Genomic DNA, 57,671 nt, shown 5'->3' with positions numbered 1-57,671 from the left:
ATCAGGTAAGCAATGCCGTCGTTGTTCGATTTTATTACTTCTCCCTTCCGCTTGATCATCTGCTGGATATTTACCTGCAGGTTCTCCAGGTCGATGCCATGTGTTGCAAAGGTATGCGCTGCGTTGTGGTAGTGCTCCGAAGAGTCCAGCAGTGCTTTAGAAGGGATACAGCCCACGTTCAGGCAAGTACCACCTAATACAGTATATTTTTCAACGATAGCGGTTTTAAGACCTACCTGCGCACAACGAACCGCTGCCACGTACCCGCCAGGTCCCGAACCGATAACTACTACATCGTATTTCATTTTTTCAAATTAGAAATTAAAAATTAGAAATTATGAGTTTGATTTGGTCGTAATAAAAATTTTGCTGATAATCTTTCTACCTTCCAGGCAATCCTTATGAATGGAATCAAACCCATTTTCAGGAATATACTGGCTGTCCTTTAGAAGGCGCAGCCAGTACGATGATTCCCGTGCCTCTTTCGCGGCTATATTTAGTTTATTAACAAAATCAGCTTTAGAACTTGCAGCAAGAGCCTCCTCAACATTGGCACCTATAGATGTTCCGCTCCGCAAAAGCTGTTTTGATAGCACAAACTCCTTTTGCTCACTTGTCAGGAATTTATGAAGCTTTATAATGCGCAGCGCAAAAGCGTAACTTTTGTCGCAGATCACATTCTGCCTCTCCTCCCCCACAATTTCTAATTTCTAATTTTGAATTTTTAATTTGGAGTTACACTCCAAGCAATAGGCGCATAGGGTCCTCCAGGAGTTCTTTCACCCTTACCAGGAAGCTTACTGACTCACGGCCGTCGATGATGCGGTGATCGTAAGACAGGGCCAGGTACATCATCGGACGAATCTCTACTTGTCCGTTGATGGCTACAGGGCGTTGCACGATGTTGTGCATACCTAGTATGGCAGACTGCGGCGCATTGATAATCGGGGTAGACATCATAGAACCGAAAACACCCCCGTTGGTGATGGTAAAGGTACCTCCTGTCATTTCCTCGATAGAAAGTTTACCATCTCTGGCTTTCTTAGCCAAACGAATAACTTCTTTCTCAATACCATCCAGCGTCAGTTGCTCCGCGTTACGGATAACCGGCACTACTAGCCCTTTTGGAGAAGAAACTGCTATAGATATATCGCAAAAATCGTTGAACACCATATCATTGCCATCGATCATGGCATTAACAGCTGGCCACTCCTGCAGTGCTACAGTACAAGCCTTCGTAAAGAACGACATAAAGCCTAAGCCTACTTCGTGCTTCTCTTTGAACTTGTCTTTATACTTGGCACGGATGTCCATGATCGGCTTCATGTCTACCTCATTAAAGGTAGTGAGCATAGCCGTTTCATTTTTAACCTGCACCAGTCGGCGGGCAACTGTTTTGCGCAGACTGCTCATTTTTTCGCGACGCTGGTTGCGTTCGCCAGTGGCAGCCGGTGCCGCAGCCTCTTGCTTCGCAGCAGGTGCCGGAGCAGCAGCAGCTGGTTTAGCGGCAGCTTTCTGAGCACCTTGAGCATCTTCTTTGGTAATGCGACCATCACGGCCGGTACCCTGTACATCAGCTGGGTTAATTCCTTTTTCAGAAAGTATTTTGCCGGCAGCCGGCGAAGGTGTACCAGAAGCATAAGTCTGGTTGCCATAGCCTGTAGCAGCAGCTGGTTGCGCCCCAGGCTGGGATGCCGAAGCACTTGGCTGAGCAGCTGGTTTAGCAGCAGCACTGCCAGCACCTGCCACAATGCGGCAAATAGTAGCTCCAATTTCGATGGTATCGCCTTGCTGCGCTACAATCTGCAAGGTACCGGCACCTTCGGCAGGCAGCTCAAATGTAGCTTTATCAGATTCCAGCTCCGCAATGATCTCGTCCATTTCTACACGATCGCCATCGTTTTTCAGCCAGTTGGCAATGGTAACTTCTGTTATAGATTCGCCTACAGTAGGAACTTTCATTTCTATTGTTTCGCCTGTGCCTCCTTCTTGTGCGGCAGGGGCTGCTTCGGCGGTTGGGGCAGAAGCTTCTGCTGGAGCAGAGGCGGCGGCTGGAGCAGCCGGGCTGGCCGAAGCCTCGCCATTTTGCTCAATTTTGCAGATAAGGGCTCCCACTTCTATGGTGTCGCCTTCCTGCGCTACTATCCGTAAAATACCTGCAGCTTCGGCGGGCAATTCGAATGTTGCTTTATCAGATTCCAGCTCACAAATCACCTCATCCATTTCTATGCGATCACCGTCCTTTTTCAGCCACTGGGCTATTGTTACTTCGGTTATAGATTCGCCTACGGCAGGCACTTTTACTTCTAAACTCATATTTATTTCAATTATGAATGACGAATTAAGGATTACGAATACAGGAGGAGAATGATTAGAAAAAGCTTCTTGCTATGAGCCCGGCTATTATCATTCCCTCCTCCTGTACTACTACATTTCGAATGCTCGGTTTACAATATCCTGCTGCTCTTTTACGTGCACTTTCATGTAACCTGTAGCAGGAGAAGCACTTGGCTTACGCGCAATTACATCTTCTATTTGTCTACGCATGATACGCAACATATACATCCAGGCTCCCATGTTTTCTGGCTCTTCCTGTACCCAGTATATTTTAGCATTCTTGTATTTCTGAAGCTCAGCCTCCAACTGCACTTTCGGGAACGGAGCCAACTGCTCCATACGAATAATGGCCACATCAGAGCGCTTGTTTTTCTGTTGCTCTTCCAGCAAGTCGAAATATACTTTGCCAGTGCAGAGCAATACTTTTTTCACACTCTTTGCATTGGCATATACATCTCCGATTACTTCTCTGAAGCTTCCTGAAGTGAACTCCTCTACCGGCGATACTACTGAAGGGTGACGCAGAAGCGACTTAGGCGACATGTTGATAGCCGGCTTGCGGAATGGCAGGGCCAGCTGACGTCGCAGCATGTGGAAGAAGTTGGCTGGCGTGGTAATATGTGTTACGAAAATGTTATTTTCGGCAGCCAGTTGCAGGAAGCGTTCAGGACGAGCGTTAGAGTGCTCAGGTCCCTGCCCTTCATAACCGTGCGGCAGCAGCATAACCACTCCGTTCATACGTTGCCACTTAGACTCTGTAGCCGTTATGAACTGATCTATCATTACCTGGGCACCGTTGGCAAAGTCACCAAATTGAGCCTCCCAGATAACAAGCGCATTGGGGTTAGCCATGGCATAACCAAACTCAAAGCCAAGCACACCATACTCCGATAGCAACGAGTTATAGATCTCCAGTTGGCGCTGACCCTCCTGTACGTTATTCAGGTTAATATAAGGGGCGCTGGTGTTGGCATCGCGGAGAACGGCGTGGCGGTGCGAGAAAGTACCGCGCTGCACATCCTGCCCGCTCAGGCGAACAACTTTACCATCCGTCAGAATAGAGCCGTAAGCAAGCAATTCGGCCGCAGCCCAGTTCAGCTGGCGGGTTTCGAAGAACATTTCTCTGCGGTCTTTCAGCAACTTCTCGATCTGCTTCAAGGGCTTAAATCCTTGTGGCACCGATGTAAGCGCCTCTCCTACCTTTGCTACCACTTCTTCAGAAATACCTGTGGCAGGCGATTGATCAAAATCATCTGGCTTAGACCGGCGCAGCTCTTTCCATTCTTTCTCCAGCGTCTGGTAGTTGTAAGGGAGTGGCTTTTGCTTCACCATGTCCAGGCGATCCTGCAGCAACTGACGGAACTCTTTGTCCATCGTGTCGGCCAGTTCTGCATCGATTTCTCCGTGGCTGATTAGCTCTTTGCTATAAACCTCGCGTGGGTTCGGGTGCTTCGAAATCAGGTTGTAGAGGTGTGGCTGTGTGAACTTAGGCTCATCAGCCTCATTGTGGCCGTGGCGGCGGTAGCACACCATGTCTATAAAAATGTCGCCGCCAAACTTCTGACGGTACTCTGTTGCCAGGCGCACCGCATACACTACAGCCTCCGGGTTATCGCCGTTTACGTGCAGCACCGGCGCGTCAATCATTTTGGCAACATCGGTACAGTAGATAGAAGAACGGGCATCTACGAAATCTGTGGTAAAACCAATCTGGTTGTTGATTACGAAGTGGATAGTACCACCTGTAGCGTAACCAGCCAGTTTCGACATCTGCGTTACTTCATACACAATACCCTGACCAGCTACTGCCGCATCGCCATGTATGAGAATAGGCACAATCTGGCGTGGGTCGTTGTTGTACATGCAGTCTATTTTAGCACGCACAAAACCTTCTACCACCGGGTTTACCGCCTCTAAGTGCGATGGGTTCGGTGCCAGTTTCAGGTTTACTTTATTGCCCGATGGAGTATCTACTTCCGAAGAGAAGCCCATGTGGTATTTCACGTCGCCGTCTCCGTAGGTCAGGTCGGGAACAGCCGTACCTTCGAACTCAGAGAAGATCTGCTCATAGGTTTTGCCCATGATGTTGGCCAGCACGTTTAGGCGGCCACGGTGTGCCATGCCTATTACTACTTCTTTAGCTCCCAGTTCAGAGGCTTTGTCTATAATAGCATCAAGCGCCGGTATGGTTGTTTCACCACCTTCCAGAGAGAATCGCTTCTGACCTAAAAACTTAGTGTGCAGGAAGTTTTCGAATACAACGGCTTCGTTTAACTTAGAAAGAATACGTTTTTTGTACTCCACACCAGGGTTAAAGCTCAGGAAATCTTTTTCGATTTTCTGCTGCAACCAAGTCAGGATTTCCGGATCGCGGATGTACATGTACTCGAAACCGATGCCCGCTTCGTATATTTTTTGTACCGCACTTAAAATATTGCGCAGTGTGGCTGGTCCTATGCCGATCACCTCTCCTACCTGAAACACAGTATCAAGGTCTGCCTCTGTAAGACCGAAGTCTTTCAGGTCGAGCATGGCTTTGCGGTCTTTGCGCTCGCGCACCGGGTTGGTTTTGGAGCGAAGGTGACCACGGCTGCGGTAAGCGTATATCAGATTACGTACAGCTACCTCTTTCTCGGATTCGCCCTGTACGCCTGACGCTGTTTTAGCAGGAGCGGTTACCACTGCTTCTTTCTCGTGCCCGTTTTCAGAATAAGCACCAGAAAATTCATATCCTTCAAAAAATTTACGCCACCCGAACTCTACTGATTCCGGGTCTTGTTGATAAGCTTTGTAAAGTTCATCAATGTAAGCGCCGTGCGCATTGGCGATGTACGTATATTTATCCATAAAATTTGTTGCTGCTTTTTTAAAGCGTAGCAAAGATAAAAGTAATTGTAAAAAAACAAATTCCCTGTATTCGCATAAGCGGGTTTAATTGATTTTCAATAAATTAAAATACATCTCTTAATCTCCCTACTTAAGTCGCATTTACTAAACGTTATATTTGTCCATAAATGTTTTTTCATGTTTTTCAAACAAATGTTCGTGTAAATGTAGGGCAATAACATAAATTTCAGAAGCAAAAGTCATTTTTTATAAAACGATGCTTTTTCATGGTCGATAATAACAGGCACTTAGCTCAAATAGAGCACGTAATAAATTTTATTTAATTAGGACTTATTTAATTCTTATTTAGAATATTTTAAAGTCACAGCATGTTACTTTTTTAGTATTATTACAGAGATTATAAAGTAAAATTTATTCCAAAACATTTATTTCAGCACAAATCTCCTCTTTCCTTACCTTCACAGCATGTTACTTTTAGCTGTCTTCTTTCCTTTAATCTAGAGAAACAGTTGCCTACTTTTAATTTATCAAAAATCAATACTAGCCACTCACTCACCTGAGATTACTTTACCATAGTATCAGTTTCATCTTTTAACTTATACAGCCATGTACAGCCTCCTGCTAGATGAAATTTCGAGAGCGATAGGAGCCAGGCTCCTTATCCAGTTTTCCTATAAAGACCAGGATTATTTAGTAGAGCCTCACCTACTGGGCAAGAACTTTGAATCCGAAAACTGCCTGCTAGCCTGGCAGATAGGAAGAACTGTGACTGGAACAGGCTGGAAGTGCTTTGACTTAAACAGCATTGTTGGGCTTAAACTACTCGAGAAACGCTTTACCTCCCCACGCCCAGGCTACGACCCATACGACAACTCTATGAGCCGTATCTATTACAGAATCTGATCTACACCTTTTGTCCTACCTGTGGCACCTATCGGGTAGCTGGTTTGTTATTATAGCAACCCAGGCAAAAAAGCAACAGGTTTGGCCTCCAAAAAGAAACACCGCAACTACAAAAAAAGAACGCTTCCAGCACCTCTTACAGCACAGGAGAAGGTAAGCCGCTACATGCGCGGCAATAAATCAAAAAACACTAAGCCAGAGCTATTGTTCCGCAAGCTGTTGTGGAAGGCTGGCTTGCGCGGCTACAGAGTGCACTGGCCCAAGGCTCCCGGTAAGCCCGATATTTGCTACCCGAGCCGCAAACTTGCTATCTTTATTCATGGCTGCTTCTGGCACCGCTGTCCTAACTGTCAACCTGTGCTTCCTAAAACTAACCAATTGTTCTGGCAAAATAAATTTGAACGTAACACAGCTCGCGATGTTACTTTCAACACCATGTACCGCGATGCAGGCTGGACAAAAATAACCATCTGGGAGTGCCAGCTATACCGCGACCTGAGCGGCTGCCTTACGCTTGTAAAAGCGCTGCACCAGGGCGTGCCCGCTAGCTACGACGTGGCTGCCTAAGCACATATACGTTTCTGAATTTTTCTAATAAAAGTGTCCTTCCGGAGGCTATTATTTAAATTTTGGATACTAATTGTTAGAGGGTAGATATTTTCTGAAACTAGTTTTCTAATGCTAATCTGTTTCGCCTCAGGCATCTGCAGCAGTTACGCACGCCGCCAGGTCTTACAGCGTATTCCGAATCAGCCGTTTAATAAACAACCAGCTACTAAATTCTTCTAATAATAAAGCACTTCCGGAGACATTTTACCTTTAGTGGGGCACAGGGCCCAGGCAGCCACTGGTAGTGGCTTTGCAATTTTAATGACCAGCCGACCTGAAGCGTAGCCAAAGCAGGTGATTTTATCGTTATAGGCACACGAACAACACCCATGAAATTTAAGACTTATGAAAAAGCATATTCTACTTTTTCTTACCCTTGGCTTCTGTGCCATCAGCTGCCGCGAGAGTGCCAGAGAGGTAACAGATTCTGAAACTGAAACTGTTGCCAACACTCACTCCACCACGCTGCAACCTGCCCTTCAAGCCATTACTGCCAGCGGCCTGCTGATGCACACCAAAGTGCTTGCCTCCGATGCTTTTGAAGGCAGGGCACCCGGAACACGCGGCGAAGACTCTACCGTAAATTACCTTTCACGCCAATTTGAACAACTCGGCCTTGCCCCCGGCAACCCCGATGGCACCTATGTGCAGCAGGTACCTATGTTCGGTTTTACAGCTAATGTGCAGGCATCTTTTACTGCCGGCGGTAAAAAAATCCCACTTGAGTTCCCCAAAGATTATGTAGCTGTGTCGCGGCGCTTCGTGCCCGATATAGCCATAGATAGCTCCGACATGGTGTTTGTGGGCTATGGCATTGCGGCTCCGGAGTACGGCTGGGACGATTACAAAGGAGTAGATGTAAAAGGCAAAACTATAGTGATGCTTATAAACGACCCGCCTGTACCCAGTGCCACTTCTCCTGGCAAACTCGATAGCACGATGTTTGGCGGAAAGGCCATGACCTACTATGGCCGCTGGACTTACAAATATGAAGTTGCTGCTGAGAAAGGCGCTGCCGCCGCCATTATTATTCACGAAACAGGTCCGGCCGGCTACCCTTACGAGGTGGTATCCGGAAGCTGGAGCAGAGAGAACTTCGATATAAGTGCCAAAAACAAGAATATGGACAAAACGGCCGTAGAAGCCTGGATTACCACCGAAAAGGCCCGCCAACTGTTCAGCGCCACGGGCAAAAGCCTGGAAGAGTTAAAGGCCGCCGCGCTCCGAAAAGATTTCAAGCCTGTCGCGCTTCAGGCCAAAGCTAATTTCAGCATGAAGAATAAGCTCCGTGAAATTTCTTCGCGCAATGTAGTCGCAAAACTGGAAGGGTCAGACCCGGATTTAAAAGACGAATACATTGTGTACACTGCTCACTGGGACCATCTGGGAAAAGACGAGAAATTGAAAGGCGACCAGATCTACAACGGAGCCCTCGATAATGCCACCGGAACAGCCGGCCTGCTAGAACTGGCCAAAGCCTTTGTAGCCCTACCCGAAAAACCAAAGCGAACCATTGTTTTTTTGGCCGTAACAGCCGAAGAAAAGGGCCTGCTCGGCTCTAAATACTACGCCAACAACCCTCTTTACCCTCTCAACAAAACATTGGCTAACCTAAACATGGACGGACTGAACACCTATGGCCCCACCGAAGATGTAATTGTGATTGGGCACGGGAACTCTACCCTGGAAGACATTTTAGTAGAAGAAGCTGCAAGCCAGAACCGCCGAGTAGTGCCGGAGGCATTTCCCGAGAAAGGCTCCTTTTACCGCTCCGACCACTTCGAGTTTGCCAAGCAGGGCGTGCCGGCACTGTATGCCAAATCGGGGATAAAGGTGCGCAACCAACCTGCTGACTATGCCACCAAACTTCAGGAAGCCTACACCACCAACGACTATCATAAAGTGAGTGACGAAGTGCGCGACGACTGGAACCTGGACGGAGCCGTAGAAGATTTGCAGCTATTTTTCAGGGTCGGATACAGCGTAGCTAACGGCACACGCTACCCCGAATGGAAAGAAGGAACTGAATTTAAAGCCCGTCGTGATAAAATGTTAGCACCTTAAACAGCTTGCTCAAGCTCCTGTCCATGACATTTTGTAGCTGGCATCGTTAGAGCAGGGCTTCTATACCTTGTGCTCCTGCCCTAACGTGGCATCTCCCGCTTTTTTGCCTAACCAGCAAAATCAGTTTGGAAAATTCTGAGATTCAACCCACTCCACCCTGTTAGCCAGGGAGCCTGCACCCAGGACTAAACAGAGATTCACAGAATACATTTAATACAATTTACAAAGACAAAATTACAAATATAAAGCAAGCAGAAAATATTTATTCACTATTACCAAAACATCATTTATTTCCTAAAAACAGGGTTTCATGTTAATTTTGGATAAATTTATTTCTGATTTTATATACTTTTATTTTCCTACCCGTATATAGAAGTACAAATTTTTATTTCAAACGAAATGAATTAGTCATGAAAAAGAATATGAAACTAGCTTTTGCTGCATTTGCATTTTTCGCTTTTACAGCATGTGGCACTGATAATAATACAGCAACTGAATCTGATACTTCCAGCATGCCGACAGATGCCAGCATGGGCGACGACATGAGCATTGATATGGAAGAAGACACTACCGTGGTAATGCAAGACACTACTGTGAACGATGGCGTAGCCGACGAAATACCGGAAGAGCAACCATAGGTTCAGACATATAAATTAGATAAATTTGGAGGGTCTCTGCTTTTGCGGAGACCTTTTTTTGTTTCAAAGCCAACCGATTGGCTAAAATAACCTGCCCTGGCAATAGTTTGGCTGGCACAGGTAAGGTTTATGATTTATATTTAAGGATGGAACACACTCCCATTGTACACGAAGGCACCGCTATTGTGCTGGTAGAAACCAAGGCCGATTTAAAAGAAGCTGTGGCGCAGCTTAGCAAGAGCAAAGAACTGGCGCTCGACCTGGAGTTTGATCAGAATCGGTTCTCCTACGGCTTTACCCTTTGCCTGATTCAAATAACCGATGGCACAGGCAACTGCTACATTATAGACCCTTTTAAGATCGATAACCTGGAGCCGCTGTACGAGCTAATTGCCTCTCCGGATATTACTAAAATCATACATCACTCCAACAACGATATTTTGCTGCTCGACAAACTTGGCTGCAAAATTAAAGGCGTAATGGACACTGACGTGGCAGCTAAAATTCTGAACTACGAACGTTCCTCCCTGGCCACTGTTATGAAAGAGGAGTTTGACATAGAGATAGATAAAAGCCAACAGTCGAGCAACTGGAACAAAAGACCGCTTACAGAAGACCAGCTGCGCTATGCTGCCATAGATGTTATTTACCTGCACCGGGTTAAACAAAGGCTGGTAGAGCGGGTAAAAGAGGCCGGAAGGCTGCACTGGCTCGAAGAAGAAAACATGCTGCTGGAGCGCCTTTTTTATGCCGAACCCGAAAACCCGCACCTCAAGCTACGTAACGCCTTCCGGCTAAACCTATACCAGCAGTTTATCTTGCAAAGGCTGTTTAGCTTCCGCGATAGCATGGCGCAGAAACTGGATAAGCCGAGTGCCTACATTATTGCCAACGATGCCCTGGTAGAACTCGCCAACAACCCGAACACCGATATTCATGAGTGGCTCAACCACACCAAAGGCCTGCATGCCAGCCTGAAGAAACCAGCCAACGAAAAACTTCTGCAGGAAGCCTTAGACAAGGCAAAGCAGGATGCCAAGGAGCAGGGAATCAGCCACGAATACGCAGAGAATCGCTTTCAGCGCCCTCTCCGCACTCCCGAAACAGAGCAGCGCAAAGAAGCCCTGACGCAGGTACAGAAGAAGGTAGTTGAAAAATACGGCGAATTTGCCTCCAGGCTTATTATAACCCAAAGCCTGATTACCGACTACAGCCAAACCGGTAAGCTGCGCTGCACAAAGCAATACGGCATGGATATTCTCTTAGAAACCGCCGCTGAAGCAGGCATTGAACTTCCCAAGCCTACCCTCAGAAAAAGTAAGCTGGAAGAATAAGTAGCCTAAAAGCAAAAGACTCAGTCGCATACTTCCTTCTGAGTGTAAACAGATTCTCTGACATAGATGTTAGATTGTAGTTATTATACTTTTGCCTGAACCAGGATTTACACAATTTTACAGATTGACAGGATGGTGATTAGTTTGATTCTCTCATTCACTTAATCAAATTATTCTAATGAAAATGGCCTTCCGGAGCTTTTTAGATACATTTTTAACAGTGTCAAGTTATTGCCTATGCAGGATCTAGTCGTAACCATTGTGCAGACTGCCTTGCACTGGCAGGAGGCAACGCAGAATCGCCAGATGTTTTCTGAGAAATTAGCTGCCGCTGCTCCTAAAACCGATCTCATTGTGCTGCCCGAAATGTTCACCACCGGCTTCAGCATGAACGCCGCTCAACTGGCCGAGGAACCAGCAGGAGAAACACTTACCTGGTTGAAAGAGCAGGCAAAAAAGCATAATGCAGTTATAACCGGCAGCATTATTGTGCAGCACGATCAGGCCTTTTACAACCGGCTGCTGTGGGTGCACCCGGATGGCAGCCACCAAACCTACGACAAAAAACACCTCTTCCGGATGGCCAAAGAGCACCACACTTACACCGCCGGAAGCGAACAACTACTAGTACAGCTGAAGGGCTGGAACATACGACCGCTGGTATGCTACGACCTGCGCTTTCCGGTGTGGAGCCGCAATGTGAGCAACAGCTACGATTTGCTGCTGTACGTAGCCAACTGGCCCGAAGCCCGCCAACTGGCCTGGAGCACCTTGCTGCAAGCCCGCGCGATCGAAAACCTGGCTTACACCATTGGCGTGAACCGTGTTGGCTCCGATGGCAACGGCATCCCCTACTCCGGCGACTCCGCCATCATTCATCCCAAAGGCATTAAGCTACTGGAGGCAAGTCAGCAGGAAGGCATTTTTACACTAACCCTCAGCAAACAAGAGCTCACAGATTTTAGAGAGAAATTCCCGGCGCACCTTGATGCGGATGCGTTTAGCTTAGGGCAGTAATCCTGTGGAACGAGAGCTAACCTGCCGCCAGTTTGGGTGCAGGCGTATCACCTGTTTATTTATGGTGCGAAGGCTCACGCCATAGTAGTTGCTTATTCTCAGAAGTTCAGGGAGCAGGATTAGCTTTTTAACTCACCCCATTTTTACTAAGCTGCGGCTGCGCCTAGACTTTCGGCACCTTAACCAAAAGAGAAAGTAAGGAATCTATCAATCAGCAAATTATTATAATAAAATAGCTCTTCCAGAGCCTTTTTGGGTAATCTATGGCTTAGGGCCAGCATCAGCTTAGGGGCAATAGTTCGGTTTACTTGAGCCAGAAAGCGAATTTCTCCACACAAAATCAATCATGGAAGTACTCGCCTAGCGCCTGCTGTAGCTGTTCCTCGTTTTCTACCATCCTAAAATTCAGTTGTGGCCTGGCCTGCAGCATCCGGAGCAGGCATGGGTTATTGCCGTGCAGGAGCAGCAAACGGCCGGGGTTTGGCTGTAGCAACTCCTCTACCAACAGCATCAGCTTTCGCGGGTCTGCCCCCTCTGCTTCCGCCCTGATGCCAACAGCTACCTGCCGCGACTCCTGCAGCAGGCGCAGGGCGTAGTGCTGCAGCATCTCATCAGAGCTTGCATCCAAGTCCAAGGTTGCCACTTCGGGCAAATGCTTTTTTACCCATTCCAGCACAGGCTGCTCGTAGGCAGTTTGAGCCGAGGCCAGCAGGTTAAGGTACAGAAATGCTTTCATCACTGCACCACCAGCTTTTTAACTTGCTGGTCTCCTTTGGTATTAGTTGCTCTCACGAAATAGATGCCTGCTTTATAGCCTTTCAGGCTGATACTGTGGTTTCGGTTAAAACTGGTGGAGCTACTGAAGAGGGTGCGGCCTATGCCATCGTAAAGTGCTACTGCAACAGGCTCCGCAGCCCTTATATTTACTTCACCCACCGCATAGGCGCTAGATGGATTTGGGTACACCTCCAGCCCCAGCCCTGCCACCGGCTCGGAAGGGTTGTATTGCAGCCCATCCGTTTGCTCCAGCAGGTACATGCCGCCAGCCTGCGTACCAACTACCAGGTGCAGCTTATCGGCACCACCCAAAGCAGCCATGGCCACACCAGTAGCACGCCCTAAGCGCGTTTTTACTATATTTTTCAGCACGTCGTTTTGCAACAGATCACTCTCTTCTGTAAAGTTGGCGCTTAGGTCTTTTGTAAAGTCGCGGTACACACGTAATACACCACTATCGTCTACAGTTACGAGTTCTGGTATGCCATTTCCATCTAAGTCCACTGCTATGGGATAAATGTTCCTTCTAAAGTAATCAGGCACTATGCCGCCTAAGGTTCTGGTTTCGAGCTCGAACTTTGGTGCGGTGGCTGTACCCACATTCCGGTGAAACTCCAGCCCCCCGTGAGCTTTGCCGAGCAGCAGGTCCAGGTCACCATCATTGTCTACGTCTACAAAACAGGGCGAATCGCCATCGGTTGTAGTTTGTATGAGCTGCAGTTTGGAAACATCCAGCTGAAATGGCTTGCCTGCCCCAGCAGTGTTGGCGATGTAACTGATGCGGGTGTTGTTAAAGGTTTTCTGGCTGTGCGTTAAGACCAGATCCGGCACGCCATCGTTATTGATGTCGGCAAAGGCAGGCTTTATGCGCAGATATTCCTTGGCTGCCAAGCCCAGGTAGTCGTCGTTAGTGAGTGTGAAGGCAGGTTCTGTAGCCGTGCCCGTATTCAGGTAAAGGCTGAGGGAGGCGGTGTACTTGCCGTTCCGGATAGACGCCATGTTGCCCACCAGCAAATCAGGTTTGCCATCGCCATCCATGTCGGCAAAGGCAGGAAAGGCACCTTCCCCTAAATCAACCATCTGCCCTTGCAGAAAATCTTCCTGCACAAACTCAAAGTCGGGCTTGTCTTCGGCGCCATTGTTCTTATAGAGCCATACCGCCCGCTGCATCTCGCCTAAACTGTCGTTCACGCTGCTGTTGGGAGCCACCAGCAGGTCGGGCACACCATCAAAGGTCACGTCTTCGTAGTAAGGTGCCGTAAACATTCTGAATTTGGCTGGCCGGGTGTTGAGCGGAAACGAGGGCTCCAACGACTCCATGACGGCTTTCGTAGGAGTGCCTACATTTTCCAACATTTGCAGGTTGTCGCAATAAATGTTGCCCATCAGCAGGTCTTTGTCGCCGTCGCCGTCCAGGTCTATGGCCAGGAGGGCGGAGCCGTCGTGGCCGCTGTGCTGCGGTGCAGCCACCCGGCAAAAGCCCCCGAACACAAAGTTGTCGCAGCCATCGCACTCTGTTATGCCGCCCCACCAGTTGGTTTCCTGCACAAAGCGGAGTGTGTTGCAATCCAGGCCCTGCTCCACCCGCATGTTGCGGTGGTACTCCATGGTTTCGCCCAGAGAGAATTCCGTGATCACGATGTCGAGGTCGCCATCGCCGTCCATGTCGGCTATAATCGGTATGTCGGCTGAGCCCATTTGCATGTTGCTCCGTCGCACGTTGTTGTTGCTATAGTACAGAGCATCTTCTGCCAGCTCAAACGAAATCTGGTTGTTCTCGCCCATCACCTGCCGGTACACGCGTATGCCAAGCGGAGAGGAGGTAAAAATATCTTTCAGGCCATCGCAGTTGTAGTCGCGGAGCAGCACCCACGACACCAGGTCCTGCGGAAACAGCGTCTCGTACGCTGGTGCGTACTGGTAGCGCCACTTGCCGTTTTCCTGCACGGCCAGCCAGGTATACACTTTCTGCATAGTTCTATCGAAGGCAAACAGGTCGTCCTGCCCATCCTGGTTCAGGTCTATGGTGGAGAACTGGGGAGAATTGAGGCCGCCGCTCCAGGGAGCCTCCAACTGGCCGCTCATGGTACTAACGGGTAGGTCGTGCCGGAGCCTAAACTGCAGCGGGTCCGGTTGCGCCAGGCACAGCGAGAGCGTACAGAACAGGCAGAGAAGTGAAGTAAAAAGTTTTAGCATAACAGGAAAATCAGCCGTGGCTACCGAAGCAGGAAAGAATATACTGGCTTTGCTAGTGCTTTACTACCGCTTTTCCGGTTTCGGATGTATATTGCTTTCGCAGAAGGATTACGATAACCTAACGTACAAACTTCTGACAACAGCATTCAGATAAGATAAAATTAAGCATTTCATGCCGCATACAATCGAATTTCTTTACCAAAAGTACCTGGAGTGCCACCACGTAAGCACCGACTCCCGTGCGGGGCAGGAGCAGAGCCTGTTCTTTGCACTAAACGGGCCGAATTTTAAAGGAGCAGCCTTTGCCGCTGCTGCCCTGGCTAAAGGAGCGCGTTATGCTGTAGTAGACGACCCGGCCATGGCATCCGACAATTGCTTTGTAGTAAAAGACACGCTACTGACGCTGCAGGAACTGGCCCGGCACCACCGTAGGCAATTGAGCCTGCCTGTAATCGGCATTACCGGCTCCAATGGCAAAACCACCACCAAAGAACTTATTTATGCGGTGCTCAGTCAAAAATTTAACACGCTTTATACGCAGGGCAACCTCAACAACCACATCGGGGTACCGCTCACACTGCTGCGCATAAAGCAGGAGCACGAAGTGGCCATTATAGAAATGGGTGCCAACCATATTGGCGAGATTGCGCTCCTCTGCAGCATTGCCCTGCCTTCGCATGGCCTTATCACCAATATTGGCAAAGCGCACCTCGAAGGGTTTGGGAGTTTGGAAGGCGTGGCGCGCGGCAAAAGCGAACTCTACGCGCACCTCGACAAGACAGGCGGCACTGTGTTTGTAAACACCTCCAATGAGCACCTGCTGCGCATGAGCCGCCGCATTGCCGATAAAGTTACGTACCCTGCCCCATCTGATTTTTACCACAGCCAGCTTTTAGAAGCATCTCCGTATGTAGTTTACCTGGATGAGGCAGGTCAGAAGGTGCAAACACAATTGGTTGGCTCTTACAACTACGAAAACATGGCTGCAGCCGCCTGTATAGGCAAGTATTTTCAGGTGCCGCTGGAAAAGGCCAATGCGGCCATTGCGGCCTACAGCCCTCAGAATAACCGGTCGCAGGTAGTGCAGAAAGGCAGCAACACCATTTTGCTGGATGCCTATAATGCCAACCCTACCTCTATGGCCAATGCCATCCGCCATTTTGGTTCTATGAAAGCGCCACGAAAAGTGGTAATAGTGGGAGACATGTTTGAAATGGGCGCTGAAAGTGCCACCGAACACACCCTCATAGGCCAGGTGCTGGCAGAGCAGCCTTTCGACGAGGTCTTGCTCTGTGGCAAAGACATGCAGTATGCTGCACAAGCCAGTGCACAGTTCCACCACTTCTCTACAAAGCCGGAACTGGAGCAATGGCTACAGGAGCACCCAATCTCTGAGAGCTATGTTCTGATTAAAGGTTCCAGAGGCATGGGCCTGGAAACGCTGCTGGAAAAGCATTTTTAACCAGAAAGGCAGCCCGTGAACCTGCAAGTTCGCGTGCTGCCTTTCTGGTTAAATTCTTCTAATGAAATCGGGCTTCTGGAGGTATTTTGGAGACTTTAGATGCTAGCTGTTAAACTGTTAAAAAGTTAAAAATGGATGCACACCCTGAAAACAACCATTTAGCAAATTAACAACTAGCAATCAACAGCCAAATTATTCTAATGAAAACAGCCTTCCGGAGGTGTTTTCTTAAATGCTGAATGGCGAATTGAAGTCTTGTAGCAAGGGCAATATCTCATCTTTCGGAGAGACAAGCGGTTCTGCTATGCCCCAGTCTATGCCAATGGCCGGGTCGTTCCAGAGCAAGCCTCCTTCTGATGGCTGGTGGTAGTAGTCTGTGCATTTGTACAGGAAAGCAGTGTCATCTTCCAGTGCTACAAACCCGTGTGCAAACCCAGGAGGCACCCAAAACATGTTATGTCGCTCCGCATCGAGCAGGCAGGCTACATATTCCCCGTAAGTAACAGATCCCCTTCTTAAATCCACGGCTACATCCAGAGCCTTACCCGTAGCAACACGTACCAGCTTGCCTTGTGCAAAGGGGGGTTTCTGAAAGTGCAGGCCACGCAGAACACCTTTTTTAGAAACAGACTGGTTATCCTGCACAAAAATAGGATCTATCCCAAAGGGTTCGAACATTTTCTGGCTGAACGTTTCCAGGAAAAAGCCCCGGTCATCCTTGAACACACGCGGTATAAACTCAATAAGCCCTTCTATGTGGTACGTTTTTGATTCCATTCTTAATCTTGCTCTTAAAATATCTACAAAAAAAGCGATTTTTTATTTAAAACACTGGCTTATTTCCTGTTGTTACTTCTGCTATGGCAGCTAGATACTGGTCTATTACAAAGTGGTCGTTAAATTTTGTTTCTGCCAGCTTCCGGCTTGCCTGCCCCATTTGCTGTAGCTGCCCGTTGCTGAGCTGCAGAAGTTGCAGCATACTGTCGGCCAGGGCCGTTGCGCTTTTAACTTGACAGAGCAAGCCATTCTCTCCGTGGTGCACTACCTCCCTGCAGCCAGGCACATTGGTGGCAATGAGCGGTTTTGCCATAGCTGCTGCCTCCAACAGGGTCCGGGGCGTACCTTCGCGGTAAGAGGGCAGCACCACACAATCGGCCTGGGCAATTTTGGCCGCCACATTATCGGTAAAGCCCAGATACTCTATGTGCCCTGCCTGCAGCCAGGCTTGTAGTTGTTCCGGGCTTATGCCAGATCGGTTCCGTTCATCCAGCGCCCCCAGCAGCTGGCACCTAACAGCAGGAAATTGTAACTTAACTAGTTGGGCTGCCTCTACATATTCTTTTATGCCTTTTTCGTACATCAGCCGGCCTATCATTAAAAAAACGAAGGGCTGGTTGCGCTTAAAAGTATGGGCCGGAGCAAATGCCTCCAGGTTTATACCAGAGCCAGGCAACACGGCAGTAATTTGTTTCTGCACCAGCCCTTGTTCCAGAAAAAGCTGCTGGTCATCGGTGTTCTGAAAAAAGACTTTCTTTGGGTACCTGAAGGCAAGCTTATACAGTGCCACCGCCACCGCAGACACTGCTCCTTTTGAGATAAACACGGTACCCAAACCCGATACATTGTTGATGGCTGGTACTCCTGCCAGTTGTGCTGCCATTGTACCATAAATATTAGGCTTAATGGTATAGTGCAGCACCACATCAGGCTGCAGCCGCTTGTATGCTTTATACAGCCGCCAGGTAAGATGCAGATCGGAAAAAGGATTGGTGCCCTGCGACATGGGCATACGTTCGAAGGAACAGCCGGCAGCCTCTAGTTTTGGGGCATAGGCATCGGGTGGGGCAATGGCTATGACCTCATGCCCCTGCACCAACAAGGTCCTGATCAGGCTCATGCGGAAGTTAAAAACGTTCCAGGCTGTATTGATGACAATGGCAATGCGCATAGGTAAACAACTGCCGGGTAGCGAAACAAGCGTAGTGTGCTCGGACCTCTTAAAACGTGTAAGTTAGCCATAATTAGCGCTACTATCAGAAAAAAATAGTTTAAATTGCAGCTATTGTTCTTGTTCCCGCCTACTGCCAAAAATGGCCTGCGGCACACGCCACGGAGGTTGGGGGAACTGCTCTGCTATTAGCCAGCACAAGAAACCGGCTCTTTTAAAACCGGCATCGGCATAGCCTACCCACAAACTATTTACGTAGAAGTAGGTGCCAACTGCCACGGCCATGCTGGCAACAAGGGCTAAAGCCCTACAGTGAATGAACCTATATAGCCTGGCTCTTGCCAATGGCTACAGACCAACGCCAGGTTTAAGCTTGCCGCTCGGCCCATAGCATGTGGAGCAGTAGCAGCCTATACCATGATATTAAAAGAAATTTGATGGGTAAAAAACAATTTTACGAAACTGCCAAGCCACAGGAAACAGCAGTGCTTGTTGCAGTACCAAGTTACCGCCAGTCCGATGAGCAAACAAAAGAGTATCTCGATGAGCTTGCTTTTTTAACTGAGACAGCCGGTGCCAAAACCATAAAACGCTTTGTGCAAAAGCTCGATAAACCAGACACGCGCACCTTTGTAGGAAGCGGCAAGCTGGAAGAAATTCAGGCTTTTGTAAAAGAATATGACGTAGACATGGTTATCTTCGACGATGACCTAAGCCCCTCGCAAGTGCGCAACATAGAGCGGGAACTGCAGGTAAAGATCGTGGACCGAAGCCTGCTGATACTCGATATTTTTGCGCTTAGAGCCAAAACTGCCCAGGCACACGCACAAGTGGAAATGGCGCAGTACCAGTACCTGCTCCCACGCCTTACCAACCTCTGGACTCACCTTTCCAAACAAAAGGGTGGTATCGGTATGAAAGGTCCGGGTGAAACCGAGATCGAGACCGACAGACGTATTGTGCGCGAAAAAATATCGTTGCTGAAAGAACGCCTCACCAAGTTCGAAAAGCAGAATTTTGAGCAGCGCAAGTCGCGGGCCAGCATTACGCGGGTGGCACTGGTGGGTTATACCAACGTGGGTAAATCTACCATCATGAACCTGCTCTCTAAATCGGATGTGTTTGCGGAAAACAAGCTATTTGCTACCGTAGATGCCACCGTACGCAAGGTTGTGTTTGAGAACATTCCGTTCCTGCTTTCCGACACCGTAGGGTTTATCCGGAAACTGCCTACCAAGCTTATTGAATCGTTTAAATCTACGCTCGACGAGATTCGCGAATCAGACCTGCTTGTGCACGTGGTGGACATCTCGCACCCTTCGTTTGAAGAGCATATTGCCGTTGTAAACGCTACGCTTAAAGACATAAACGCCGTTGACAAACCGGTTATGCTGGTTTTCAACAAAATAGACAAATACCTGCAACAACGTGAACAAGAATTGCAACAGGAGCACGAAGGACTGGAAGAGCTACCTGCAAGGCCTTCTTTAGAAGACCTGAAGGCTACTTACATTGCCAAAGAGCACACATCGGCCCTCTTTATTTCTGCCACAGATAAAGTAAACATAGAGGAACTGCGCGAAGAACTGCTCCGGCGCGTATCAGAAATTCATTTCGAACGCTACCCCAACAACGTGTAAGCACACAGTTCTACAACATACCAGAGGCTGCTCCTACCCAGGGGCGGCCTCTCTTTTTTAAAGCGCAAGATCTAAAATCGCCAATTTGCATCCTTGCTTTACACCCTTTCCCTGAGCCAAAAGGCCTTGACAAACCTACCGCCGCCAACCCATGGAAAGCCTCCGGAAGGCCTATTTCATTCGAATAATTTGCTTAATGCACAATCTGGATGCGGATAGCTTTTAATGCGTATAAATACCGGCATACCCTGCAACAGATGCCTCTTGCGTGAATCACGGGGCTGTGCCACAACTATTTCCGGGCACTATCAGTAAAGACGAAAAGCCTGTGCCAACACCACCTGAATAGGATGCCAGTGCTTGTTGTAACATATACATTTATGAAGACACTATATATCCTTCGGCATGCTAAATCGAGCTGGGAATTTGAAGAACTCAGCGACCATGACAGGCCTCTGAACAAACGCGGCCGCATAGATGCCCCGCTTATGGGAGAGGAACTTTCAGCACGTAATGTGAAGGTAGACCTGGTTATTTCGAGTCCGGCAGTAAGAGCCATCTCTACCGCTACGCTGGTAGCCAAAGAACTGGATTATGAGCCAGACAACATGGTCATAAATAACCGGATTTATGGAGCCGATAAAAAAGATTTACTCGAAGTGGTGCAGGAAGCTCCTGCCGATGCCGAGGCCCTTATGATTGTAGGACATAACGAGGCGCTTTCTGATTTTGCCAACATGCTCTCGCCCGTGGCCATATCCAGGATACCAACAGCAGGTGTAGTGGCCCTGGAGTTCGACTGCGAAAGCTGGTACGACATTAGCTCCAAAAATGCCAAATTTCTCTTTTTCGACTTCCCAAAAAATTATAAATAATCCCTAACCCAAAAGAGGCAGCGCCTGTATTGTTGCCTCTGGCCTGGAAGCAGCCGCCACCGGCATCGCTTTTGAAGAACACCAGCCTTGCCAAAGGCAAAGACAAATATGGAAAAGCATCAAACCGATAAAAAAAACAAAACTTATCCTTTTATAAACCGCGAGCTAAGCTGGCTTGCCTTTAACTACCGGGTACTGCAGGAAGCCAAAGACCCACGCGTGCCGCTACTGGAGCGCATAAAGTTTATGGCTATTTTCTCCTCTAACCTCGATGAGTACTTTAAAGTCCGGGTGGCCACCTTAAAGCGGCTCGTCATGCTCAAAAAGAAAACCCGCGAAAAGCTAGTGGAGCCACCCACCGAAACCCTGGAGCAGGTACTGCAGGAGGTAGGCAGGCAACAGGAAGAGTTTGGCCAGGTGTTCCGCGAAGGCATACTGGCCGACCTGCGTAAAGAAAACATTCACCTGCTTACTGAGCACGACCTGAATGCCAAGCAGCAAACGTTTGTAAAAAAGTATTTTAAAGATACGCTGCAGCCCCTTTTGCTGCCCATTTTGCTGGACGAAACCCAAACACACCTGTTCCTGAAAGACCAGACCGTGTACTTGGGCGTGCACCTGACGGAGCCTAAAACAGCAGATGCTCCTGCCGAGCGATTTGCCTTAATGGAGATTCCAACCAAAAAGCATGGCGGTCGGTTTCTGAAGCTTCCTACTGTTGGCAACAAACGCTACGTTATGTTCATAGACGATGTGATCCGCTTCTGTATGGGCACTTTGTTTCCGGACTATGCACAGCAAAAGGCACATGCCGTAAAAGTATCCAGAGACGCCGAGCTCGACATTGAGGATGAAATTTCGGGTAATCTTATGACTAAGATCAGGAAGAGTCTGAAGAAGCGCGAAACTGGTTACCCTGCCCGCCTGCTCTACGACCCCGAAACGCCGCAGGTGCTCCTCGAAGCGATTATGGCCCACACCGGAGTATCAGAGGATGCCCTGGTAGAAGGAAGCAAATACCATAACTTCCGCGACTTTTTCCAGTTTCCGGACTTTAACCTGCCACAGCTTAAGTTCGAGCCCCAGCCAGCCCTTATTCACCCGCAGTTGGAGCAGGAGCCGAACATACTGGATGCCATGAAAAAGCAGGATTACCTGGTGCACTACCCTTACCAGTCGTTCGACTATGTGCTCAAGCTGTTTCAGGAGGCGGCTGAAGACCCTACAGTGCAATCTATCAGCGCCACGCTCTACCGCGTAGCCGAAGACTCTGCCATTGCTAAAGCTCTCGTAAAAGCGGCTAAAAATGGTAAGCTGGTAACAGTGGTTGTTGAACTGAAAGCCCGCTTCGACGAAGAATCCAATATGTTTTGGGCAGGAAAACTGCAGAAGGCAGGCGCTAATGTAATTCTGGGTGCACCCGAATTAAAAGTGCACTCTAAGCTAGGCTTGATTACACGGGTAGAAGCTGGCAAAATGAAACACTACGCTTACCTGAGCACCGGCAACTACAACGAAGATACCTCGCTTATCTACTGCGACCATGCCCTCTTTACCAGTAATCCGGAGCTGACTAAGGATGTAGAGCAAGTGTTCAACTTTTTAATGGATGGGCAGCCAGATAAAACATTTAATCGGTTACTTGTTGCACCCATTAACATGCGGGAGCGCTTTGTAGAGTTGATTAACAGGGAAATAAGGAATGCTAAAAAAGGTCTTCCGGCCTCCATGATTCTAAAAATGAATGCCCTGCAGGACGAGCGCATGATTAAAAAGCTCTACGAGGCCAGCAAAGCCGGCGTAAAGGTGCAACTGCTGGTGCGGGGCATCTGTTGCCTGGTGCCGGGGCAGGAGAAAGTTAGCGAGCATATCCAAATGCGCAGCATTGTAGACCGCTACCTGGAGCACGCCCGCGTGTACATTTTCCATAACAATGGCGAAGAAGAATACTATGTTGCCTCTGCCGATTGGATGACCCGCAACCTGAACCGGCGGGTAGAAGTGTGCTTCCCGCTCCTAGAACCGAAGCTGGTTGCAGAACTGCGCCATATCATAGATCTGCAGTTGCAAGACGATACCAAGGCCCGCAATGTCGACAATACGTATGTGGAAGCAGACACTAAGCAAGAAGTCCGCGCGCAGTACGCCACTTACGATTACCTGCAGAGCCTGGTACCAAAAGGAATAGATCCCATTCGGAAATCAGAGTAGGTCAGAGAAAAAGTATTGTTCTCTAAATGCTAAATCCCCTTGCTGGCTTTAACCAGCAAGGGGATTTAGCATTTAGAGCCTGCTGAGAACTTAACTTTACAGCCAATTTAGGTGCAGGGCAAGAGCAACCAAGCTCTGGTTTTCTACTTTTGCGAAAAACGGCGGGGAGGCACCAGGTACAGCTCTACACCGATATAACCGGCACCGGCCAGGTCGTTGTTTATCAACTCGTCGCGCGAGCCTATTACGTCGTAGATTCGATTGCGGTAATACTGCCGGAAACCACCTTCAATCGAAAACCACAGAAAATCGTAAATCTCCTGCTCCAGGCGCAACAGGGCTTTAATATCAGTGCGCCTCAGCTCAATATCCTGGAACTGCGACAGTGGCGTTATGTTAACGTACATGTTGTAGCTAGCACCCTCCAGCCGGTAGCCACCATATAAAATGGTTTTTTCTGAGATGTTGCGCCTAACCCGGAAGTTAGCCGGGAAAATAGATTCTACACCCCATTTATCGTTAAAGGTGCGGTTGTAGAGAACACCCGGGTACACGCGCCTGCGCCCAAAGGTATAGCCAAGCTGCGCCCCAACTCCCCAAGAAAAATAGGGGCTCTTCTTCCAGCCATAGGCCAGGTCTACAGTAGTTTTTAGGTAATCGGTTATATTTATATCTTTCTGGGTGTAGTCGCCGTTCAGTTCACCCTTGGCACGTATCAGGTAAAATCTTTCTTCGTCTATGGAACGAAGAAACGCCACCTGCAGCCCCAGACTTTTCAGATCCCTATCTTCGAGGTACCTGTAGAGGCTGTAGGAGCTGGGTTCTACGTTTTCAAAGTTAAATTCCTCCACATTATATGTAACGCCTACCAACAGCTTGGTGCGTGGCTTGTTTAGAACAGGAGCCATTAGGCGCATATCCCATTTGTTGTTGCGCCTTACCCGGCCTGTGCCGTTCCCGATAGTAGGATTGTCGGATCTGGAATCAATATCGAACTGCGGCAAGCGCTCGTAACCAATTACAACCCCTCTTCCTCTTGGCATTCCTTCTACCGATGGGTTTGCATAATGCTTTTCTTCTTCAGGCTCAATAGCCTGCGCTCTTACCAACTGGCTCAGCAACAGCAACGGACCTGTTATCAGACATAAAAATAAAATTTTCATAGTGTAGGGTAATAAGTCTTTGTACGATAAAAATGATCCGGCTCACAGGCAGCTTTGCTTTGGGCAATTGTTTAAACAACATGATTGTGCCCTAAGCATTGCTATGGCCCAAAAGCCTCTGGAGGGTCATTCACATTAGAAGAATTTGGTTAATGGCATAAGTCAAACGTTTCAGCACCTTTACGAGCTACACCGTGTAAGCTTTGTACCATAAGCTTCAAGTTCTGGTTCAGCAACGTTAACGCTGATTTCTGGTTGCTAATTAAAATTATTTTGGCAGTGGCCAAAGCTATAGTAACTGCTGCGAGCACGGCATTACTCTGGCTCATCCACCACAAATGGCGATGTAGCTCCTAGAAGAAAAACCCTAAATTAACGTTAAACAAGCCTTCTTCTCCTTTGGTATATGTAAGAGAAATTACGTTTTTCCGAGCGATATCGATCCAAAGGCCTCCTCCCACACCGGTATGCAGGCTTCTGAAAAACGGCCGTTTGTCGCTCCCATCGTAGTACACACGCCCGGCATCTAACAGGCCCAGAACTCCCAACTTGGCAGGCGTAACTGAAAAGTTCAGATCAAACAGCCCCAGCCTGGCTTCGGCATTGCCGAATATGGCGCTGCGGCCTGCGAAGCGGGTACGGCGGTAACCCCGAAGGTTCTCTGTTCCGCCCAGTGTTGCTGCCTGAAAAAACCGGAAGTCACCAAAATTGTGCGAAGCTCCCAAGCGGCCGGCCCAGGTAATCTGGAACGGAAAGTTCGGACTGACATAAAACCTGAACTCTGACTGTATGTTGGAGTAATTTATTTTCTCTTCTCCGATCTGCTGCTGAAAACTAAAGCGGTTATGCCACCGCATGCCTATACGGGGGTTTGCTATGTTTTTATCACCGAACACATCCAGGTTAGCAAAAGCAATGACTCCCACATAGTGTTGTGCAACAAAAGATTGCTCCTCCTCTTTGTAAATGGTTGGTTCCAGTCGCCCGGCAGTTACCTCCTGTAGCAGATAAGACTCCCCTCCTGAGTCAGACACCCTGAACCGGTCGTAGGTAGGGCCAATACCCACGGATAGAAAGGAGTTCAGGTTTTTAGAAAAGGTAGCATGCAGGTCTACTCGCCGGTAACGCACCCTGTAAAAACTGTTGTGCAGGCTATCGGCAGCCTGAGTGTCGTTTCCGAAGCCATAGAAGTTCCGCTGGAACTGCGGCCCCTGCAACAGCGCATACAGGTTCAGATTCCACTTATCTATTACATCGCGGATATCGGCTGTGTATTTAATGTTAAACGACTTGGTAAGAAAAGCAAAGTTGGCTTCTAAGAGATGTTCTGAGGCATAAGGCGTTTTTCGGAATTTTTGTGTTCGCCGCAGCACACCCGCACCCAAGAACAGCCCATCGTCTACGTTATACTGTGCCGACAGCCTTGGCCCAATGTAAGGCAGCTGAAAATTGGCGCGGTCGTAGGTGTTAACGTCGGTTGTAATGGCCGTTTTATCTTTTGTTTCCTGGCCGAACCGGAATGTGTTTCCTTCTTTGGTATCATACACGACGGTATGCTTCTTCAGCCCGCTTACATAAGACTCATCGCTGATGCTATCTTCTCCTCTTCCGCCAATTATGCGCACCACAATGGCTTTGTTTACATTACCGGTTACTTCAAACCTGTCTAGCCCCCCTAAGCCGTAAAGGCGGATCTCCTGGGTTTCGTTGGTAAAAAATGTGCGGGTAAAGAGCGTATCCCTGATGTCGCCTTCCTTCTTGATTTTGAAAACCGTCAATTTGGTTTCGTCATCGTTGAGGCGCTCCACAATAAAGTGCTCGTGCTTGTCGCTGCCAGCCACATCTACCACCTGCGAAATGTGCTCGTAATATTTTTCGGCCACCTGTGGTAGCTGCTCGCGCCGCGATCGGAGTTTGGCTGCTATCTCAGGGCCTGACAAAGCGCGGATGCTTTCCGGGAAACGCTTTACGGCTTCTTCTATCACACTGTCTGTTACCTGCACTCTTATTTCTTCCGCCATTTGTATCCACTCGGCCCGGGTAACACTTGGCGTAAAAGTACGATCTAGGGTAAGGCCACTCAGGCCAAGGCCTACCACATCATGAAAATCGTAATCGAAGTTTTGGATATGGCGTACGCCCCACTTGCGGGTGGCCAGCCAGGGCAATATACCATCAGCCTTAAAAAACACCTGGTCCCGGTCTTCGGGCACCGGACTGTAGCGCACCTGGTTGCCGTTTTTGTCTTCTTTCCAGCGCCACTGCCCCTCATGCCTGTCCCAGTCGCCAATAAGCATATCGAAGAGGCGGGCGCGGGCGAAAGCTTGCTCATCTACGCGGTTGTCGTTGTCTTTTTCCACCTCCCGCAGCACTTTGTCAGTGCCGACCAGGTTTTCGGCGTTTCCAAGGCTGGCTACGTCTTCGTGGTTCTCATCGGGATCTTCTTCCAGAAAGGCCATTGTGTTCCCGAACTCATCTATATATTGCCGCAAATAAGGGGTGTTGGGAATGTACACCAGCTTAGGGTTGGTATGGAATACACCTGCGGCATTGGCCAGAGGAGGTACTGCCAACGCACCATACGGGTGTTGCCCCGAAATCTGATCTTGCAGCAGCGCCTTGGCGGCTGTTTCGCGGAGATACTCCGGCAGCGCATTGGTGGGGTCTTTATCTACGGTGCGCAGGGTGTATTCCTGGGCATCGGGGTTCCGCACCTTCAGCGAAGCAGTTTGCTTTCCGCCTCCTTTCTGGTAAGGTGTAAGTCCGTTGAGCTCGTTTTTCATATCGAGCAAGGGCACCTCTACCGGCGTTCCCCACTCTTTCCGGTAATGGCCGCCTAAAAACTTCCTCCGGATTTTGGTAGTAAGGTAGTCTTGGTTAGCTGCCACAGTAATGGTGCTGTCGGCATAGTTGATAGTATCTTCTACCAAAGGTTCTTCCGGGCGGGGCTTTTTGGCATAGAGCGGGGTACGGAACGAAATATGACCTGTTTCACCATCTCCTTCAGGCACCCAAAACTCCGTCCAGACTTCTCCGTTTTCGTAATAGAGCACCTTTGCAAAGCCCTTCACCTCCTGCAGGTAACTGGCCCCGCCTCCGGGTTTTACAAACTGTGTTTTGCACCCAGAACCGCTTAGGATGTGCGGAAGCTTACCGAGCTTTGCATATTCCAGTGCATGCTCATGCCCTGCTGCATACACAATGTTATCATACTTCTCAAAAATGGCCATAAGCCCTTGTATGTAGGCCTGGTACCGGGGGTGCGGCGTGTCCTGCAGAATACCACCATATTTTCGGGCAAATGGATAGATTGACCCAATTACCGGCAGGGGCATGTACATCCAGTCGCGGAGCATCGTGAGCGGGAAAATATGATCTTTCAAGGTAAAGAAGCCGCCATGTGCACCACGGGCGAGTAAGGGATGGTGCGCCACTACCATTATATCGCTGCCGCTGTTTTTTTCTATGATATCTTCCAGCTGTATTAAAAAGTCTACTTCTGTACCAGCCTGGCAGGCACTGTTGGAGCCATAGGGCCTATCGAAAGGGTGGAGCCACCATTCGGAGTCGATGGCGATAAGTACCAGGTCATCGCTGATTTTAACTTCGTAGGGGCCGGGGCAGCCGTTGCCCGGCACATAAAAATCGCCGCCACTCACAATGTTCTCTTCTGTAAGGTAGGTATTTACATACACCTGCTCCCGCATTACAGCTTCCATGCCACCTCGCCCACTATGGTTCCAGTCGTGGTTACCCGGAATCATATACTTTTCGCCAGGGTAGCCTCTGAGAATATCGAGTTGGGCATTTAGTCTTTTTTCAGATATTTCGCGATCGCTCCTTCCTTCTTCCGGCAAGCCGTTGTGGTATACATTATCCCCCAGAAAAATAGTGGCACTTTTGGCGCCAGCTTCTTCCATTTGTTTGCGCATCAGTATAAGCGAGGGTTCTCCTTTCTCCAGGTCTGGCGCGCCCACATCGCCTATCAAAAAAACCGTGTACTGGAGTTTGTTGTTAGGATCTGGTTCGGTTTGTGCCCAATCTACGACATCGCGGCTAAACCAGACTTTATTTGAGGCACAGGCCGACAGGAAAAAGACAAGAGCTAGTGTAAACAACCAGCGTGTAGACACAGTGTAGTAAGTATGCTTCATATAAATGATCAAACAAATCGTGCCTGTAGAGCCACGTGTAGGTCCAGGCAATCTATAGGCTGCTTCTCTAAGCTGTACGGCAGGGCACCTACAGGCGAGTAACTTTCTATTGGAAATTTAGCTGATTGCATAGTTATAGTCGGTAATAATGTTTTACTGGAGCATAGCAAAAGTGCCGCTGGCACCACACGACTGGAATTGATAAACGATAAGAAACAGGATTTAGTTATTGCCTCTTTTGAGACATCGCGCCCCCCTTAAAACCCCTGCTTCCTTTTATGACCCAAAGCCTCCGGAAGGGCATTTTCATTAGCAGAATTTGGTTGCTGAATGGAGGAATTTTGATTGAGTGATTGAGAAAAAGACACAAACTGCCATCCTGTAAATCCTGATTTCTTAAAAGGGCTTGTGTACTGAGTTTCTAAAAAGCCTCCGGAAGGCCGTTTTCATTTAAATAATTTTATTGCTGGTTATTAGTTGCTGATTATTTAAGGTTCTATGGTTTAACTAATTCCCGCGCCAGTCATGCAACATGCTGCCAGTGTGCCTGGGTCGGGCAGTGGCAGAAAATGGTACCTGGTTTTATGAGCTTGTTAACTAAAAGTGCCATTTACCGTAACCGCAAATTACATTAGCTGCATAAAAAAGCACCACCTTCTATATCTGCTTTGCTAATAAGATGCAGCCATGCTCCTCTATACCAAAGCAGTTTTAAAAACCTATATGGAGAATTACACTATCATAGATCAAGCAAAGGAATATGTTTCAAAGCTTTTTCAGGAAAAACTTTCTAAAAAGCTGGTATACCATAATTATAAACACACCTTCGAAACAGCAAACGAGGCATTGCAATTAGGGCAACTGCATGAGCTTAGTTCAGAGGAATTACAGGACCTCGTGTTAGCCGCCTGGTTTCATGACACAGGCTACATCAATACGTACCAGGATCATGAAGAAGAAAGCATAAGACTGGCCTCACAGTGGCTCGAGGAGCAGCAGTATCCTGTCGAGCGAATTCAGCAGATTAATGCCTGTATATTGGCTACCAAGCATGGCAGAGAACCTAAAACGTTACTAGAGCAGATTTTGGTAGACGCAGACCTTTCGAATATTGGGAAGCCTACTTTTTTTGCTACGGCAGAGTTGCTCCGCGTGGAGTGGGAAATTTTTCTGGACAAGTTTTTCACAGACCGGGAGTGGGCACAGTTCCAGATCGATTTCCTGCTTACCACCACCTTTTATACAGCTGCAGCACAAGGTAAATTTGCCAATCAGCTTGGGCTAAACATACAGGAGCAACGAAATTACTTAAACAATGAAGTAAAGAAACAGAAAAAGCAAGAAAAAAAATACCGCGAAACACTGGCCCAGCCCAAAAGAGGCATCGAGACCATGTTCCGCAACACGTACCGCACGCACCTAAGCTTAAGTGCAATCGCTGATAACAAGGCTAACATGATGATCAGCCTTAACGCCATTATTATGTCGGTTATTATTACCTACATAAGCGCCAAATCTTCTGTTATCGGTACAGAGTTTGCGCAGCATCGCATCCTGATCATACCAGTAGGCATGCTACTGCTGACAACCCTTGGCTCTATTATATTTGCCATCATATCGGCCCAGCCAGAAGTAACGAGCTTTTCGATGAGTAAAAATAAAATGAAGAACAGAGATGTAAACCTGCTCTTCTTTGGAAATTTTACGAACCTATCGCTGGAAGATTTCCAACAAGGAATGCACGAAATCATGCGCGATAAGAAATCGCTGTACACCAATATGATTACCGATATCTATTACCTGGGGGAAGTGCTGAACCGCAAGTATAAAATTCTGCGCGTATCTTACACTATTTTTATGGTTGGGTTGGTGTTTACGGTTATAGCCTTCAGCATTGCCATGGCATATTATTAATATATGTTGCGTAATACTCTGACATTATAGGATAAAGGACCTATATTACATAAGCCCCCTCCCCTTTTGGCCACTGGCACTTGTTTTAGGAAGATTTGTAACCCAAATTTGTTTTTTGAACAAGCAAGTATATTTAGCCATGTAGTTCAATGGGTAAAATAGAAGTGAAATAAACTTAATGACCGCATTTCATTCAAAAACAAAAGTACACCGCCAATTCCAAATTTGTGGATATCATAAATTGCAAAACACATTAAGCAGGATGATCTTCATGATGATCATCCCTTGACAATGCACCAAAGAGGTTCAGAATAGTGATAGCGGCTACAATCGAAAGCACCTTTTTCCCAAAGGCTGATGTTTTAAGCTACAACAGTATGAACAACAGCACTCGGAATATAAAGCAAATCGCAGAGTCACTCAGAATATCATTTCAACTAAAAAGAAGAGTGTTAGCCTAGTTGGCTGAAAAGGTTAAAGTAAGAAATTGTATTAAACCTGATTTTTAACCGAAACTTAAGTACTGCTCCTGCCGCTATAAGGTTCGGTGACCAGGTTAGAGTCGAGAACCTCAGCATAATTAAACTTACCGTAAGCATGATGACACATAAAAATCACCAAAAAGCCACCTCACATGATTATCTTTAAGAATGGCTTTGTAACGCTGGAATATGCACCAGCTTCAGATATACTCTCATTTGAGATGCCGAATGTGGATGATATTGTGATGCCGGAGATGAAGCGCAGCTTAACAATTATTGTGGAGCACGTACGGAACTACGATGTAAAACGCATTTTACTGGATGCAAGACAAACATGTGTATTGGTGGATGATAACAGCTACGCACAGATTATTTCTGATTTTTATCGTGACATGATGGCAACCCGGGTCCAGAAAATAGCACGCCTCATTACGCCCGATTCAATTAGGGAAAGAGTTGTTAAAAAGCTTTTAGACAATACAAATCTTTCCATAGAGGTCCAGTGGTTCACTGAGGTTGGCTCTGCTGTCGAGTGGCTGAAGAGTGGTGTCTTATCAAAGGCTCAGCCTCAATCTGTCCCATTTTAATAAAATATTACCAAACTGCTCACCTTGTATTTAGTGCTACTTACCCCATGGAGAATATTAAGACCACAGAAGATAAAATGCATGGTTCTATTTTCGCTCTGCTGAAGCGTTTTGTAGAATCCTCATATGATTTCAGTACCTGGATAAGATTACTTGAAGCAGCAGGCTTGGAAGGTGCTTCCTACCAGATGCAAGAGATGTACCCAACCAAAGAATTGTTAGCCATTGTAGATAAGGCTTCTGAAGCAACTGGTATGCCGACCTATTCCATAATGGAACAGTTTGGAGAGTTCCTAGTACCAGACCTACTCTTAATCTACAGTAAGTATGTAAACCCTAATTGGCGCACGTATGAGATGCTGTTGCACACAGAATGCTCCATGCATAGCGCAGTAAAAAAACTAGATGACAGGACAGACCCTCCCATGCTGCTGGTAACAAAGAAAGGCAGCGGGCAGTTGATTGTTGATTATCACTCCAAACGTAGAATGTCGGGAGTTGCCGTTGGCATTATTAAAGGTATTGCAAAGTATTACAATGAGAGCGACACGGTACTAGTAACACGCCTGACTTCACCTGATGAAGAAAGGGTGCAGATTCAGGTTGACTTTCTGAGTTGATGTTGCCAATGATAAGGTAAGAAAGTTAATCTGTATCTGCTGTATGTTTTCTTTGGTTACCTGCATGAAGGCATCCAGCACAAATCATGAACATAATTCAGGTGTTACGCTTACCCTTTTAGATTCATAACCTGAAAGCACTTTGACTTTGAAGAAAAAAACATTTGTGGAATACCTGTTATCCCCAACATTGAAGACGAGCGACTGCCAAAGCTGCGCAGCCTACCTATTTTAGACACCTCCGAAGAGAGCGGCACCCTCAATAACACTGCTGTCATTGCCTCCTGAATGTTTTATGTAGCTATAGCGTTGGCGAATTTTGAAAAAGGCCTATATGATCACTTAAGGCCGTTTGGGAGTGGGTGGCTCAACTGAAGTAAGCAGGAATGGAACCTGTGTTAGGCAGTTGTACTGAGGAGTAATGTTACCCGTTTCCAGAGTGCCAGAGAGGAACTCTGCCTGCTTGCTAATTCTATGGTAACTGGCAATTTTACTTGCAATCCTGTGCCACCGCTCCTCTAACCACATCTGATGGCTATAACACCTGGGTACGTGGCCGAAGAAGTTCTTTGAAACAGACCATAACATGCTAGTAAGCCTTGCTTCTATTATAATGGTTGATGGAGAGAATGCGTAGGCAAGCTGTATAATAGCAAAAGTTTTGTTGATTATCATTCAACAGAACGCAACCAAGCTTCAGCTGCTGCATCTTCCTCAAAAATTCTTATCTCTAAATCCTTATCAATACGTTGTATCAGGTTTTCGATGGTAAAGGTGGCATAAATACTTGTAGGAAGAACCTGCGCCAGGTAACGTAAGCCTGCGTCTTTCATGAGAGGAGTCCATGTATCCTCTGCCCAATCAAGTGCCATATCCCAAGAGCCGACTACATTTTTGTTGCTATTCAATAGCTTAGAGCAAGGATTTTCCTTTATCATTTCCAGCAACTTGTAGCCCCCTTCCTTAACAGTCTCCACAGATTGTACACCTAACCACTGGGCATATAAAATAGAACCATTATTTATTCTTTTGGCTTTGAAAAACACATCGCCAAATACTTTCTTTAATTCAACCTGCTGTTCCATTTTTTAAAATTCATCGTCCTCGCATCCGAAGAAATAGATAACAATAATGACTCTATTTATTTATTGAATGCTGCCGCAACCAAGCTTTAGCACTGGCTTTATCTCCAAATACCTTAACCTCAAATGCTTTATTGTTAGCGAAAAAATTTGAAGCCGTTGCCCCTGCAAAAGTTTCAGGTGAAGTGATCATGGCAAAGTGTTTTATTCCAGCAGCAGCTGCCTGTGATGCCCATTCGTTTACAACCCAATCAAGAGAATGGTCCCAACTTCCAAGAACTTCGCTTGTATCGTTAAGTACACAACTGAACCCTACGTCCTTTACCGCTTTTGTATAAGCGAAAGCACCTGCTTTAATATTGTCCTGTGTCAGATAACCAACCCAATTGGTAGATACCCACCTGTTCTCAGTGTCTACGGTTATAGTGATAAATACTTTTCCAAAAATATTTTTAAGTTCTTGCCTCATGCACTAAAAAGTGATTTGTGTATTAATTGGTGCAAATGTCTGAGAAAATAAGGTATAATAGCAACTAAATGTACAATTCTTCATCTTCTTTCTTTGGGCTTCGCTCATTCCTTACGTCAACAGAAATGCGTTTTACCAGCCTCAACACCATTTCATTCATTACATTTTCAGCTTCTTTTTTAGTATCTCTTTCTGCTTCTTATCAATAAAGTGCTATCAATATAGGGCTTTTCGTCCAAACTCCCTTATTTGTATTTTATAATTTCCAAACATCAGATGCTGCAAGTTTTATTTTTTCCAAAATTTAAATCTTACTCTACTAAAAATGTTAGAATTTTAATACATCTGTTTTTCAATCTATATACTGCAGGCCCAGCAGACATTTGTGCAGTAATGTACATCCTTCAACGCTACTTTCATTCCAGTGCCTAACTGTTTACTTTATCTTAATACTGATAGAAGTAGACTTCTACCTACCGTTTTCTTAATGTTTATAAAAGCAGTAGTATCTACTGCGTACTTTACCCGTAATACAGCTTTGTATGATAAGTTCATTAATGTTATCTTTGCTCCAACAAGAAGCAGCTTAAATATTTTAAAGTGTAAAATATTTTAAAATACAAACGCTAAAATCAGGAATAAAATAATATTTAGTAAGGCCACGTAGTTCAACGGATAGAATAGAAGTTTCCTAAACTTTAGATCTGGGTTCGATTCCCGGCGCGGCCACATTTCCTCTCATAACATATAGCAGCAATATCATACTTCTTGAACTCATTGCTGGTTCCAGTATAATTTCACCAATTCACATCTTATTTTAAGCCACCTTCTTTCTCTCTTTTTTATTTTTTATGTATTTTATCTAACTCTTAATTTTTAGGGTTTGAGCAAGTGCCTGTATAAAAAGTGGAGCTTTAAGATTATCTTTTTATGTATTTGGTTAAAATTAAGCAGTTACCCTCTAATGATCCGGACCCCTTTTGTAGTTAAATGTATTTTAGAAGCTAGTATAGATGAGACACGATACGTTTTATCTATTTTTTTGTTACAAGAGGGAATTAATTCTTTGTATTCATGTTATATTCTAACAAACAACCCTATTGGCGATGATAATACCCAATAACTTAATAAGGCTGGAATATAACCCCGTTACAGATATTTTGGTGGTTGAATGGCCAGACATCTATAGCTACACCATTAGCGAAGCAAACCACACCTTGCAGGCTATTATAAATGCCATTAAGCATTATGATGTAAAAAAGCTTCTCATCGATGGCAGAAGAACCATTATTGGGATCCCACAATCAGAGTATGAAATTATTCTTCAGAATTTTAGCCGGGAATTGAAGGATAGTCGATTAAAAATGGTTGCCAGAATTGAAAGCGAAAACGCAACAAAAGAGCTTCAGATGAAGCAATTAACCAGTTCATTTAAACAGAAAGCAACTATCGATTACCAAAGCTTTGCCTCGGTTTCTGAAGCTTTAGCCTGGCTCGAAATAAACTAAGACAACATTACTGCTTTATTTTAAGCTTTCTTTTGCAGCTCTCCTTAATCGAGAGCTTTTTTTGTGCACGTATATTGCTGTTCCACTCCCTATTCTGTTAGCCTATGGTGATGCTGTGTTCGAAAGGTGTTAACCCTGTAAGGTATACATGCATGCCTTTAGTGCGCAAGGTTCCGAAATGCGAGCTATACATTTCACCATCCAAGCCTCTTAATCGCTTATGAGCGAGCGTTCCTGGACCAAAGGTGATGGTATTCTGGCCAAATTGGTACTGCCCCGTGCCCTTCTCCAGAAAATGATTCTCCGGATCCTCTTCTGAGACTGTTACACCAGATAGCTTGCCTCCTTCCAGAAAACAGAGCTCTATGGTCACCGGCACATTTTCAGAACCCTTTACCTGAAAGGACACTTGGTTTTTGCCATTACTTTCCGTTACTGTTATAGTTGTTTCCAGTGTTTTCAAATTACTAACCGGCCTGTTTTCGAAATCCATTTTGTTCCAGAAACGTCCGTCTATGCTCTGCGAAAGTTTATAATCGCCGTCTGCTTTTCTTAGTTCTGTTGCCAACGGCTGATAATACGGTACCTCCAGCTTTTTGGAAAGCACGTAAGCGTTGCCTACTTTTTTAAGGCCTTCGCTCCTGAAATATCCGGTACTAAAGAAGCCTGTGGAAAGGCGCATATATTTTAAGATGGCCTCTCCTTTCCTGAAGGAGAAAAAATTAGGGCTTGTTGAACGGCCCGAAGCAATCACCAAAGGCCAGTCTACGCCGCCAAAGAGCGTGGTGGTGGTGTCTCCGCGACGAATCCTCGCCAAATTAGAAGTTGTAAAAAGCTTTTCGTACGTTACAGGAGGCGCAGTTGGTGCTGGCATCTCTTTTTTCAGGAGTGGGTCTTCCAAAAAGTAAAACAATGATTGTGTGAGAACATGTTCTTCAAAACCTTTTACCTGTTCAATTAGAGTGGCAATGGCGGCAAACTCTGTATTGTTGTCGCGGTTGGCCAGGTAGCGGTAATGATGGTAGTACTCCCAAATTGGCACGCTTCCAAACTGATCCTGTCTTCGGGAATCAGTTGTAACCAAGTCACCGTTAGGCTCCATATAAAAATAGGTCATGGCCAGGTTCTTCCGCACAGGCTCCAGTAAATCGGGCATGTTCAGCAGACGAGCCATTGTAATAAAAGACCGATCAATTACCTCCGAATAAGTTCTGCTCCGTTCCAGGTAATGACCATCTTTATCTATAAAAACGCCTTCGGCTAACCAATCATTTATCCGGTTCACATATTTCTGGTCAGGATAAAGCGCATTTATACGAGCCAGTGCCGAAGATACTACCCATCGGTGATTAGGCGTATGAACCCCGCCTGTGGCTAAGGCATCTCCTGCTTTGGTTAAAAACTTTTTGGCATCGGCTTTTACCTCTGTCAATAGTTTGGCTTTATTCTTTAATAGAAGAGAAGTAGCAACGCATAGTGGTTCTAAGATAAAGGCAGTATCTGGCGGCGACCCGAGGTTACCTATATCGAGGTTACCATCCGGCCCCTGCACCTTTAATAGGAACTTCAGAATGCGGCTCATGCCAGGCACTAAGGCAGCACTCTTGTAATAGCCAGATTCAGGAGCGCTATAAGATGCCGCCAAGTTTGCAAAATCGTAGCCAAGACTTCTTTTAAGCACCTGTATTTCTGCCTGCAACGACTCTAGTATGGTGGCCACTTTTTGGTCGTTAGCAGCAACTATACGTGTATAAATATTCTCCTTTGGTAGGTTTTCAGCCTTAGCAAAAACTGCAGTTCCTGCTAACAAACTGCTGCTGAAAGGAGGCAGCATAGCAAGGGCACTTAAACTTAACGACTGCATTAAAAAAGTTTGGCGGCTTATTTTGCTCATAATTAAGGTGCTTGATTAATTCAATTACTGTGTTAGATAATGTAATGTATTCAGGCGCCTCTTACCTTTACTGCACCAGAGCAGAGAAGCTGGAGAGGCTAAAACAACTAAAATGGTTCAGCTTTTGGCCGACTTCTTACCGATCTGAATCCAGAAGCTCTTTCTGCAAAGAGGTGCGGTACAAAACTTTACCTGTGTGCGAGATGGCATGTACTACAATTTCTTTTGAATTAACAGAGAACAAAAGAAAGCCATATTCCTTAGCAGAAAACTTGCTGTAGTCTAACTTGCCCACCTGCGTAGCTTCTGAGGCAGACCCAGACACAAAATGATGGATTTCTCCTGCTGGTTGCAAGTGCTGCAGACTATGGTCATGGCCTGCCAGGTAAGCATCTACATTGTTGTTATTGAGGAGGCTTTTAAGTGATCGGCGAACAGCTCTTGTATCGTAGCCTTCCCTCCTTTTGTCGCTGGCTGTATATAAGGGATGATGCCCGACTACCAGGTTCCATTTAACCGTCTCTTCCTTTTGCGACAGCACTTGTTGGAGCCACTGCTTTTGTGCGGTACTGTCCTGGGTTTGTACATTGGGGCCATACTCCAGATTGCTGTAAAACTCTGGAATCAACGGGTTGGTATCGATAAAGGAGATCTGGATTTTTTCGCCGGATCCATCTGCTAACGCAAAGGTTTTGGAGAAATACCGGCCGGGCATCTCCCACCGGCGGCTCACTTTAGAGTAGGCTACCTGAGCATCAGGGTCACCCATGTAGTCGTGGTTGCCTAATACCGAGAACCATTCCCTTTGTAACGGAAAGTGCTTGTAAATATCTTCAAAAGAATACTGCCAGTGCGGGTCAAGGGTGCTTGCCACACCTTTGGGATAAAAGTTATCGCCGGTGCTTATAAAGAACCGCACGGAAACCTCTTTGGCGGTTTTGGCCATTTGTTCTGCTACCTGAAGTTGGTGATCATCTCCGTAGCGGCCCCAGTCACCTAATGCTATAAAATTCAGTGAATTGGGAGGTATGTTAAGTTTTTTACTTTTTTTCGACTGCCCCTGCCCCACGCCAGGCAATAGCAGCATGTAACATATAAACGAGAGAATAATTACCAGCTGTTTTGCAGACAAAAACATGCTTTTCATAAATTTTTAAAATTTGTAAGGTAGTATAATAGCGCTTTGCTTCACCAAAGAAAGTTATTAATTCTTTAGTTTGTGCTTGTCTGCTTCTTTTCCTCCTATGAGCACGCACTAATACTGCATCTTTTTAAAATAGCCTAAAGACGTCGCTTTATCTGCTCCCTATTATACTATATACTATAGTGAAATGGAGCCCGATTTAAGTAAAACCAGGCTCCATCGTTTAGTAGGCAATAAAAACTATTGTGTTAGTACCCTGTGTTTTGGGCAATGCTGCCGCCGCTTACGTTTACTTCGCTCTGCGGTATTGGCCTGTACAGGTGTTTGGCCTCAATGGCTTTGTTCAGCGCTGCATGCGGGTTATAAGCTAGCACGCGCTCCTGTAAGGTACCAGTTCTCTTCAGGCTCATCCAGCGGCTCTCTTCGCCGGCAAGCTCTCTTGCGCTTTCGTTCAGGATGGCATGTATATCTACCTGCTCTGGTGCTAACATAGTAGTTAAGCCTGCTCTAGCCCGGAGTGCGTTTACATGACCAGCAGCAGCAGTGGCGTTACCAGCTTTTAAGTAAGCTTCTGCTGCCAATAGTCTTGTTTCGCCGGCCCTGAAGATATAAGCGTCTCTCTTACCTTCCGGATCAATGCCTGGGTTTGTGTAGGCTACGCCTGGGTCATCGAACTTCTTGAACATAGGGTACTGCACAATGGTCACACCATTTGGCGTGAAATACTCGCCAGGGTTTACAACAGTGTATTTCTTAGTTCTCTTTTTCTCAGCTGACCAGGCTACTTTCGGGAAGTACACAGTGGTATCTCCTGCTAAAATACTCCCATCGTTGCTATCTACTTCCGCATACAGTACGCGTCTGATAGTAGCATCTTCGCGTTTGTCGCCTTGCTCAAAGTTCTGGTAGAAAAATGGAGTTGGTGCAGGTCCTAATCCTCTATGGTACAAGGTAGATCTTACCATGCCAGGATAGGCATCATACATAAACTTAAACATGAGATGTCTGAAATTACCTGCCCCTCTCGATACAGGGTTTGTGCCATATAACATCGAGAAGATTACTTCCGAATTGCGCTGGTTCTCAATAGAGAATAAGGAAGCAAAATCAGTTACGAGCGGGTGGTTAGCTATTACGATCTCTGCTAAAGCAGCTGCATCTGTAAAGTCGCTGCTGCCTGCAAAAGGTTTGTACCCCCTGGTGAGCAATACTTTTGCCTTCAGGTGCCTCACCGCATCTTTTGAAACCCTGCCAAATTGAGCCGGTTGTTCGTCTACAGTTGCCAGTGCTTCGTCCAGGTCAGATAAAATCTGGGCGTACACTGCTTCTTCAGGGGCTCTTGAAAATTCTGTTTGCGCAGTTCGTATCTCGTTCAGCACCAATGGCACCGGACCAAATTGTTCCACCAGGTTAAAGTAAGAGAAGGCACGCATAAATTTGACCTCACCCAGGCCTCTTGCCTTGTCTTCAGCCGAAAGCCCTACTATGTTATCGGCCCGGTTTATAGTTACGTTGGCGGCTCCTATCACATAGTAATAGTTAGACCAGTAAATGGGCACAGCCCAGTTCACTGATGTTAGATTGACATAATCGTTTAAATCGTTTATGCCATTAATAACTTCACCACGGGTATAAATGTCGGTACCTAACTGGTCCAGCTCGAAAAAAGAGGTAGCAGGCCGCATTCTGTTATATACGTTGGCCACCAACTGGTCAAACCCTTTCGGATCGTTAAAGATGATGGTATCTGTTAACGACTGTCGGTTTTCTTCTTCAAGGAAATCTTTGCAACCTGTTACAGAGCCCATTGTTAAAAGCGCAAACAACAGGACTTTATATCTATTTCTGATTTTCATTTTTTTAATCGTTAAAAGCTAACATTTACACCACCCATCAAAACTCTCGACATGAGCCCGGCGCCCCAGCTATTTCTGGCTGCGTTTTCAGGATCCCAACCTTCGTAATTGGTGAAAACAAATGGATTCTGGGCAGTGGCATATATTCTCAAGCGCTTCATCTTCATAAAACTGATGGCTGATTCCGGCAAGCTGTACCCCAATGTAATGTATCCTACCTTCACATAAGAAACATCTTTGAATAGCAATGATTCTGTCCAGGGACCAGAGTTTCCTGGTTGATACCATTCATTAGAAGGGTTCTCCGGAGTCCAGTAGTTGGTTTTTAAACCATTAAATCGAGCTGGTGCAGCATGTCCGTCCCAAGCATGCGATCTATGGAAGTAACTGAAGGAGGTGGCTCCTTGTGCTGTATGAACAAAGAAAGAAAAGTCGATATTCTTGTAGTTGATGGTGTTGGTGATGCCACCTGTCCATTTAGGCATGTTAGCGCCAACTACGGTACGGTCTTTTGCATCGATTACGCCATCATTGTTTATATCTTTCACTTTTACCTGGCCGGGTTGCTGCCCGTAGGCACGTGCCTGATCTACTTCGTCCAGTTGCCAGATGCCATCATACACCCAAGTAAAGCCTGATCCTACAGGTTGACCGATTCTGTGTGCATAAGGAGCATCCAAAACACCAAACTGAATTTCCTCCAGGTCGCCGTATAGTTTTGTTACTTCGTTTCTGTTAGCAGCAAAATTAAGAGAGGTTTTCCAGGTGAAATCCGGTCTGGCTATGTTTACAGAAGTTAACCCGAATTCAACCCCTTTATTCACAGCCTCGCCTACGTTTTCGAAAACACCGCTATAACCAGTTACAGTTGGTACAGGGCGGTAGAAAATGATACCAGTGTTTTTTCGGTTATAGATATCTAATGAACCGTAAATCCTGTTTTGTAAGAACCCGAAGTCCAGGCCAAAGTTAAATTCTTTCGTTTTCTCCCAGGTCAGGTTCTGGTTAGCCAGGTTGGTGATAAAGGCGGTCTGCACTACCTGGTCGCCAAGGTTGGTAAAACCACTTCCGATCAGGGATTGAGAGCCAAGCGGTACAAGTCCACCGCCGCCGCCGTTGTTACCGGTTTGCCCGTAGCTAAAGCGAGCCTTCAGGTCGTAGAACAGGTTGTTGTTAACCAGGAAATTCTCGTCTTTGATTCTCCAGGCGAAAGCCGCTGATGGGAAAAATGCCCATTTGTTTTGCGCAGACAGAATAGAGGAGCCGTCGTAGCGGCCAGTGAACGTAAAGAGGTATTTCTTCTTGAAGTTATAGTTAATACGGCCAGTATAAGACTCCAGTGTCTGCTTGGATAAGCTACCTCCTACCGATTGAATAATTGAGCCAGCATCTATGTTATAGAAGCTGAACGCATCTGTCGAGAAATTTCTACGCTGCATGTCGTAGCTCTCATACCGGTCTAGAAACCGTGAGTACACGAAGGTGGCGTTCAGCACATTGTCTTCATTCATCTCCAGGTTATAATTTATGATATTATCCCAGGTGTAAGACATGCGGTTTCTATTGATCACTTCGGCGCGTGTGTTGCTGGCCAGGCCACTAGTGGCTTTAGAAAATTGGCCTCTGTATTCACCGAAGCGAGAAAATTCGAGGTTTGGTGAGAAGGTTGAGGTAAACTTTAGGTTATCGGTTGGGCTGATGATCAGGGAAAGATTACTTAAATAGTTCAGGGCTTTGGTTTCAAGGAATGCATTCGCAGGCTCAAATAGAGGGTTGGTAATAAAAGTTTCGCCCTGCAATGGGAAGAACTCTGGTTCTCCGTTTTCGTCGAAAGCTGAGCCAGTTGGACGTAATCTGTAGGCGCTTCTCAAGCCTTCGCGGCTGCCTTCGTTTCTGGTAGAAAAGGAAGCGTAGTTGCTAAAACCTACCGACACCAGTGATGAGAGCTTGCCATTAATATCGCCACGAAGGTTTATTCTCTCGTAATCTTCGCCCTCAAAGGTACCTTCGTCTTTGGTATAACCTACACCAAAACCATAGGTAGTATTATCAGAGCCTCCGCTAACGCCTATGGTATGATTTGTCTGAAATCCGCTTTTCACGATTAAGTCTACCCAATCGGCATACCTGTTGTTAGCAATATTCTCCTGCTCGTTTGGCCGCAGAAAATTGTTCAGCACCACATCGTTTCTGGTAAAAGCCAGGTTACCCGAAGCATAGTTCATGCCCACCACCGCATCGGTCATAAAATTAACAAACTCCGGCCCGTTAAATATTCTAGGAAGGTTGTAGGCCTGCCGCACTCCCACATAGTTATCGTATTGCACCGTCATGGGGCCTTTGCTGCCTCGTTTGGTCTGAATAATGATAACGCCATTACTACCCCTGGAGCCATAAATAGCTGTGGCAGAAGCATCTTTCAGCACGTCCATTCGCTCTATGTCACTCGGATTCAGGAAACTGATATCGTTTACGAAAATACCATCTACTACAAACAATGGATTTTGACCGGCACTAAAGCCCCCCTGGTCTACTGTTTGGTTTTGGTTAATGGTATTGGAACCTCTGATCCGGATGTTGAACCCACCTCCCGGTTTGTTATCGGCTGCCTGAATGTTTACACCCGGCACCTGCCCCTGAATAGCCTGGTAAGCGTTTACTTTGTTTGTCTGCTGAATTGCCTCGGCATCCATAGTTACAACCGAGCCTGTTAAATCTCTACGGTTCGTTTCGCCATAGCCTACCACCACCACTTCCTTCAAGGCAGCAACATCCTGGCTAAGCGCTATGTTAAACTTTACTTGGTTATTTACCGGCACCTTTTGTGTGGAGTACCCGATAGAGCTAAAAACCAGAATACCATCTGCAGGTGCCGATAAGGTGAAGTTACCATCTACATCCGAAATTGCTCCCTTAGTGGTGCCTTCTACCCGTATAGCAACTCCTGGCAGACCACTATTAGACCCGGCATCGGTAACCTTGCCGCTTATGGTTATATCGTTGGCAGTGGGCGCCTGCACAAACATCAGCGAAGCCCCATTACCAAGAGCAGCCGGCGCACCAGCCACAAAAGTACATGGCAGCATAATTCCGAAAAGAATTCGCCTACTAAACTGGAACCAGTATTTATTCTTCATAATATAATATTATTTAAGTAATAGACATGTTGTTAAAAACCAAAAAGCAAAGAATACAAGCGCGTCATATTCACCCAGGTGTAGCCAGGCAGAATAAATCTGACCAAAAGAACGTTTACTAATTAAAAGTGCATCTTCCTCAATATAGGCAGGTGCCGTATTCGGTTGCAGGACGCATATACCCGGCTAAGTGCCGGATACAGGCCTGCTAGTCAATAAAGCAAAAAAGGCTCAGGAAGGTCATTTCCATTATAATAATTTAATAATAATCAAAAGGAGGTTCTGGAGCAACATGTGCCAGCAATTAGAACTTGAGTGTTGCCGGAAGGTACTTGGCTACCAATTCTTTGTAATAAGGCTGAAGCTCTTTCCAGTTCGGTGGCACAGGGTTCTTTGAATATAAATCGTAAGGGTTAAAGAGCTTTACCCATTTAAACATGGCGTGATCGTGGCTATCCATTAAGTGCTCGTAGGCGTTTTCGCGGTGTTGCGGGTAAAATGAGTGGTAGCGCAGCATGTACAGCGCAGGCTCTGGCAGGTGATCTTTCAGCATCTGGTACACATACTCATCGTGCCCCCACGACATGTGCACGTTTCGTAATCCACAGTTTGGAGTATATACGCCATACTGGGTATTGTAGCGGCTATCGTGGTGGTCGGGGTTGTTCTCAAAAAATTCGGAGTAAACTATTTTATCAGAAAAAGCACAGCCTACCGGAAAGGTATCGCCTACTACAGCCCACTGCGGCTCCCCAAACAGACATAGGACTTTTCCCATATCATGCAGCAGCCCAACCAGTACCATCCAGTCGGGGTGACCATCGGTGCGTATGGCTTCGGAAGTTTGCAGGAGGTGCTGCATCTGATCTAGGTCAGTGTCAGGGTCTGAGTCATCTACCAACTGATTCAGAAAATCGAAGGCATCCCAGATGGGCATTTCCTTTTTGTCGAATTTTAAGAACTCCCGCTCCTTCTCCAGTACAAAGTTGTAGGTCTGGTAGGTATGGTTAAGTCTATAAAACTCTTTTACTGTATCTCTGGCCGGTGTTTCATAATCCCGGTACTTTTCTGTGGTTTTGCCTTTGGTGATAGATTCCGGGTCTGGATAGCGTTGGAGGAGGTCTTCTTCCCAAACGTCTAAGTTCTCCAACGGATTCTGATCGCCTTGCTGAGTGCTTTTCATTTAGACTTGAATTTAAGTTAAATACACGCTTTTAACTAATGTTAGTTAAAAGCAATTTGAATATTTATTCTTTAATAACAACAGGCACTGCTAACTTTATATGCGGAAACGTTTGCGTAACAAATTGGACATAGCTAGGATTTATACAATTGTCACACCTACCTGCTTTTCATTTGCAGTTTTATAGAACAAAGCGAGCTGTTGGAGAGGAGGTTAGTTAATAGCTACAGATTGTGGTTTGGGAGTTTATATTTTAAATGTAAAATCAAATAAAAATAATATTTTTAGGCAATTACCAGAATTGGGCATACTCGTCAATAATAATAAACACCTGTATTACAGGCAGATAAAGCAAGTTTCCGTTTTTATATGGAGAAAATAAATATTAAAAGCCTGGCAGAGGAGTTGAATCTTTCAATATCTACTGTATCGAGGGCGCTGCACGATAGCTACGAAATCAGCGCCGAAACAAAGAAACGAGTGGTAGAGCTGGCAACAAGGCTTAACTATGTGCCAAACCACCATGCAAGCAGCCTCAGGAGCAAAAAAAGTAAGATGATTGCAGTTGTTATTCCGGAAGTTGCCGACAGCTTTTTTGCCCAGGCCATTAACGGCATAGAATCTGTGGCGCAGGAAAACGGTTACCACGTGCTCATCTACCTAACGCACGAAAGTTTGCAGAAAGAACAGGCTATTCTGAAAGATTTCCAGTGCGGCAGGGTCGATGGGGTTCTCATGTCTATTTCGGCTGAGACAGCAGGGGCTGTGCACATAAAGGAGCTTATGGCGAAAGGCATTCCCCTGGTCTTTTTCGACAGGGCCTCCGACGAGGTGGAAACAGCAAGAATAACCACAGATGACTTTAAAAGCAGTTATACAGCCACACAACACCTCATAGAGAGCGGCTGCAAAAAAATAGCCTTACTCTCTGTTTCGGACTCGTTGTCGATTAGCAACGAAAGAATGGCAGGCTACAAGCAGGCCTTGCTGGATTATAAGATGCCTTCTAGCCCTGCTGACATTGTGCTGTGCACCCATAACGAGGAGCAGAATCTGCAGCACATGGTTAACCTGCTACAAAACAGCAATCGTCCTAATGGAATCATTGCCTCAGTAGAAAAGCTAACGACCTGTGTCTACCTGGCTTGCCACTCGCTGCAGCTATCTATCCCAAATGATGTGAAAGTTGTCAGCTTTTCCAACCTGCAGTCAGCGTTGCTGTTAAACCCCTCGCTCACCACCATCACACAGCCCGCTTTTGAGATGGGCCGAACCGCAGCCACTTTGATATTTAAATCTCTGAAAAATAAGAACTTCAACTTGAAAGGAGAGCGGGTGGTTATTCCGTCGAGGCTTGATATACGAAGTTCTTCAGTTGCTTGAGGAAATTAATGTAGGAAGTAAGGGTTTGGCTCCGGCTCTTTTAGCAACAGTTTGATGCGGTGCCCTTATGCTTTGGTGCTGGCGTTGTAACCGCTCCGATCGCTCACGGCCGCGGGGCCTCGTCCTTAGGCATCGCGCTGTGCAATTGAAGCTGCTCCTCGCTCCGCTGCGGGCTGCCTCCGGCACCGCAACAATTGCAAGGCGCTCAACCCAAGGACTGGTTTAGATTCGATAGCTTTCGCTGTTGGGGAAGAAGGTGGAGATGGTTCTTCGAAAGGCTGTTTTATTCAAAACTTGATTTATGATGAAGCCTAAACCTGAATTTATATAATGTCAGAGTGTGCAGGATGCGATAGCTTCAGGTATGTTACATAGTTGAAATTTAACTCCCTGACATTCTGAGAGGATCTTGTTGAAAAGGTGTATAAGCGTTGCCTATTCTGATTCGGGCAAATTACTCTAATGAAAAAGCTCTCTTTTAGCAAACATAATTCAACCTTAAACATATATCCATTGTCATCCCGAGCGTAGCCAAGGGAACTATAAAGTAAAGAGCGGTACCAGATAGTTTCCTCGACAAGTTCGGAATGATCATAGAGAAAGAAAGAAACAAAGGCAATAATCAGAATAGCCGCTGCTACCGAACCTAAACCAGTCTTTGGCTTGAGCCGCCTCGTGAGATCCGGTGCCGCCTTGGCGGCAGCCTGAGCGCGAGGGAAGGCAGGAGGGAACGCAGCGGCGATGGCCAAAGACGAGGCCTCGCGGCCGTGAGCGATCGGAGCCACTGCAATGTAACAACTAAGTAAGTTAGCATAGCGATAACTGCAGCTAAAAGAGCCGGAGCCCAAAATTTATGAACTGACCACAAATTATTCTAATGAAAATAGCCTTCCAGAGCCACTACGGACTCCAGAAGGCTATGGCTGGTAAAGAGTAGAATTGGTTAAGCAATCTTTCTTCAGCGGCAAACCAAATCAACTTACTCTGCTTTCTTAGAAGGAGGCACTTCTTTAGTACCCCATGTGGCAGAAGGTTTGGAATCCATTTGCAGCAGCAACTCACCTCCATTTACAATATCCTGGTGTTCTATCCAGGCTTTGGTCAGAGGTTTTCCGTTTAAAGTGGCCGACTTAATGTAAATGTTTTTGTCCGTCAGGTTTTTGGCTGTAATGATAAAGTCTTTCCCGTTTTCCTGGTGGAGCGTAGTTTGTTTGACCATAGGCGCATTTACCAGGTAATATAATTGACCTGCATTAGGAAATAAACCAATCGTATGAAATGCAAACCAGGAAGACATCGCCCCGGAGTCGTCGTTGCCGGGCAGGCCACTTCTGGAGCTGTTGTAGTGCCTGGTTATAATTTCCCTGATGCGTTTCGTGCTTAAGTCTGGCCTGCCGATCCAATGATAAAGGGTTGGGGTCAGGAAAGAAGGCTCATTTCCGACATTATAGTATTCTTTATCAAACAAAGTATCTAGACGCTTCTCGAAAGCAGCTGCACCTCCGGATTTCTGAATAAGCGTAGCGACATCGTGGGGTACGTAAAAGGAGTATTCCCAGGAGCTGGCTTCGTAGAAAAAGCCGCACCACCAGCACACACAGTTAGGCCAATCCTGCGCCAGGGGCGTGTATGGAATATAAGTTACCCGGCCGTTGCTCATATCACACTGAATACTGTCGATCCACTTTCCAGAGGGGTCTTTCGGCATAATAAAGCCAGTAGCACCATTGTCTGCAATGGGTCGCCAGAGGTTTTGCCAGTTATCCGATTGTTTCAGAAAACGATAATACTCGCCATTTCGGCCCAAGCCTTTTGCCACTACTGCCAGGCAATAATCGTTGTAAGCATATTCCAACGTACGGTTACCGGCACGTACAAACCTCGACGACACGTAGCCCAGGCTGTTATAATCAGTCAGGCCTCCCCTGCCTTCTTTCTCTTCGTTTCCGCCGGGAGGTATAGTAGCATCTTTGAGCATAGCCTGCAGCCCCAAGTGGTAGTTAATGCCTTTTACCCCTTTTACATAGGCATCTGCTATCAGTACTTCGCCATTGGAGCCACCCTGAGTGCGGCCGTTGCTGTTGCCGCTCCTGGCATCGGGCATATAGCCTTCGTGCTGGTAAATGTTCAGGAGCGCGTTCACAATGTCGGCTTGCCGCGATGGGGAAATAAGCGTGATGAGCGGATGAGAGGTGCGAAAGGTATCCCAGATGGCGTAAAAATCATCGTAGTAAGGCTGGGAGGAGTTCCAGAGCGGATTTTCACCTGTCCTGTCGACTGGCATCAGCATCGTGTGGTATAAGGCGGTGTAGAACATTTTTTTCTGATCTGCTGTAGCCGAGGCATCGATCTCCAGTCTTTTCAGCAGGTCTTCCCATCTTTGTTGCGTCTGCTTCAAGGTTTTGTCAAAACTCCAGGCAGGTACTTCATCGGCAATATTCTGCTTGGCTTTGAGCGAGCTGACAAACGAAATACCGATCTTCATCTGAATAACATCGGTCCCGGAATTATCGAAATACAGCAAAGCACCTGTTTTTTCACCGGAATCGAACTGCAGCTTTACATCTGACTGCACTTGATTCCCTTTAAAGGTGCTAAAGCTACTGAAAGGCTGCTCCAGCTGTGCATAAAAGTAAACGGTGTAAGCCGCTCCGTTATTCCAACCGCCGCTTATTCTGCTGTACCCTCTTATTTCTGTATCAGAAACTACTTCTACTTCCGAACCTACAAACTGCTGCGCCTCTCTTGCGTTCGGCACTGGCTTCTCCCCCAGAAACTCACCTGCATCTATCTTAATGGCCTTACGCCCCTTGTTACGGAAGGTGTAGCGGTGGTAGGCCACCTTGGGTGAAGCCGTTAGTTCAGCCAGTATATGATGCTTTTTCAGCAACACACTGTAATAGCCCGCTGTTGCTTTTTCCTGCTCCCGCAACGACTCCTGCTTTATCTGCTCAAAGTCGCCGGCAAAAGGCATGACTAATATATTTCCATATTTGGGGCCACCTCCGGTACCACTTACATGCACTTGGCTAAAGCCATACAAGGGTTTGGTCATATCAGGCGAATAGCCGCTGTTGGCATCTTTGTTTACATCCGGCCCAAGCTTTACCATTCCGAAAGGGCAGGATGGCCCTACAAACACATTTCCCTCTCCTTCTGAACCAATAAATGGATCTATGTAAGTATGGTATTTGGTCTGGGCGTGGCTTGTATGGCCGAAAAGGCTGCCAGTCCACAAACAGAAAAGGACAACAACGACTTTAAAAGGAACAGAATATCGCATTTGAATAATTTTCGGGTAGAGCATCTTATTTCAGGGTGTAGTTCTGAATGGCTTTTATCTTTCCAGGAAAAGCGGAGGCTCCTTCCAGATTGGTTATTTTTAAGGCGCTAACCGCATGAGCTTCCAGGGCATGTGCAAAATAGGCTGGAACGTTGGCTCCCCAACTCACCGAGCTGTTCCGGACCGTTATGCCAGTCGCTTTATCAAAGTAAAAACCAGATGTTCTGCCGCGTACCATTCCTTCTACATCGCTGGGGCGACGATCGTACACACCACCTGGATGATCTGTAATTTTGTTTATGCTGATATCGACCTGATCAAAAACGATATTAGATATTTTATCGGCCGACTCGCCGCTCACATAAATCCCATTCTCGCTCTGGCACTTTATGTTGCTGAAGTAAATGTTTTTTACTTCGCCCACGCGGCCTTCCCGCTGCCCTTTGGGAAAACGCCAGCCTGCATCTTTATGATCACCTTTGGCGCGCCGGTAAGCCGTTACATAAATTGGTTCGGCTTTGCCCCACCACACATCGGAGAAGAGTTTGCCTTCTATCAGCATATTCGAAAAAATTACATCCGACACCACGCCTTCGTCGCGGTTCTGAATGCCTACTCCCCTGTTACTGCTCCTGATAATGCAGTTGTTAAACACCACATTTCGGATGGTATCCATGTTCTCGGAGCCTATTTTAATGGCACAGGATCTGGAGGTCATGGTGCAGCCTGTAACAGTAATGTTTTCGCATACGCCAAACTCTTCGTATTCTCTCCTATTCTTCAGGCAGATACAGTCATCGCCAGATTCTATGTAGCTGTTGCTGATGCGTACATTTTTGCAATGGTCCAGGTCAATGCCATCGCTGTTCCTGACTTTCAGGCTGTTGAGTAGCGTTATATCCGATATGGCTACATCGTCGCAGCCTATTAAGTGTATCGTCCAGTAAGCAGAGTTCAGAAAAGTTACATCCCGGATTCTTAGGTTCTTGCCTCCTACAATGGTGAGCAGGTGTGGCCGTGGATCCACTACATCGAAGGGCTTTAATTCGTATGAGTCTTCCAGCTCTGCTCCCATAAAGGAAATACCATTGCCATCTATGGTACCGCCGCCACTGATCGTGACCTGCTCCAGGTTCTCACCGCCAATCCAGATGGTGCCTTCGCCTTTGTTATCACGGAATGCGCTTTTGGTATACACTTTCTCATCGCTGTTTGCCAGCACTTTTGCCCCCGCCTCTACATGAAACTCTACAAAGGATTTTAAATCGAAAGGCCCTGCCATAAATGTGCTGCCACCTGGGATTATAACACGACCTCCTCCTGCAGCAGAACAGGCATCGATGGCACGTTGAATGGCATTGGCGTTGTCGGTTTTGCCGTCGCCAATAGCGCCGAAATCTTTTATATTGAATACCCGCTCATGCAGGTTAGCGGCCCTGTCTGTTGCCTCTGCCAGCGTGGTGTTGTTCTGATCGACCTTACAGGAAGTAAAGAGCAGGATTAAAAAGAAGAGGTATGATAGTAGTTTTATTTGCATTGGATGTGAATTATAAACTGATGCTGATACATTGTTATGTTAAAACTTGGCTCCGGCTCTTGTAGTTGAAGCTTTTGCTATGCTTAGTAGCTGTGTTGTTGCATTGTTTCTGCTCCGTGCGCTCATGGCCGCGGGGCCTCGTCCTTGGCCATCGCCGCTGTGTTCCCTCCTGCCTTCGCTACCGCTCAGGCTGCCTGCGGCACCGGATCTCACAAGGCGGCTCAAGCCAAGGACTGATTAAAGTGTGCTGAGCAACGGTAGCAGCGGGAGAAACAGTATGTATTTGTGCTCTGAAAGGCTGTTTTCCTTCTAATAATTTGCTGGCTCATTTAAAAAATGAACAAGCTTGTAACTTCATTTAGACAAGCCGGCAGGACGGTTAGCGGCTTTCGCTGCCCATTTTATATTTGGCTCATCCTGCAGAAAAATCTCCAGCTTCCCGCCTTTTACCAGATCTGCATGCCGGATATAACTATGCTTATAGCTTTTACCATTCAGTTTCACAGCCCGGATGTAGGCAGATTGGCTGCTCGCTTTATGCGTTATTATTTCCATCTGCTTACTGGCTGCTACCTGCACCGTAACCTGGTCGAAAAGCGGGGCAGTGAGCAGGTACTCTCCTGATACCGGGTCGACCGGGTAAAGCCCGATGGCTGCAAAAGCATACCAGGCCGACATCTGCCCGGCATCATCGTTTCCGCTCAGGCCGCCAGGTCCGTCAGTATATTCTTCCGCTAAAATTCGTTTTACCTCACGCTGCGTTTTCCAGGGGGAGGCAGTGTAGTTGTACAGAAACGGAATCTGATGCCCAGGTTCATTGCCATGCCAGTATTCGCCTTTTATGAACAGGCTGTCTAAAGCATTCTCCAGCTGCTTTGTTCCTCCCATTAGTTTGGCAAGGCCAGGAATATCCTGCGGTACATAGAAGGTGTATTGCCGCGGCGTGCCTTCGGTAATAAATGGCAGCTTTTTGTCGGCATGATATGGTTTGTACCAGGAGCCGTCGGCATAGCGGCCATTCATAAGACCAACGGAGCTGTCGAACACATGGCGGTAGTTGAGGGCTCGCTGGCTCAGAAGCTTGTAATCCTGATCTTTGCCCAGGTCTTTTGCCACCATAGCCAGGGCATAGTCGTTATAGGCATACTCCAGTGTTCGCGACACCTGCTCTTTTTTATGAAATGCCTCCTGCACACTGTCTTCCATCGGAATGTAGTTGTACTTCAGGTAAGAAGGCAAGGCTCTTCTGCCTTTTCCGGCTACATACTCTTCCCAACCAGGTGTTTCAAAAGCATTTTGGCGCATAAGGGCATACGCTTGCTCCACGTCGTAGCCTTTTATTCCTTTTAGATAACTGGAAGCGATAAAGGCGGTGCCGTGGTCGCCGATCATGGCTCCTGTATAGCTGTTCCAGCAAGGGAAAATAGGAAGCCACTTGCCTTGCTGCCCTTTCAGGATAAATGAATGAACAAGGTCGTTTACCAGATCCGGCTGAAGAATTTGCAGCAAAGGCAACTGCGCCCGGTAGGTATCCCACATCGAAAAGTCATCGTAGTAGTTCGCTTTTTGCAGCTGATCGAGCTCATACTGGTGGGCAAATTTGGGGTAAGTGCCGCTTACATCGTTGAACAGGCGCGGGTGCTGAAAACTATGATAAAGCGATGTGTAAAATATGCTTTTGTCTTTTGCGGTGCCGCCTTTTACCTGCACCCGTTGAAGGGCATCTTGCCAAGCCTGCGCCGACTGCCTCCTTACCTCATTAAGGTTCCATGTGCGTATTTCTGCTTCCAGGTTTTTACGCGCCTCCGCTATGCTGCTAAACGAGGTGCCGATGCGGAGCTTTACCTGTTCTCCCGCTTTCAGGTTGAAACCAATGAATGCACCCAGGTTCTCTCTGTTGCTCAGGCTGTCGGTAAGTAAAACTTCGGCATTGCTGAAGGTGCCTTTGCGGCTAAAGTCTCGGTCGACCTGAATAACGAAGTAGCCACTGAAACCAGCAGGTTCTCCCCAGCCCTGGTAAATTCTGAAAGCAGGATTGTAGCCCACAATCTCTTTTCTTGCCCGGTCTACTCTAACAAAACCTTTTTTTTCATCGCTGTTCGGCATTACCAGCAGAAAAAGGCTATCTGCTCTTTGCATAGTAAACTGCAACATGCTGCTTCTGGCCAGGGCAGTAAGCTCGGCCGTTATTTTATACTGCGCCAGCTGTACCCGGTAATAATCGGCTGCAGCTGTTTCCTGCTCATGCGAAAAGGGCGTTTCAACATCGGTGACACGGGTTTTGAGCTTACCTGTTACGGGCATAATGGTTACGCTGCCATAGTCTTGGGTGCAGGAGCCGCTGATCCAGTGCGTGCCCCTGAAACCGCTCAATTTGGTGTCTTTGTAATAGTAAGGAGCCACGCACTTTTCCTCGGTGGTACGGGTTTGAGGTGTCCATTGGGTCATGCCAAACGGAACGCCCACAGCCGGAATGGTATTGGCAAGATGCTCTGTGCCTTCGCCATGCTTTAAGGCAGCAGTGGTGGTACTATTCGCAGTGCCCACCAGCGGTTGCACATACGGCAGCAGGTTATCATGCCCCTGCCCAAGCAAATTACCGGAGATGAGAAGAAGACAAAGAAGGTAAAAAACGCGCATATAGAGTCAGTAATTCGATGTTTACCTTGTCTGGTGAATGAAATGGCCTGATACCCCAAGCTCAAAAAGCACTGTTTAAGCTCCGGAAGGCCATTTTCATTAGAATAATTTGCTTGCCATTATACTGCTAGCTGTTGATTGCTGATTGTTTAATGGTTCAACTGCTAAATAGTGCACATCCGGCCCTGATGGGGAATTATTTCTGTGCTTTTTTAAGAGCGAGATTTCGAAAAGACCACTTAATGCAAGGACTGATTCCCGCACCTGGTCGATAACTTGTTGTTGCCAAATAACTCTCAACCAATAAAGAGCCTTCCATTCATTATCCAGTATCTAAAACTTCCTAAACGCCTCTGGAAGGCCGTTTTTATTAGAATAATTTGTCGAGCAATATTTAATCTCCCGCCAGATAAATCGTTTTATAATGTCTGTGCCGTTTGCCGGGGCTTATAACCTACAAAGCCGTAGTAAATAATGTAGAGGTAACAGAACATCGGAATCAGAAAAGAGAGCTGAAAATTTCCGGTAAGGTCGGCGAACAGACCTTGCAAAGGAGGAATAATTGCACCTCCTACAATGGCCATTACCAGCAGCGAAGAGCCTTGGCTGGTATTAATCCCAAGTCCTTTAATGGCCAGGTCGAAAATAGTAGGGAACATAATAGAGTTAAAGAGGCCAACGGCGATAACGGCCCACATGGCTACAGCACCCTCTCCAAATGTACCAATCAGCAGCAGCACCACTACGCTGGCGGCATACAAGCCAACCGTTCTGTTGGGAATGAATTGCCCAAGCAGCAGCACCACGAAGTTAATGGCTATCAGACTCAGAATAATAAATGCTTGGTTCAGATCGTACAGGCCGTACACAATGGCAAAGGTCAGCACCGTTATCAGGCCCATCACAATAAACTTGTTGCTGTTGTTTTTGAATTGAGCTAGTGCTACAGCACCAAAAAAACGCCCAATCATAGCTCCTCCCCAGTAAAAAGCGAGGTAATGCTTTGCGTCAGCCTCCTGTAAACCTGCAATATGAGGTAGTTTAAGATAGTTTATCAGTGCACTGCCAACAGCCACCTCACCGCCTACATACATAAAAATACAGATAATGCCTAACACCAGGTGCCTGTGCTGCAAGGCTCCCTTGCCTGCTACTGCTATGCCGCCACCATCTGTCAGGCGGGGCAAACGGGCAATTTTTATAAAGACCGCTACCAACAGTAAGGCAACCGTAAGCCCAATGTAAGGCAATTTTACAGAATCGGCGTTTGCCACCTGCTCTCCCACCTGGTCAAAGATCAGGTAGCCGCCAATTATAGGCGCTATGGTCGTCCCAAATGAGTTTACAGCCTGTGTCAGGTTCATGCGGCTCGAAGAGCTTTCAGGCGGCCCCAGAATGGCCACGTAGGGGTTAGCGGTAATTTGCAAAATGGTGATGCCGGAAGCCAGGATAAAAAGCGCCAACAGGAAAAAGCCATAGCTATGGAAATTGGCCGCCGGCAGAAACAGGCCGCAGCCTATTGCCGCCACTACCAATCCGGTTATGATACCGTTTTTGTAACCGATCTTCATGATTGGGTCGCCTTTGGTGACCGAAAAGGTGAAGTATAGCAGCGACACAATAAAGTAAGCACCGAAGAAAGCCGTTTGAATAAGCATGGCTTGCCAGTTCTGTAACGTAAACACCTCCTGCAGCTTCGGAATAAGAATATCGTTGAGGCAGGTGATGAACCCCCACATGAAGAATAAAACTGTGACAATAAATAAGGAGCTCTTGTAATTTGATGTTGAGCCTTGTGGAGTAGATGCGGTATCCACTGCGTTTACGGCTGTACCTGATGAAATTCCTGCCATTGTGATGTAGATGTAAATTTTAGTAATTAGAACAAGTTTAACTTTAATGCTTAATTGAAAAGCCACATTTAAGGAACATCTCCCGAAACGCTTCCTGATCTTTAGTAGCAAGCAAAACGAAATTTAAACAAGTTCTGGTAAGAATAGCGTCAGAATTACCAAAAGAAATAATATAAAGTCCCTATGATGGCTACAATTCCTGCAGCAGCCACATTAAAGGGAGCTCCGGTTTTAAACAGCGACGGATCCGAAACTATTGCTTTCTCATCTGCAGTATCCATTTTAACATTTGTATACAGTATAATTCCCAGCATCACAAAAATGGTTGCCAGCGTATAAATAGACTCCATGCCAAGATAACTGTACGTGTCAGAATACAGGACACCTACTATCAGGCAAATGAGGCCCAGCAGAAAGAGTAGGTAACTTGTTCTTAAGATGTAATTGTACCTTCTGCCTTCGGGTTTTGGCATAGGCACTTTGGTGCCTCTCTCCATAAAACTGATAACAGAAGCTAATACACAAAGAAAGATAAACACATACCCTATGCGCAGAATAAAGGGCATATCAGGGTAAAGTATTTTTATAATGATACCCGCAGGAATGGTAACAATGGCTGTCCATAAGGCTGCATTTTGTGTAATCTGCTTCCAGAACAGCCCCATGGCAAATACCACTATGGTACCGGGGTAGATATAACCAGTGTACTCCTGAATGTACTGATACACCTGGTCCATCGTTTGTAATTGTGGTGCAACTGCGGCGGCTATGGCTAAAGCCAACATTGCTATAATCCTACCAACCCGCACCAACTCTCTGTTTGTGGCTGCAGGCTTAAAAAAAGCTTTGTAAATATCCATTGTAAAAATGGTGGAGGCACTGTTAATGATAGAAGCCAAAGACGAAACAACGGCAGCAGCCAAGGCCGCAAAGGCAAGGCCTCTTATTCCTGAAGGCATAAAATTCTTTAACAGCCAGGGATAAGCCTCGTCCGATTTCCCAATCGTACCTATTACCGACAAGGGTTTTCCTAAGATAACAGAAAGCTCTTCCGGGCTATAAGCATTAAAAAGTACATAAGCCGTAATACCAGGCACCACCACAATTACCGGAATCAAAATTTTAAGATAACCGGCAAAAAGAAGTCCGCGTTTAGCCTCTTTTATACTTTTAGCTGCTAATCCTTTCTGAATGATAAATTGGTTAAATCCCCAGAAACCAAGGTTGGTAAGCCACATGCTTCCCAGAATTACAGCAAGCCCAGGCAAATCTTGAAAGGCATCTTTTTGTCCTCCCGCACCATCTGGCACATTTATCTGTCCCTGTGGTATGATCATTACAAAATGGTCCCTTGCCTTTTCGTAAATGTTAGCAAAGCCTGCAAATATTCCCTCTCCACCTCCTACTACATCTAGAGCAATAAAAGTAGTAACCAGCCCTCCTCCTACTAAAAAAATCACCTGCACCACATCTGTCCAGGCGACAGCTTCCATACCCCCATAAATAGAGTAGATTCCTGAAAAAAGCAATAACCCGATGATGCCATATTCGAGCGGAACACCCATCATTTTATCCATGGCCAGTGCACCCAAATAACTTACAGAAGTAAGGTTTACAAATACATACACCAAAAGCCAGAATATGGCAAAGGCCGTACTTACTCCCTTATTATAGCGGAGTTTCAGGAACTGTGGCATAGTATAAACACCTTTATCAATAAAAACAGGCAGGAAGTATTTTGCTACTATTATCAGCGAAATAGCCGCTACCCACTCATAGGCTGCTATACCCAAACCAATGGCAAATCCAGAACCAGACATAGCAATAAAATGTTCAGCTGAAATATTAGCAGCGATCAAGGAGGAACCTATGGCCCACCAAGTAAGCGATTTGTCAGCCAGAAAATATTCTTGAGCCGTTTTTTGAACTCCTTTCTTTGTTCTCGATACCCACAACCCTATACCGACAATCACAAAAGCATATAAAATAAAAACTATGTAATCCAGAGTAGAGAAGTTGAGCATACTGTGAGACTATTTAGGGTGTTGGTGAATGAGTAAAAAGAACCTCTAATACAAACCTAATTTATTGATTTTTACAATAATCTTGTCTTGTTCAATGCTTTACTTTGAATGAATACCAGCTACATATTTTGCCGAAGCAAATTGCAAAATCAACATAGGCTTTAGTAGAAGCTTAAAAAAGTATTTAATTCCCTCTTACAGCTCATATCCAAATGATGAAACTAATACTTAAAGTTCTTTTCTTGTGCTTCTCACTCGAAAAGAACTTTAAGTATTAGTTAAGAATCAAAGAAAAGGACGAACTAACAATTGTTATTAATGAAGCGTTAGTTACCAAATCTTTAGAATTATAACTAACCTTGAGCAGAAATTAGCATTACTTTTTACGCAAACGTTTTCATGAAAAAGCGATAACAATGCACATCAGGTGGTATAACCTTTCTGTATAAAATGATAGTGATCAAAAATATCCAATGATAATAAGTGCAGTAAGTGCCAGTGCTATAATAAGGAGATCGATGCGGTTATAAATCCTAAATTTCTATTATAAAAAATTGATAAAGGAGAAACTGCTCAGTAGGAGGGGGTACTGTGGAGGAAGATGTTAGTGGATGTTTGTAAGATGGTATGGATTTCTGGCGGGGCCTGTGGAAGCGGCAGAGGAGACAGACAGGTCTTGGTGGGTGTGCCGCCCACTGTAAGGTACCGGCTTTGTAGCTGGGTGGCCTTAGGAGCGGGCAGTTGTTGTTGTTGTTGTGGCTGCGGGGCTGGGTCTATAAAACGCAGACGGCCCCCGTCCAATTGGAACGGGGGCCGCTGGTTGTTGGGGTTGGCGGCTACCTACTCTCCCACCTGTGACGGCAGTACCATCGGCGCGGCGGGGCTTAACTTCTCTGTTCG

39 protein-coding genes and 1 tRNA gene (1 of these 40 running past the window's edge) are annotated in these 57,671 nt (G+C 46.5%); 16 read left to right on the top strand and 24 right to left on the bottom strand.

Translation table 11 applies throughout. From position 1 onward, the window contains the following. The 4 genes from lpdA to ACMA1I_RS10640 all read right to left on the bottom strand — a co-directional run. Positions 1-305, bottom strand: partial view of a dihydrolipoyl dehydrogenase gene (gene lpdA, locus ACMA1I_RS10655; RefSeq protein WP_337068311.1) — the start only. The gene continues 1,099 nt to the left of window position 1, outside the view; 305 of the gene's 1,404 nt are visible here — the first part of the coding sequence; it begins with the start codon at positions 303-305; its stop codon lies beyond the left edge, outside the window. A gap of 30 nt (positions 306-335) precedes the next feature. After that, a complete protein-coding gene (locus ACMA1I_RS10650; RefSeq protein WP_337068309.1) occupies positions 336-698 on the bottom strand; it encodes a four helix bundle protein in 363 nt (120 codons plus the stop codon). Between the two features lie 37 nt (positions 699-735). Continuing rightward, entirely contained in the window at positions 736-2,316 is a 1,581-nt protein-coding gene (gene odhB / locus ACMA1I_RS10645) for a 2-oxoglutarate dehydrogenase complex dihydrolipoyllysine-residue succinyltransferase (protein ID WP_337068308.1), read from the bottom strand. Between the two features lie 111 nt (positions 2,317-2,427). Beyond that, positions 2,428-5,184, bottom strand: a complete 2,757-nt coding sequence (locus ACMA1I_RS10640; RefSeq protein ID WP_337068307.1) for a 2-oxoglutarate dehydrogenase E1 component — start codon at positions 5,182-5,184, stop codon at positions 2,428-2,430. A 606-nt stretch (positions 5,185-5,790) separates the two neighbouring features. Between ACMA1I_RS10640 and ACMA1I_RS10635 the strand changes: the two genes are divergently transcribed. The 6 genes from ACMA1I_RS10635 (at position 5,791) to ACMA1I_RS10610 (ending at position 11,749) form a co-directional block, all read left to right on the top strand. Further along, positions 5,791-6,087, top strand: coding sequence for a hypothetical protein (locus ACMA1I_RS10635; protein ID WP_337068306.1), 297 nt, complete (start codon positions 5,791-5,793; stop codon positions 6,085-6,087). An 81-nt stretch (positions 6,088-6,168) separates the two neighbouring features. Then, positions 6,169-6,654, top strand: a complete 486-nt coding sequence (locus ACMA1I_RS10630) for a very short patch repair endonuclease (RefSeq protein ID WP_337068305.1) — start codon at positions 6,169-6,171, stop codon at positions 6,652-6,654. Positions 6,655-7,041: 387 nt separating this feature from the next. After that, a complete protein-coding gene (locus tag ACMA1I_RS10625) occupies positions 7,042-8,760 on the top strand; it encodes a M28 family metallopeptidase (RefSeq protein ID WP_337068304.1) in 1,719 nt (572 codons plus the stop codon). Between the two features lie 410 nt (positions 8,761-9,170). Continuing rightward, positions 9,171-9,398 carry a hypothetical protein gene (locus ACMA1I_RS10620; protein WP_337068303.1) on the top strand — a complete coding sequence of 76 codons (228 nt, stop codon included), beginning with the start codon at positions 9,171-9,173 and terminating at the stop codon, positions 9,396-9,398. A gap of 146 nt (positions 9,399-9,544) precedes the next feature. Then, entirely contained in the window at positions 9,545-10,732 is a 1,188-nt protein-coding gene (locus ACMA1I_RS10615; protein ID WP_337068302.1) for a ribonuclease D, read from the top strand. A gap of 237 nt (positions 10,733-10,969) precedes the next feature. Next, positions 10,970-11,749, top strand: coding sequence for an amidohydrolase (locus tag ACMA1I_RS10610; RefSeq protein ID WP_337068301.1), 780 nt, complete (start codon positions 10,970-10,972; stop codon positions 11,747-11,749). 340 nt (positions 11,750-12,089) lie between these two features. Here ACMA1I_RS10610 and ACMA1I_RS10605 read toward each other — a convergent pair whose 3' ends face one another. Together ACMA1I_RS10605 and ACMA1I_RS10600 are read right to left on the bottom strand one after the other, a co-directional pair. Next, positions 12,090-12,485 (bottom strand): hypothetical protein, encoded by a 396-nt coding sequence (locus ACMA1I_RS10605; RefSeq protein WP_337068300.1) that lies wholly within the window; start codon positions 12,483-12,485, stop codon positions 12,090-12,092. Further along, positions 12,485-14,722 (bottom strand): T9SS type A sorting domain-containing protein, encoded by a 2,238-nt coding sequence (locus ACMA1I_RS10600; RefSeq protein ID WP_337068299.1) that lies wholly within the window; start codon positions 14,720-14,722, stop codon positions 12,485-12,487. Before ACMA1I_RS10600 ends, ACMA1I_RS10605 begins: the two co-directional genes overlap by 1 nt. A 172-nt stretch (positions 14,723-14,894) precedes the next feature. Between ACMA1I_RS10600 and ACMA1I_RS10595 the strand changes: the two genes are divergently transcribed. After that, positions 14,895-16,184 carry a UDP-N-acetylmuramoyl-tripeptide--D-alanyl-D-alanine ligase gene (locus tag ACMA1I_RS10595; RefSeq protein ID WP_337068298.1) on the top strand — a complete coding sequence of 430 codons (1,290 nt, stop codon included), beginning with the start codon at positions 14,895-14,897 and terminating at the stop codon, positions 16,182-16,184. A 228-nt stretch (positions 16,185-16,412) separates the two neighbouring features. Here ACMA1I_RS10595 and rfbC read toward each other — a convergent pair whose 3' ends face one another. The 3 genes from rfbC to ACMA1I_RS10580 form a co-directional block, all read right to left on the bottom strand. Further along, positions 16,413-16,961, bottom strand: a complete 549-nt coding sequence (gene rfbC / locus ACMA1I_RS10590) for a dTDP-4-dehydrorhamnose 3,5-epimerase (protein ID WP_337068296.1) — start codon at positions 16,959-16,961, stop codon at positions 16,413-16,415. A gap of 46 nt (positions 16,962-17,007) precedes the next feature. Further along, positions 17,008-18,132: a glycosyltransferase family 4 protein gene (locus ACMA1I_RS10585; RefSeq protein ID WP_337068294.1), complete on the bottom strand. Its 1,125-nt coding sequence runs from the start codon at positions 18,130-18,132 to the stop codon at positions 17,008-17,010. A gap of 111 nt (positions 18,133-18,243) precedes the next feature. Next, positions 18,244-18,417 (bottom strand): hypothetical protein, encoded by a 174-nt coding sequence (locus ACMA1I_RS10580; protein ID WP_337068293.1) that lies wholly within the window; start codon positions 18,415-18,417, stop codon positions 18,244-18,246. A gap of 152 nt (positions 18,418-18,569) precedes the next feature. Here ACMA1I_RS10580 and hflX point away from each other — a divergent pair, with 152 nt between their 5' ends. From hflX to ppk1, 3 genes are all read left to right on the top strand, one after another. Next, positions 18,570-19,772 carry a GTPase HflX gene (hflX, locus tag ACMA1I_RS10575; RefSeq protein ID WP_337068292.1) on the top strand — a complete coding sequence of 401 codons (1,203 nt, stop codon included), beginning with the start codon at positions 18,570-18,572 and terminating at the stop codon, positions 19,770-19,772. Positions 19,773-20,152: 380 nt separating this feature from the next. After that, the gene (locus ACMA1I_RS10570; RefSeq protein ID WP_337068291.1) at positions 20,153-20,647 is read left to right on the top strand and encodes a histidine phosphatase family protein; all 495 of its coding nucleotides are present in this window, start codon (positions 20,153-20,155) and stop codon (positions 20,645-20,647) included. Positions 20,648-20,755: 108 nt separating this feature from the next. Continuing rightward, positions 20,756-22,858, top strand: a complete 2,103-nt coding sequence (gene ppk1, locus ACMA1I_RS10565; RefSeq protein ID WP_337068290.1) for a polyphosphate kinase 1 — start codon at positions 20,756-20,758, stop codon at positions 22,856-22,858. Positions 22,859-23,001: 143 nt separating this feature from the next. Here the strand turns inward: ppk1 and ACMA1I_RS10560 are convergent, their stop codons facing one another. Together ACMA1I_RS10560 and ACMA1I_RS10555 are read right to left on the bottom strand one after the other, a co-directional pair. Next, positions 23,002-24,021 carry a DUF6268 family outer membrane beta-barrel protein gene (locus ACMA1I_RS10560; protein ID WP_337068289.1) on the bottom strand — a complete coding sequence of 340 codons (1,020 nt, stop codon included), beginning with the start codon at positions 24,019-24,021 and terminating at the stop codon, positions 23,002-23,004. Between the two features lie 353 nt (positions 24,022-24,374). Continuing rightward, a complete protein-coding gene (locus ACMA1I_RS10555; protein ID WP_337068288.1) occupies positions 24,375-28,175 on the bottom strand; it encodes a metallophosphoesterase in 3,801 nt (1,266 codons plus the stop codon). A gap of 723 nt (positions 28,176-28,898) precedes the next feature. Between ACMA1I_RS10555 and ACMA1I_RS10550 the strand changes: the two genes are divergently transcribed. The 3 genes from ACMA1I_RS10550 (at position 28,899) to ACMA1I_RS10540 (ending at position 31,778) form a co-directional block, all read left to right on the top strand. Continuing rightward, the gene (locus tag ACMA1I_RS10550) at positions 28,899-30,089 is read left to right on the top strand and encodes a Pycsar system effector family protein (RefSeq protein ID WP_337068287.1); all 1,191 of its coding nucleotides are present in this window, start codon (positions 28,899-28,901) and stop codon (positions 30,087-30,089) included. Positions 30,090-30,723: 634 nt separating this feature from the next. Next, on the top strand, positions 30,724-31,158 hold the full coding sequence (locus tag ACMA1I_RS10545; RefSeq protein WP_337068286.1) for a hypothetical protein: 435 nt from the start codon (positions 30,724-30,726) through the stop codon (positions 31,156-31,158). Between the two features lie 47 nt (positions 31,159-31,205). After that, the gene (locus tag ACMA1I_RS10540; protein WP_337068285.1) at positions 31,206-31,778 is read left to right on the top strand and encodes a heme NO-binding domain-containing protein; all 573 of its coding nucleotides are present in this window, start codon (positions 31,206-31,208) and stop codon (positions 31,776-31,778) included. A 671-nt stretch (positions 31,779-32,449) separates the two neighbouring features. Here ACMA1I_RS10540 and ACMA1I_RS10535 read toward each other — a convergent pair. Beyond that, positions 32,450-32,863 carry a hypothetical protein gene (locus ACMA1I_RS10535; protein WP_337068284.1) on the bottom strand — a complete coding sequence of 138 codons (414 nt, stop codon included), beginning with the start codon at positions 32,861-32,863 and terminating at the stop codon, positions 32,450-32,452. Positions 32,864-32,915: 52 nt separating this feature from the next. After that, entirely contained in the window at positions 32,916-33,329 is a 414-nt protein-coding gene (locus tag ACMA1I_RS10530; RefSeq protein ID WP_337068283.1) for an STAS/SEC14 domain-containing protein, read from the bottom strand. A 657-nt stretch (positions 33,330-33,986) separates the two neighbouring features. Between ACMA1I_RS10530 and ACMA1I_RS10525 the strand changes: the two genes are divergently transcribed. Together ACMA1I_RS10525 and ACMA1I_RS10520 are read left to right on the top strand one after the other, a co-directional pair. Further along, a tRNA-Arg gene (locus tag ACMA1I_RS10525) sits at positions 33,987-34,058 on the top strand. Positions 34,059-34,435: 377 nt separating this feature from the next. Continuing rightward, on the top strand, positions 34,436-34,837 hold the full coding sequence (locus ACMA1I_RS10520) for a hypothetical protein (RefSeq protein WP_337068282.1): 402 nt from the start codon (positions 34,436-34,438) through the stop codon (positions 34,835-34,837). A gap of 97 nt (positions 34,838-34,934) precedes the next feature. On the opposite strand, the gene ACMA1I_RS10515 is transcribed toward ACMA1I_RS10520, so the two are convergent. The 5 genes from ACMA1I_RS10515 to ACMA1I_RS10495 form a co-directional block, all read right to left on the bottom strand. Then, on the bottom strand, positions 34,935-36,731 hold the full coding sequence (locus tag ACMA1I_RS10515; protein WP_337068281.1) for a hypothetical protein: 1,797 nt from the start codon (positions 36,729-36,731) through the stop codon (positions 34,935-34,937). Positions 36,732-36,867: 136 nt separating this feature from the next. Continuing rightward, on the bottom strand, positions 36,868-37,878 hold the full coding sequence (locus ACMA1I_RS10510; protein ID WP_337068280.1) for a tartrate-resistant acid phosphatase type 5 family protein: 1,011 nt from the start codon (positions 37,876-37,878) through the stop codon (positions 36,868-36,870). A 245-nt stretch (positions 37,879-38,123) separates the two neighbouring features. After that, on the bottom strand, positions 38,124-39,731 hold the full coding sequence (locus ACMA1I_RS10505; protein WP_337068279.1) for a RagB/SusD family nutrient uptake outer membrane protein: 1,608 nt from the start codon (positions 39,729-39,731) through the stop codon (positions 38,124-38,126). A gap of 11 nt (positions 39,732-39,742) precedes the next feature. Next, positions 39,743-42,868, bottom strand: a complete 3,126-nt coding sequence (locus tag ACMA1I_RS10500) for a TonB-dependent receptor (protein ID WP_337068278.1) — start codon at positions 42,866-42,868, stop codon at positions 39,743-39,745. A gap of 304 nt (positions 42,869-43,172) precedes the next feature. Further along, positions 43,173-44,051 carry an inositol oxygenase family protein gene (locus ACMA1I_RS10495; protein ID WP_337068276.1) on the bottom strand — a complete coding sequence of 293 codons (879 nt, stop codon included), beginning with the start codon at positions 44,049-44,051 and terminating at the stop codon, positions 43,173-43,175. Positions 44,052-44,420: 369 nt separating this feature from the next. Between ACMA1I_RS10495 and ACMA1I_RS10490 the strand changes: the two genes are divergently transcribed. Then, positions 44,421-45,434, top strand: a complete 1,014-nt coding sequence (locus ACMA1I_RS10490) for a LacI family DNA-binding transcriptional regulator (protein ID WP_337068275.1) — start codon at positions 44,421-44,423, stop codon at positions 45,432-45,434. Between the two features lie 323 nt (positions 45,435-45,757). Here the strand turns inward: ACMA1I_RS10490 and ACMA1I_RS10485 are convergent, their stop codons facing one another. The 6 genes from ACMA1I_RS10485 to ACMA1I_RS10460 form a co-directional block, all read right to left on the bottom strand. Further along, on the bottom strand, positions 45,758-46,219 hold the full coding sequence (locus tag ACMA1I_RS10485) for a hypothetical protein (RefSeq protein WP_337068274.1): 462 nt from the start codon (positions 46,217-46,219) through the stop codon (positions 45,758-45,760). Between the two features lie 194 nt (positions 46,220-46,413). Further along, positions 46,414-48,741 carry a GH92 family glycosyl hydrolase gene (locus ACMA1I_RS10480; protein WP_337068273.1) on the bottom strand — a complete coding sequence of 776 codons (2,328 nt, stop codon included), beginning with the start codon at positions 48,739-48,741 and terminating at the stop codon, positions 46,414-46,416. A 1-nt stretch (position 48,742) separates the two neighbouring features. Next, positions 48,743-50,254 carry a glycoside hydrolase family 28 protein gene (locus ACMA1I_RS10475; RefSeq protein ID WP_337068272.1) on the bottom strand — a complete coding sequence of 504 codons (1,512 nt, stop codon included), beginning with the start codon at positions 50,252-50,254 and terminating at the stop codon, positions 48,743-48,745. 354 nt (positions 50,255-50,608) lie between these two features. Beyond that, positions 50,609-52,894, bottom strand: coding sequence for a GH92 family glycosyl hydrolase (locus tag ACMA1I_RS10470; protein WP_337068271.1), 2,286 nt, complete (start codon positions 52,892-52,894; stop codon positions 50,609-50,611). Positions 52,895-53,313: 419 nt separating this feature from the next. Next, positions 53,314-54,747 (bottom strand): sugar MFS transporter, encoded by a 1,434-nt coding sequence (locus ACMA1I_RS10465; RefSeq protein WP_337068270.1) that lies wholly within the window; start codon positions 54,745-54,747, stop codon positions 53,314-53,316. Positions 54,748-54,902: 155 nt separating this feature from the next. Then, a complete protein-coding gene (locus ACMA1I_RS10460) occupies positions 54,903-56,771 on the bottom strand; it encodes a sodium:solute symporter family transporter (protein WP_337068269.1) in 1,869 nt (622 codons plus the stop codon). Positions 56,772-57,671 lie beyond the last annotated feature (900 nt).

This window comes from Pontibacter sp. 13R65 (assembly GCF_047525655.1).
Taxonomy (GTDB): domain Bacteria; phylum Bacteroidota; class Bacteroidia; order Cytophagales; family Hymenobacteraceae; genus Pontibacter.
The sequence above is the reverse complement of the archived record's forward strand: the minus strand, read 5'-3'. Positions and strand labels throughout refer to the sequence as shown.

What these genes read in the sequence shown, in the direction of transcription:
- ACMA1I_RS10515 (WP_337068281.1), bottom strand. Translation starts at nt 36,731, where the DNA reads ATGAGCAAAATAAGCCGCCAAACTTTTTTAATGCAGTCGTTAAGTTTA.
- ACMA1I_RS10510 (WP_337068280.1), bottom strand. Translation starts at nt 37,878, where the DNA reads ATGAAAAGCATGTTTTTGTCTGCAAAACAGCTGGTAATTATTCTCTCG.
- ACMA1I_RS10545 (WP_337068286.1), top strand. Translation starts at nt 30,724, where the DNA reads ATGATTATCTTTAAGAATGGCTTTGTAACGCTGGAATATGCACCAGCT.
- ACMA1I_RS10620 (WP_337068303.1), top strand. Translation starts at nt 9,171, where the DNA reads ATGAAAAAGAATATGAAACTAGCTTTTGCTGCATTTGCATTTTTCGCT.
- ACMA1I_RS10605 (WP_337068300.1), bottom strand. Translation starts at nt 12,485, where the DNA reads ATGAAAGCATTTCTGTACCTTAACCTGCTGGCCTCGGCTCAAACTGCC.
- ACMA1I_RS10570 (WP_337068291.1), top strand. Translation starts at nt 20,153, where the DNA reads ATGAAGACACTATATATCCTTCGGCATGCTAAATCGAGCTGGGAATTT.
- ACMA1I_RS10640 (WP_337068307.1), bottom strand. Translation starts at nt 5,184, where the DNA reads ATGGATAAATATACGTACATCGCCAATGCGCACGGCGCTTACATTGAT.
- ppk1 (WP_337068290.1), top strand. Translation starts at nt 20,756, where the DNA reads ATGGAAAAGCATCAAACCGATAAAAAAAACAAAACTTATCCTTTTATA.
- ACMA1I_RS10560 (WP_337068289.1), bottom strand. Translation starts at nt 24,021, where the DNA reads ATGAAAATTTTATTTTTATGTCTGATAACAGGTCCGTTGCTGTTGCTG.
- ACMA1I_RS10600 (WP_337068299.1), bottom strand. Translation starts at nt 14,722, where the DNA reads ATGCTAAAACTTTTTACTTCACTTCTCTGCCTGTTCTGTACGCTCTCG.
- ACMA1I_RS10495 (WP_337068276.1), bottom strand. Translation starts at nt 44,051, where the DNA reads ATGAAAAGCACTCAGCAAGGCGATCAGAATCCGTTGGAGAACTTAGAC.
- ACMA1I_RS10595 (WP_337068298.1), top strand. Translation starts at nt 14,895, where the DNA reads ATGCCGCATACAATCGAATTTCTTTACCAAAAGTACCTGGAGTGCCAC.
- ACMA1I_RS10505 (WP_337068279.1), bottom strand. Translation starts at nt 39,731, where the DNA reads ATGAAAATCAGAAATAGATATAAAGTCCTGTTGTTTGCGCTTTTAACA.
- ACMA1I_RS10490 (WP_337068275.1), top strand. Translation starts at nt 44,421, where the DNA reads ATGGAGAAAATAAATATTAAAAGCCTGGCAGAGGAGTTGAATCTTTCA.
- ACMA1I_RS10635 (WP_337068306.1), top strand. Translation starts at nt 5,791, where the DNA reads ATGTACAGCCTCCTGCTAGATGAAATTTCGAGAGCGATAGGAGCCAGG.
- ACMA1I_RS10500 (WP_337068278.1), bottom strand. Translation starts at nt 42,868, where the DNA reads ATGAAGAATAAATACTGGTTCCAGTTTAGTAGGCGAATTCTTTTCGGA.
- ACMA1I_RS10555 (WP_337068288.1), bottom strand. Translation starts at nt 28,175, where the DNA reads ATGAAGCATACTTACTACACTGTGTCTACACGCTGGTTGTTTACACTA.
- rfbC (WP_337068296.1), bottom strand. Translation starts at nt 16,961, where the DNA reads ATGGAATCAAAAACGTACCACATAGAAGGGCTTATTGAGTTTATACCG.
- ACMA1I_RS10480 (WP_337068273.1), bottom strand. Translation starts at nt 48,741, where the DNA reads ATGCTCTACCCGAAAATTATTCAAATGCGATATTCTGTTCCTTTTAAA.
- odhB (WP_337068308.1), bottom strand. Translation starts at nt 2,316, where the DNA reads ATGAGTTTAGAAGTAAAAGTGCCTGCCGTAGGCGAATCTATAACCGAA.
- ACMA1I_RS10585 (WP_337068294.1), bottom strand. Translation starts at nt 18,132, where the DNA reads ATGCGCATTGCCATTGTCATCAATACAGCCTGGAACGTTTTTAACTTC.
- ACMA1I_RS10625 (WP_337068304.1), top strand. Translation starts at nt 7,042, where the DNA reads ATGAAAAAGCATATTCTACTTTTTCTTACCCTTGGCTTCTGTGCCATC.
- ACMA1I_RS10540 (WP_337068285.1), top strand. Translation starts at nt 31,206, where the DNA reads ATGGAGAATATTAAGACCACAGAAGATAAAATGCATGGTTCTATTTTC.
- ACMA1I_RS10520 (WP_337068282.1), top strand. Translation starts at nt 34,436, where the DNA reads ATGATAATACCCAATAACTTAATAAGGCTGGAATATAACCCCGTTACA.
- ACMA1I_RS10465 (WP_337068270.1), bottom strand. Translation starts at nt 54,747, where the DNA reads ATGGCAGGAATTTCATCAGGTACAGCCGTAAACGCAGTGGATACCGCA.
- ACMA1I_RS10580 (WP_337068293.1), bottom strand. Translation starts at nt 18,417, where the DNA reads ATGGCCGTGGCAGTTGGCACCTACTTCTACGTAAATAGTTTGTGGGTA.
- ACMA1I_RS10470 (WP_337068271.1), bottom strand. Translation starts at nt 52,894, where the DNA reads ATGCGCGTTTTTTACCTTCTTTGTCTTCTTCTCATCTCCGGTAATTTG.
- ACMA1I_RS10530 (WP_337068283.1), bottom strand. Translation starts at nt 33,329, where the DNA reads ATGAGGCAAGAACTTAAAAATATTTTTGGAAAAGTATTTATCACTATA.
- ACMA1I_RS10610 (WP_337068301.1), top strand. Translation starts at nt 10,970, where the DNA reads ATGCAGGATCTAGTCGTAACCATTGTGCAGACTGCCTTGCACTGGCAG.
- hflX (WP_337068292.1), top strand. Translation starts at nt 18,570, where the DNA reads ATGGGTAAAAAACAATTTTACGAAACTGCCAAGCCACAGGAAACAGCA.
- ACMA1I_RS10550 (WP_337068287.1), top strand. Translation starts at nt 28,899, where the DNA reads ATGGAGAATTACACTATCATAGATCAAGCAAAGGAATATGTTTCAAAG.
- ACMA1I_RS10460 (WP_337068269.1), bottom strand. Translation starts at nt 56,771, where the DNA reads ATGCTCAACTTCTCTACTCTGGATTACATAGTTTTTATTTTATATGCT.
- ACMA1I_RS10475 (WP_337068272.1), bottom strand. Translation starts at nt 50,254, where the DNA reads ATGCAAATAAAACTACTATCATACCTCTTCTTTTTAATCCTGCTCTTT.
- ACMA1I_RS10615 (WP_337068302.1), top strand. Translation starts at nt 9,545, where the DNA reads ATGGAACACACTCCCATTGTACACGAAGGCACCGCTATTGTGCTGGTA.
- ACMA1I_RS10535 (WP_337068284.1), bottom strand. Translation starts at nt 32,863, where the DNA reads ATGGAACAGCAGGTTGAATTAAAGAAAGTATTTGGCGATGTGTTTTTC.